This window comes from Roseomonas sp. GC11 (assembly GCF_024437745.1).
Taxonomy (GTDB): Bacteria; Pseudomonadota; Alphaproteobacteria; order Acetobacterales; family Acetobacteraceae; genus Pseudoroseomonas.
Window position 1 is genome coordinate 1 of record NZ_JANFNY010000009.1, and the last position, 55,670, is coordinate 55,670.

57 protein-coding genes and 2 pseudogenes (1 of these 59 running past the window's edge) are annotated in these 55,670 nt (G+C 67.9%); 10 read left to right on the forward strand and 49 right to left on the reverse strand.

Features of this window, described 5'->3' with window-relative positions:
* Positions 1–240: 240 nt before the first annotated feature.
* On the reverse strand, positions 241–1,143 hold the full coding sequence (locus NON00_RS04435; RefSeq protein WP_256017879.1) for a LysR family transcriptional regulator: 903 nt from the start codon (positions 1,141–1,143) through the stop codon (positions 241–243).
* Between the two features lie 90 nt (positions 1,144–1,233).
* On the opposite strand from NON00_RS04435, the gene NON00_RS04440 reads away from it, so the two are divergent.
* The 3 genes from NON00_RS04440 (at position 1,234) to NON00_RS04450 (ending at position 3,852) form a co-directional block, all read left to right on the forward strand.
* Positions 1,234–1,683: an organic hydroperoxide resistance protein gene (locus NON00_RS04440; protein WP_256017880.1), complete on the forward strand. Its 450-nt coding sequence runs from the start codon at positions 1,234–1,236 to the stop codon at positions 1,681–1,683.
* A gap of 11 nt (positions 1,684–1,694) precedes the next feature.
* Positions 1,695–3,113 carry a coniferyl aldehyde dehydrogenase gene (locus tag NON00_RS04445; protein WP_256017881.1) on the forward strand — a complete coding sequence of 473 codons (1,419 nt, stop codon included), beginning with the start codon at positions 1,695–1,697 and terminating at the stop codon, positions 3,111–3,113.
* Between the two features lie 61 nt (positions 3,114–3,174).
* A complete protein-coding gene (locus NON00_RS04450) occupies positions 3,175–3,852 on the forward strand; it encodes a type 1 glutamine amidotransferase domain-containing protein (protein ID WP_256017882.1) in 678 nt (225 codons plus the stop codon).
* Between the two features lie 368 nt (positions 3,853–4,220).
* Here NON00_RS04450 and NON00_RS04460 read toward each other — a convergent pair whose 3' ends face one another.
* From NON00_RS04460 to NON00_RS04545, 18 genes and pseudogenes are all read right to left on the reverse strand, one after another.
* Positions 4,221–4,685: a UPF0149 family protein gene (locus NON00_RS04460; protein ID WP_370688669.1), complete on the reverse strand. Its 465-nt coding sequence runs from the start codon at positions 4,683–4,685 to the stop codon at positions 4,221–4,223.
* 30 nt (positions 4,686–4,715) lie between these two features.
* Positions 4,716–5,915, reverse strand: a complete 1,200-nt coding sequence (gene tnpC / locus NON00_RS04465) for an IS66 family transposase (protein ID WP_370688667.1) — start codon at positions 5,913–5,915, stop codon at positions 4,716–4,718.
* Positions 5,916–5,917: 2 nt separating this feature from the next.
* Complete coding sequence (locus NON00_RS04470; RefSeq protein WP_256017884.1) at positions 5,918–7,138, reverse strand: IS256 family transposase; 1,221 nt, start codon at positions 7,136–7,138, stop codon at positions 5,918–5,920.
* A gap of 75 nt (positions 7,139–7,213) precedes the next feature.
* Positions 7,214–7,348 (reverse strand): annotated as a pseudogene (locus NON00_RS04475) (IS256 family transposase); the annotation flags it as partial.
* 173 nt (positions 7,349–7,521) lie between these two features.
* Positions 7,522–7,695, reverse strand: coding sequence for an ADP-ribosylglycohydrolase family protein (locus NON00_RS24880; RefSeq protein WP_370688668.1), 174 nt, complete (start codon positions 7,693–7,695; stop codon positions 7,522–7,524).
* Between the two features lie 51 nt (positions 7,696–7,746).
* Positions 7,747–7,890: a hypothetical protein gene (locus tag NON00_RS04485; protein WP_256017886.1), complete on the reverse strand. Its 144-nt coding sequence runs from the start codon at positions 7,888–7,890 to the stop codon at positions 7,747–7,749.
* A gap of 37 nt (positions 7,891–7,927) precedes the next feature.
* Positions 7,928–9,010 (reverse strand): pyrimidine utilization protein A, encoded by a 1,083-nt coding sequence (gene rutA / locus NON00_RS04490; RefSeq protein WP_256017887.1) that lies wholly within the window; start codon positions 9,008–9,010, stop codon positions 7,928–7,930.
* A gap of 29 nt (positions 9,011–9,039) precedes the next feature.
* On the reverse strand, positions 9,040–9,783 hold the full coding sequence (locus NON00_RS04495; RefSeq protein ID WP_256017888.1) for an arylmalonate decarboxylase: 744 nt from the start codon (positions 9,781–9,783) through the stop codon (positions 9,040–9,042).
* Positions 9,780–10,613, reverse strand: coding sequence for an ATP-binding cassette domain-containing protein (locus NON00_RS04500; protein WP_256017889.1), 834 nt, complete (start codon positions 10,611–10,613; stop codon positions 9,780–9,782). The genes NON00_RS04495 and NON00_RS04500 overlap by 4 nt, the downstream gene beginning before the upstream one ends.
* On the reverse strand, positions 10,610–11,569 hold the full coding sequence (locus NON00_RS04505; protein WP_256017890.1) for an ABC transporter ATP-binding protein: 960 nt from the start codon (positions 11,567–11,569) through the stop codon (positions 10,610–10,612). The genes NON00_RS04500 and NON00_RS04505 overlap by 4 nt, the downstream gene beginning before the upstream one ends.
* A 1-nt stretch (position 11,570) precedes the next feature.
* Positions 11,571–12,455 (reverse strand): ABC transporter permease, encoded by an 885-nt coding sequence (locus NON00_RS04510; RefSeq protein ID WP_256017891.1) that lies wholly within the window; start codon positions 12,453–12,455, stop codon positions 11,571–11,573.
* Positions 12,452–13,387: an ABC transporter permease gene (locus NON00_RS04515; RefSeq protein ID WP_256017892.1), complete on the reverse strand. Its 936-nt coding sequence runs from the start codon at positions 13,385–13,387 to the stop codon at positions 12,452–12,454. The genes NON00_RS04510 and NON00_RS04515 overlap by 4 nt, the downstream gene beginning before the upstream one ends.
* Entirely contained in the window at positions 13,387–14,928 is a 1,542-nt protein-coding gene (locus tag NON00_RS04520) for an ABC transporter substrate-binding protein (protein WP_256017893.1), read from the reverse strand. The genes NON00_RS04515 and NON00_RS04520 overlap by 1 nt, the downstream gene beginning before the upstream one ends.
* Positions 14,925–16,715, reverse strand: a complete 1,791-nt coding sequence (locus NON00_RS04525; protein ID WP_256017894.1) for an ABC transporter ATP-binding protein — start codon at positions 16,713–16,715, stop codon at positions 14,925–14,927. Before NON00_RS04525 ends, NON00_RS04520 begins: the two co-directional genes overlap by 4 nt.
* Positions 16,705–17,607 carry an ABC transporter permease gene (locus NON00_RS04530; RefSeq protein ID WP_256017895.1) on the reverse strand — a complete coding sequence of 301 codons (903 nt, stop codon included), beginning with the start codon at positions 17,605–17,607 and terminating at the stop codon, positions 16,705–16,707. Before NON00_RS04530 ends, NON00_RS04525 begins: the two co-directional genes overlap by 11 nt.
* On the reverse strand, positions 17,604–18,626 hold the full coding sequence (locus tag NON00_RS04535; protein WP_256017896.1) for an ABC transporter permease: 1,023 nt from the start codon (positions 18,624–18,626) through the stop codon (positions 17,604–17,606). Before NON00_RS04535 ends, NON00_RS04530 begins: the two co-directional genes overlap by 4 nt.
* 7 nt (positions 18,627–18,633) lie before the next feature.
* Positions 18,634–20,316, reverse strand: a complete 1,683-nt coding sequence (locus tag NON00_RS04540) for an ABC transporter substrate-binding protein (RefSeq protein ID WP_256017897.1) — start codon at positions 20,314–20,316, stop codon at positions 18,634–18,636.
* 39 nt (positions 20,317–20,355) lie between these two features.
* Positions 20,356–21,756 carry an MmgE/PrpD family protein gene (locus tag NON00_RS04545; RefSeq protein ID WP_256017898.1) on the reverse strand — a complete coding sequence of 467 codons (1,401 nt, stop codon included), beginning with the start codon at positions 21,754–21,756 and terminating at the stop codon, positions 20,356–20,358.
* Between the two features lie 175 nt (positions 21,757–21,931).
* Between NON00_RS04545 and NON00_RS24885 the strand changes: the two are divergent.
* Positions 21,932–22,450 (forward strand): annotated as a pseudogene (locus NON00_RS24885) (GntR family transcriptional regulator); the annotation flags it as partial.
* Here the strand turns inward: NON00_RS24885 and NON00_RS04550 are convergent.
* From NON00_RS04550 to NON00_RS04695, 30 genes are all read right to left on the reverse strand, one after another.
* Positions 22,420–22,611 (reverse strand): hypothetical protein, encoded by a 192-nt coding sequence (locus NON00_RS04550; RefSeq protein ID WP_256017899.1) that lies wholly within the window; start codon positions 22,609–22,611, stop codon positions 22,420–22,422. The pseudogene NON00_RS24885 and the gene NON00_RS04550 overlap by 31 nt on opposite strands.
* 25 nt (positions 22,612–22,636) lie before the next feature.
* Positions 22,637–24,130 (reverse strand): hypothetical protein, encoded by a 1,494-nt coding sequence (locus NON00_RS04555; RefSeq protein WP_256017900.1) that lies wholly within the window; start codon positions 24,128–24,130, stop codon positions 22,637–22,639.
* Positions 24,127–25,596: a phage portal protein gene (locus tag NON00_RS04560; protein ID WP_256017901.1), complete on the reverse strand. Its 1,470-nt coding sequence runs from the start codon at positions 25,594–25,596 to the stop codon at positions 24,127–24,129. The genes NON00_RS04555 and NON00_RS04560 overlap by 4 nt, the downstream gene beginning before the upstream one ends.
* Positions 25,593–25,829, reverse strand: coding sequence for a phage head-tail joining protein (locus tag NON00_RS04565; protein ID WP_256017902.1), 237 nt, complete (start codon positions 25,827–25,829; stop codon positions 25,593–25,595). The genes NON00_RS04560 and NON00_RS04565 overlap by 4 nt, the downstream gene beginning before the upstream one ends.
* A 12-nt stretch (positions 25,830–25,841) precedes the next feature.
* Positions 25,842–27,731: a phage terminase large subunit family protein gene (locus NON00_RS04570; RefSeq protein ID WP_256017903.1), complete on the reverse strand. Its 1,890-nt coding sequence runs from the start codon at positions 27,729–27,731 to the stop codon at positions 25,842–25,844.
* A gap of 25 nt (positions 27,732–27,756) precedes the next feature.
* Positions 27,757–28,281: a hypothetical protein gene (locus tag NON00_RS04575; RefSeq protein ID WP_256017904.1), complete on the reverse strand. Its 525-nt coding sequence runs from the start codon at positions 28,279–28,281 to the stop codon at positions 27,757–27,759.
* 91 nt (positions 28,282–28,372) lie between these two features.
* Positions 28,373–29,104 (reverse strand): DUF3489 domain-containing protein, encoded by a 732-nt coding sequence (locus NON00_RS04580; protein ID WP_256017905.1) that lies wholly within the window; start codon positions 29,102–29,104, stop codon positions 28,373–28,375.
* A gap of 99 nt (positions 29,105–29,203) precedes the next feature.
* A complete protein-coding gene (locus NON00_RS04585; protein WP_256017906.1) occupies positions 29,204–29,431 on the reverse strand; it encodes a hypothetical protein in 228 nt (75 codons plus the stop codon).
* Positions 29,432–29,522: 91 nt separating this feature from the next.
* Positions 29,523–30,800: a site-specific DNA-methyltransferase gene (locus tag NON00_RS04590; RefSeq protein ID WP_256017907.1), complete on the reverse strand. Its 1,278-nt coding sequence runs from the start codon at positions 30,798–30,800 to the stop codon at positions 29,523–29,525.
* Positions 30,790–32,238: a site-specific DNA-methyltransferase gene (locus NON00_RS04595; RefSeq protein WP_256017908.1), complete on the reverse strand. Its 1,449-nt coding sequence runs from the start codon at positions 32,236–32,238 to the stop codon at positions 30,790–30,792. Before NON00_RS04595 ends, NON00_RS04590 begins: the two co-directional genes overlap by 11 nt.
* A 368-nt stretch (positions 32,239–32,606) precedes the next feature.
* Positions 32,607–33,161 (reverse strand): hypothetical protein, encoded by a 555-nt coding sequence (locus NON00_RS04600; RefSeq protein WP_256017909.1) that lies wholly within the window; start codon positions 33,159–33,161, stop codon positions 32,607–32,609.
* Positions 33,151–33,303 carry a hypothetical protein gene (locus tag NON00_RS04605; protein WP_256017910.1) on the reverse strand — a complete coding sequence of 51 codons (153 nt, stop codon included), beginning with the start codon at positions 33,301–33,303 and terminating at the stop codon, positions 33,151–33,153. The genes NON00_RS04600 and NON00_RS04605 overlap by 11 nt, the downstream gene beginning before the upstream one ends.
* A gap of 301 nt (positions 33,304–33,604) precedes the next feature.
* The gene (locus NON00_RS04610) at positions 33,605–35,926 is read right to left on the reverse strand and encodes a DUF3987 domain-containing protein (RefSeq protein ID WP_256017911.1); all 2,322 of its coding nucleotides are present in this window, start codon (positions 35,924–35,926) and stop codon (positions 33,605–33,607) included.
* Positions 35,923–36,144 (reverse strand): DUF6511 domain-containing protein, encoded by a 222-nt coding sequence (locus NON00_RS04615; RefSeq protein WP_256017912.1) that lies wholly within the window; start codon positions 36,142–36,144, stop codon positions 35,923–35,925. Before NON00_RS04615 ends, NON00_RS04610 begins: the two co-directional genes overlap by 4 nt.
* Positions 36,145–36,269: 125 nt before the next feature.
* On the reverse strand, positions 36,270–37,856 hold the full coding sequence (locus NON00_RS04620) for a DEAD/DEAH box helicase (protein ID WP_256017913.1): 1,587 nt from the start codon (positions 37,854–37,856) through the stop codon (positions 36,270–36,272).
* The gene (locus NON00_RS04625) at positions 37,853–38,263 is read right to left on the reverse strand and encodes a hypothetical protein (RefSeq protein ID WP_256017914.1); all 411 of its coding nucleotides are present in this window, start codon (positions 38,261–38,263) and stop codon (positions 37,853–37,855) included. The genes NON00_RS04620 and NON00_RS04625 overlap by 4 nt, the downstream gene beginning before the upstream one ends.
* Positions 38,264–38,267: 4 nt before the next feature.
* Positions 38,268–39,833 (reverse strand): DNA methyltransferase, encoded by a 1,566-nt coding sequence (locus NON00_RS04630; RefSeq protein WP_256017915.1) that lies wholly within the window; start codon positions 39,831–39,833, stop codon positions 38,268–38,270.
* Entirely contained in the window at positions 39,823–40,785 is a 963-nt protein-coding gene (locus NON00_RS04635; protein ID WP_256017916.1) for a PD-(D/E)XK nuclease family protein, read from the reverse strand. The genes NON00_RS04630 and NON00_RS04635 overlap by 11 nt, the downstream gene beginning before the upstream one ends.
* Before the next feature lie 2 nt (positions 40,786–40,787).
* Positions 40,788–41,321, reverse strand: a complete 534-nt coding sequence (locus NON00_RS04640; RefSeq protein WP_256017917.1) for a DUF669 domain-containing protein — start codon at positions 41,319–41,321, stop codon at positions 40,788–40,790.
* A gap of 3 nt (positions 41,322–41,324) precedes the next feature.
* A complete protein-coding gene (locus NON00_RS04645) occupies positions 41,325–42,095 on the reverse strand; it encodes an ATP-binding protein (RefSeq protein WP_256017918.1) in 771 nt (256 codons plus the stop codon).
* Entirely contained in the window at positions 42,095–42,283 is a 189-nt protein-coding gene (locus tag NON00_RS04650) for a hypothetical protein (RefSeq protein WP_256017919.1), read from the reverse strand. The genes NON00_RS04645 and NON00_RS04650 overlap by 1 nt, the downstream gene beginning before the upstream one ends.
* Complete coding sequence (locus tag NON00_RS04655; protein ID WP_256017920.1) at positions 42,283–42,759, reverse strand: hypothetical protein; 477 nt, start codon at positions 42,757–42,759, stop codon at positions 42,283–42,285. Before NON00_RS04655 ends, NON00_RS04650 begins: the two co-directional genes overlap by 1 nt.
* 101 nt (positions 42,760–42,860) lie before the next feature.
* Positions 42,861–43,286, reverse strand: a complete 426-nt coding sequence (locus NON00_RS04660; protein WP_256017921.1) for a hypothetical protein — start codon at positions 43,284–43,286, stop codon at positions 42,861–42,863.
* Between the two features lie 8 nt (positions 43,287–43,294).
* The gene (locus NON00_RS04665) at positions 43,295–43,744 is read right to left on the reverse strand and encodes a hypothetical protein (RefSeq protein WP_256017922.1); all 450 of its coding nucleotides are present in this window, start codon (positions 43,742–43,744) and stop codon (positions 43,295–43,297) included.
* 4 nt (positions 43,745–43,748) lie between these two features.
* Positions 43,749–44,474, reverse strand: a complete 726-nt coding sequence (locus tag NON00_RS04670; protein ID WP_256017923.1) for a hypothetical protein — start codon at positions 44,472–44,474, stop codon at positions 43,749–43,751.
* Positions 44,474–44,743 (reverse strand): AlpA family transcriptional regulator, encoded by a 270-nt coding sequence (locus NON00_RS04675; protein ID WP_256017924.1) that lies wholly within the window; start codon positions 44,741–44,743, stop codon positions 44,474–44,476. Before NON00_RS04675 ends, NON00_RS04670 begins: the two co-directional genes overlap by 1 nt.
* A gap of 9 nt (positions 44,744–44,752) precedes the next feature.
* A complete protein-coding gene (locus NON00_RS04680) occupies positions 44,753–45,106 on the reverse strand; it encodes a hypothetical protein (RefSeq protein WP_256017925.1) in 354 nt (117 codons plus the stop codon).
* A 33-nt stretch (positions 45,107–45,139) separates the two neighbouring features.
* The gene (locus NON00_RS04685) at positions 45,140–45,712 is read right to left on the reverse strand and encodes a sigma factor (RefSeq protein ID WP_256017926.1); all 573 of its coding nucleotides are present in this window, start codon (positions 45,710–45,712) and stop codon (positions 45,140–45,142) included.
* Between the two features lie 121 nt (positions 45,713–45,833).
* Entirely contained in the window at positions 45,834–46,763 is a 930-nt protein-coding gene (locus NON00_RS04690) for a hypothetical protein (protein WP_256017927.1), read from the reverse strand.
* The gene (locus NON00_RS04695) at positions 46,744–47,976 is read right to left on the reverse strand and encodes a hypothetical protein (RefSeq protein ID WP_256017928.1); all 1,233 of its coding nucleotides are present in this window, start codon (positions 47,974–47,976) and stop codon (positions 46,744–46,746) included. Before NON00_RS04695 ends, NON00_RS04690 begins: the two co-directional genes overlap by 20 nt.
* Positions 47,977–48,313: 337 nt before the next feature.
* On the opposite strand from NON00_RS04695, the gene NON00_RS04700 reads away from it, so the two are divergent.
* From NON00_RS04700 to casB, 6 genes are all read left to right on the forward strand, one after another.
* Positions 48,314–48,790, forward strand: a complete 477-nt coding sequence (locus tag NON00_RS04700) for a DUF2924 domain-containing protein (protein WP_256017929.1) — start codon at positions 48,314–48,316, stop codon at positions 48,788–48,790.
* Positions 48,787–50,109 (forward strand): recombinase family protein, encoded by a 1,323-nt coding sequence (locus NON00_RS04705; RefSeq protein ID WP_256017930.1) that lies wholly within the window; start codon positions 48,787–48,789, stop codon positions 50,107–50,109. The genes NON00_RS04700 and NON00_RS04705 overlap by 4 nt, the downstream gene beginning before the upstream one ends.
* Entirely contained in the window at positions 50,106–50,522 is a 417-nt protein-coding gene (locus NON00_RS04710) for a hypothetical protein (RefSeq protein WP_256017931.1), read from the forward strand. Before NON00_RS04705 ends, NON00_RS04710 begins: the two co-directional genes overlap by 4 nt.
* Positions 50,476–53,316, forward strand: a complete 2,841-nt coding sequence (cas3, locus tag NON00_RS04715; protein WP_256017932.1) for a CRISPR-associated helicase Cas3' — start codon at positions 50,476–50,478, stop codon at positions 53,314–53,316. Before NON00_RS04710 ends, cas3 begins: the two co-directional genes overlap by 47 nt.
* Before the next feature lie 380 nt (positions 53,317–53,696).
* On the forward strand, positions 53,697–55,301 hold the full coding sequence (gene casA, locus NON00_RS04720) for a type I-E CRISPR-associated protein Cse1/CasA (RefSeq protein WP_256017933.1): 1,605 nt from the start codon (positions 53,697–53,699) through the stop codon (positions 55,299–55,301).
* On the forward strand, positions 55,298–55,670 hold the 5' portion of the coding sequence (gene casB / locus NON00_RS04725; protein ID WP_256017934.1) for a type I-E CRISPR-associated protein Cse2/CasB. Its footprint extends 149 nt past the window's final position; only the first 373 of its 522 coding nucleotides appear in the window; it begins with the start codon at positions 55,298–55,300; the stop codon falls past the right edge of the window. The genes casA and casB overlap by 4 nt, the downstream gene beginning before the upstream one ends.

Consider the following 55,670-nt stretch of genomic DNA (forward strand, 5'->3'; position numbering starts at 1 on the left):
AGGCCGAGCCAGCCCAGAGGACATCGCCCGCGCACGCCTCATTGCTGAAGCTGCCAAGGAGGTTTCACAACCGGACAAATAGGCCCTCGCGGCTACGCCCCATGTCCGGTCGAACCGGAGGCCACTCCATGTGGGTAATTGGAAGAAACGGCTGACGCTTAAGCCTTGCGCGGCTCGAGAGCCCTCTGAGCCGGTGCAACGTCATGATCGGCGCAAGGGTATGGCGAAAGCGCTAAAGTATCATCCGCGTGGCGCCATTCCGTCTCGGAGGCGCCGAAGCAGCGTCTGCCGAGCATGGGCCACGCGCGGATGCCGTAGAGCGGTCGCGAGCCAGACAAGCATGTAAGTGTTCGTCATCGCACGGCGTGGCGCGGGGATCACCTGCAAACGCCCCGCGTCGATTTCACTCCGATACAGATATTGCGGCAGAACGGACCAGCCCATGCCTCCTGCCAGCAGATTGCGCAGCACACGCAGATCCGGGCTGGTGACGGCAGGCGAGATAGCTAGATTGCCAAGATTATTCCCTGCCAGCCATGTATCGATCAAAGGGCGATCCAGGCTATAGGCGAGCATAGGTTCGGAACTCAGACCATTACCCAGGTCAGCCGCGGCCATGATCCGTGCCACCACCGCAGGCGCTGCCAGGGCATGTACCGGTTCTTCCCGGATCACCTCCGTGCGCAGACGCCTATCGGTAATAGGGTAGGCTGAAATCCCAATATCGAAATGCCCCTCAATCAGCATCTGCTGCACCAGATCACGATTGGCCGGTTGCAGGCGCACACGAATCCCTGCCTCTACCAGCGCAGGCAGGTGCAGCGTCATCACCTCAGCGATGAAATCGGCATGACCGATGATGCGGATGGCGCCCGATAATTCCGAAGACCGCGCGCGTGCCTTGGCCAGCGCTTCCTCAGCAAGATCAAGATGCTCGCCCAGGTCGGCCGCCAACTCATCGGCGGCCTGGGTAGGGGCCACCCCGCGCGCCTCGCGCTCAAACAGGGGGCGCCCCAGCGCCATTTCCAGCCCGGCAATGTGCTGGGAAACGTTGGATTGCGTCAAATTCAGGCTGCGCGCGGCGCTGGACAGCGATCGCAGCCGATAGACTTCGACAAAGGATCTGAGGCGGACCAGAGACATGACTCCAACCCATCAGATTTTTGATGGCAGAAAGCAAGCGCTTTGTGAGTCAAACACGGCCGAACCTCCTAAAAGAAACGCAGAGAGTTGATGCCGCGCTTCAAGGAATGTTCTCCCATGTTGGCCAAAACCATCTACACCACCGCAGCCACCGCCACAGGCGGTCGTGATGGCCGCGCCCGCACCGCCGATGGGACGCTCAACATCTGGCTGGACATGCCCGCCGAACTGGGCGGCAAGGGCCATGGCAATAACCCTGAGCAGCTTTTCGCCGCGGGTTATTCAGCCTGCTTCCTCTCAGCGATGAAGACGGTTGCGGCCGCGCAGAAGATCGCGGTTCCTGCAACAACGACCGTGACCGCCACCGTGGGGATCGGCCCGCGCGCCGCCGGTGGCTTTGGCCTCTCGGTGGCGCTGAGCGTGGAAATTCCGGGCCTGGACCGCACCCAGGCCCAGGCGCTGATCGAGGCTGCACACGCGGTTTGCCCCTATTCCAACGCCCTGCGCAGCAATGTCGATGTGGTCCTGACACTGGCCTGAAAGGTCGTACAATGACAAACGCCAGCACCGAATTGTTGGGCATCCTCAATGCCATCAAGCGCGCCCACCTGGCCGCCGGCCCGGCCAGCGCGGCCTTGCGCCGCGACCGGCTGGAACGCGCCGCGCGCCTGATCATTGATCATCGCCACGCCCTGGAAAAGGCAATCAGCGCCGATTTCGGCAACCGCGCCGTGTATCATACGCTGGCTGCCGATATCGCTACCACCGCCGCGGGGCTGCGCCACAGCGCAGCACAGGTGGAACACTGGATGGCCCGAGAGATTGTTTCCGCCCCTGACGCAGAGGTGCAGGCCTGGATCGAGCCACAGCCGCTGGGCGTCGTCGGCATCGTGTCTCCATGGAATTTTCCCATCAACCTGGCCTTTGCGCCATTGGCGGGCGTCTTTGCCGCGGGGAACACGGCCCTCATCAAGCCGTCAGAGTTTACGCCGCGCACGGCGGACCTGCTCGGCGAGCTGGTGGGTGCGCATTTCGATGCCGATGAGTTGGGTGTCGTCATCGGTGGACCGGATGTGTCCAGCGCCTTCACAGCGCTGCCCTTCGACCATCTGGTCTTCACCGGCAGCACGGCGGTGGGCAAGTTCGTGATGCGGTCGGCGGCCGAGAACCTTGTTCCGGTCACGCTCGAACTGGGCGGAAAATGCCCGGTGGTGATCGAGGATGGCTTTGACATCGCCACTGCCGCAGAGCGCACGCTCACCGTCAAGACCTTCAATGCCGGGCAGATCTGCCTGTCACCCGACTATGTGATGCTGCCTGAGCATGCCGTGGCGAAGTTTGTGATGCAGGCGCGTGCCTTTGTGTCACGTATGTTTCCGACCATTCAGGACAACAGTGACTATACGTCGGTGATCGCACCGCGCCATTATGAGCGGCTGCTCGCACTGATCGCGGATGCCGAGGCCAAGGGCGCCACTGCCATCCCGCTGAACCCACCCGGCGAGCCGTTCCATCGCGCTGACACACGCAAGATCGCGCCCGTGCTGCTGGTCGGGGTGACAGAAGACATGCGCGTTATGCAGGAGGAGGTGTTTGGTCCGGTTCTCCCGATCCTCACCCTCCCTTCGGTGAAGGCCGCCATCGCCCGAATCAATGCCCATGATCGCCCGCTGGCCGCATATCTCTTCAGCGACAATCCGGCCACGCATGACGCCTTTGCCGCTAGCGTCACGTCAGGCGCACTGGTCATCAATGACATCATGTTGCATGCAAGCATCGATGCGCTACCCTTCGGCGGTGTGGGCGCCTCAGGCATGGGTGCCTATCATGGGGTACATGGTTTCCGCCGGTTCAGCCATATGCGGCCGGTCGTTGTTCAAGGCCCTTCCGGCGCCAGCGGTGCAAGGCTGCGGGCACCCTATGCCGATAAGCAGGCTGCTCTTGAAACATTGCTCGGCGGCGGCATCTGACACGATCCGTACGAGATATTACTGCAAAACCACGGATAACGGCACACAAAGGAAATAAAACATGAAAATCTTGATGGTTCTGACCAGCCATGACGAACTGGGAAACACCGGCAAGAAGACCGGCTTCTGGCTCGAGGAATTCGCCGCGCCCTATTACACCTTTCTGGATGCGGGCGCAGACATTACCGTCGCCTCGCCCAAAGGCGGCCAGCCCCCGCTCGATCCCAAGAGCGACCTGCCCGATTTCCAGACCGATTTGACCCGACGCTTCAAGGCTGATCCGGCCGCGCAGGCGGTGCTGGCCAGCACGGTGACGCTGGAGACCGTGTCGCAGGAAAATTTCGATACGGTTTTCTATCCCGGCGGCCATGGCCCGCTATGGGATCTGGCGGAAAGCGCAACCTCGATCAGTCTGATCGAAAGCTTCGAGCGAGCTGGCAAGCCTATCGGCTTTGTCTGCCATGCCCCTGGCGTGCTCAGGAAGGTGAAGGCCACCAATGGCGATCCGCTCGTCAAGGGGCGGAACGTGACCGGCTTCACCAATGGCGAGGAAGCTGCGGTGGAATTGACCGATGTGGTGCCTTTCCTGATTGAGGACGAGTTCATCGCGCAGGGCGCCCATTACAGCAAGGGCCCCGACTGGGCGCCCTACGTTGTGATCGACGGCCAACTCATTACTGGCCAGAATCCGGCCAGCAGCGAGGGTGTGGCCAAGGCTCTGATCGCCAAGCTGGCCTGAGAGCGCCCCTCGACCGATGTGCGCTCGAGTGGCGCGCATCAGAGGCAGGCCTGGAGTTGGAGTTGCCCCGCTTCCGTGGATGGGGAGCGGGTTAGGATTATTCGTTCTCGGCCATACATCTTGCTTCGAATTCAATGAACGAGAGGTCGCCCAGGGGCGAATGTTGAGGCAGGCGAATGCGCACTCGCTGACCCACCGCCGCTTGCCCAGCCTCTGGCTGCTTTCGACACCACGGCGTGCGATCCGTAACCGTCGTCTGGCCCCCACGGCGATCTTGGCTTGACGGTGCGGCGAAGGCCGGTTCAGCGCGGTGTTTGGTGGCGGCGCCAGTAGTCGCGGATGCCGCAGACGGCTTCAGGGATGTGGTGCTAGGCGCGGCCCACGTGGTCGCGGACTTCCTGCGGCCGTCCGGCAATCAGCTTCTCCACTTCCTTGGCTTCTGAGCAGGTGATGATCGGCAGCATGAGGCCGACATGGTCGTTGCGCTCGAACATGGGGCGCCAGGCGACAGGCCAGTGCTTGACCGCGAACATGAAGCCCACGGCCCAGGGTTGGGCGAGGACGGTGCCATCGTCGGTGCGCATGTAGATCGGGCGCCAGCGCTGGCCTTGGTCGATGTGGAGGTCGCGATGGACGGCGTTGCGGTGATCCAGCACGGCCTGGACGGCGGCGAGGCCCATCGGCGTGGTCGGCAGGCTTGGCCCGAAAGTCACGCGGAGCCAGGCCTCGGTGGCGATGCGCTCAGGACCAACCACAAGGGCGGCGCAGAAGCCGTTGATGGCGGAGACGGTCCAGTTCGCCGTGCGATGTCGGGCTGGCCGGCGAGCCAGGATTCGAGGTCGTCGAGGGCCAGCGCCGGGGGCTCATGCCGCGGCGGCGGTGCCGGGTTGGCGCCGGTTCCAGGGCAGCAGGGTGGTGAGCTGGGCCGAGCGGACCTCGCCGCTGACCATCCGCTCCAGCACGTCCGTCAACCAGGCCTGCGGGTTGATGCCGTTCAGGATGGCGGTGCGGATGAGCGTGGTGGCGATCGCCCAGTTGTCGCCGCCACCCTCGCTGCCCGCGAAGAGTGCGGCCTTTCTGGTCACGGCCACCGGGCGGATTTCGCGCTCCACGATGTTGGTATCGAGCTCGATCCGGCGGTTGGTCAGGAAGCGCTCCAGCCCGGCCCAGTGGCGCAGGCCGTAGCGGATGGCCTTGGCGAGCGCGCTGTCGCTACTGACAGGGTTCAGCTGCGCGCGAAGCCAGGTCTGCATGGCGGCGACGAGTGGCGCGGTGCTGGCCTGGCGGATGGCGACGCGTTGCTGCGGCGACTGGCCGCGGATTTCGTGCTCGATGGCGTCGATCTGCCCGATGCGCAGCAGGGCCTCGGCGGCGATCGGCGAGGCGGTGCCGGCATGGATCTCGAAGAAGCGCCGGCGCAGATGGGCCCAGCAGAAGGCGAGCACGACCGAGCCGTCGTTGCGCGATCTCTCCAGTGCCTTGAAGCCTGCATAGCCATCGACCTGCAGCACGCCCCGGAAGCCGGCCAGATGGGCGGCGGGCCGTATGCACTTGCGGTCCGGGGCGTAGAGATAGGCGACCGCCGGCGGCCCGGTGCCGCCGCAGGCGCGGTCGTCCACGGCGTAGGCCCAGAGCCGGCCATCCATGGTCCGTCCCAGGCCTCGCTCGAGGGTCGGCAGCGGCGTGTCGTCCACGAAGACCCTGGCGTTGCCAGTGATGTGGGCGAGGATCAGCCCGTGCAGCGGTCGTAGCCACCAACAGGACTTGGCGACCCAGTCGCACAGCGTCGAGCGGTCGAGGTTGATGCCCTGGCACGCGAGGATCGCCGCTTGGCGGTAGAGTGGCAGGCCGTCGCCGTACTTGGCCACCAGCACCTGGGCGAGCAGCGCCTCGGTCGGCAGGCCGCCGGGGATGGCGCGTGCTGGTATGGGGGCCTGGTGCACGCCCTTCTCACACCGGCGGCCAGGCCACAGGGCGGCGACCGTCGCACGGCAAGGGTCGAGGCGCATGCGTCGTATATTGGGACTGTCAGAAATTTCGTGTAGGGCGGAGCGGTTGAACATGCTCAGGCCATGGCGCGGGTGAAACGCTCGCCGAACAGCACGGCGAACTGGGCCTTGGCCATGGACCACTCCCGCGGCGGCATGGTCCACTCCTTCTCCGCCCGGTTCAAGACCAGAAAGAGGAGCTTCAGGGCAGCCTCGTCGGTGGGGAAATGCCCCCTGGCGCGGATCGCCCGGCGCAGCTTCGCGTTCAGTGCCTCGATGGCATTGGTGGTGTAGAGAAAGCGCCGGATCTCCACGCTGAAAGCATAGAAGGGCACCACCTCACTCCAGGCACGGCGCCAGCTCTGGCCAATGGCTGGATATTTCTGGCCCCAGGCTCCGGCCTCAAAGGCGGCCAGGGCCGCCTCGGCGGCCGTGGCGTCCACCGCCTGGTAGATCGCCTTCAATGCCGCGGCCACCGCCTTGCGATCCTTGCAGGCGACAAAGTCCAGGCTGTGGCGCAGGAGGTGGACGATGCAGGTCTGCACCTGTGCCTCGGGAAACACGGCCAGGATCGCCTCGGGAAAGCCCTTCAGCCCATCCACCACCGCCAGCAGCAGGTCCTCGACACCGCGGCCGCGTAACTCGTTCATCACCCTGAGCCAGAATTTCGCACCCTCATTCTGCTCCAGCCAGAGCCCCAGGATCTCCTTGCCACCATCGGCGCGAACCCCGAGTGCGATGTGCACCGCCTTGTTGCGGACCAGGCCCTCGTCCCGGATTTTCACCCGCAGCGCATCGAAGAACACCACAGGGTAGACGGGTTCCAGCGGCCGGTTCTGCCAGGCGGCGATCTCATCGAGCACCGCATCGGTGACAGCACTGATCAGGTCCGGCGAGACCTCGATGCCATAGAGCTCGCGCAAGTGGCCGACGATTTCCCGCGCGCTCATGCCGCGGGCATACATCGAGATCACCTTGTCATCGAAGCCAGGAAAACGCCGCTGGTACTTCGCGATCAACTGCGGATCAAAACTTGCCTGCCGGTCCCGCGGTATCTCCAAGGACAGCTTGCCGCTGTCGGTCACAACCGACTTCCGGCCATAGCCGTTGCGGCTGTTACCCTCGCCACCCTCTCCGGCCAGATGGTGGTCCATCTCGGCGTTCAGCGCCCGCTCGGCAAGGGCCTTCTTCAGTTCATCCAGCAGGCCGCCCTGCTCAAAGGCCGTCCTGGCATCGGCACCGGCCAGCAACTGGTCCAGGATAGCGTCCGGGATCCGCGGCTCTTTCCGTCGGGCCATAGGGGGTCTCCTTCTTCCCTACTATGCTCCGCCCTACACGAAATTTCTGACAGTCTCCGGAGCGGTTGAACACGCTCAGGCCATGGCGCGGGTGAAACGCTCGCCGAACAGCACGGCGAACTGGGCCTTGGCCATGGACCACTCCCGCAGCGGTATGGTCCACTCCTTCTCAACCTGGTTCAAGACCAGAAAGAGCGGCTTCAGCGCTGCCGTCTGCTGCAGCAGGCCCTGCCTCCCTCCCCTCACCCCACTCGCCGCTTCGTCACCTGCACCGAGAGCGTCAGCAGGGTGAAATCAAAGGTGGCAAAAGAGTGCCGTCAATGTGCAGCACGTCCATCTTACCAGCCAGGATACCTGCTCGAAGCGGCCCTGGCATCCAAAATTCAGCATACGACCGCATGAAGATCATCGGCAACGACGGTGATTTCGTCACGCAATTCCAGCCTCTCCAGCCATTGCACTGGAATTGCCTTCTCGCCGAGGAGCGCTCCGAGCAAGTTGCCGGTGATCGCCGCAGTGCTGTCACTATCACCTGAATGATTCACCGCAAGCTGCACGCCACCTTGACGGACGCTACCGACATAGACAACGCGCGTATGCGCGACCGGTCAGCCCCGCACGCAGGCGAGCGCGAGAAGCTCGACCGTCTGTCCGATGGCGGGGCCGATATTGCCACCGCCGAAATGGTCCGGGTCGGTGAAGCCGTGCACGAAGTCGATGATCAGCAGGGCGGGGGCCTGGCCGAGCCCCATGGACGTGGCGAAGCCCTGGTGGAGATGTCGGGGTCGCTCATAACACCGGCGCCGTCACATGCGCGCGGCTCTTCATCAACGGCTGGATCTTCGTGCCGAAGTCGTCCATGCCCTGGATAAAGTCGTCGAAGGTCAGCATCACGCCCTTGTTGCCGGGAATGGCTTCCATCTCGTCGAGCATGGCGGCGACGCTGGCATAGGAGCCGACGAGCGTGCCCATATTGAAGTTCACGGCCGAGACGGGGTTGGAAATCACCTTGGCGGTGCCGCTGAGGTCGGCCTTGTCATCGACCGCGGCCTGGGCTCCCATCCAGCTCAGCGCGTCGAGATCCTTGCCGGACTTGTAGAGTTCCCACTTCGCCTGTGCGGCCTCGTCGGTCTCGTCAGCGATGACCATGACGAGGATATAGGCGCCGACGTCGCGCCCGGTCTTCTGCCCGGCCTCGACCACGCGCGCGATGGCGGAGGCGCATTTGGTCGGCGTGTTCACGCCCTCGCCGAGGCAGAAGTTGTAATCGGCATAGGTGGCGCCGAAGGCGAGGCCCGCCTCGCTCTGCCCGGCGGCGACGATGGTCGGCGGCGCGCTGGGCTGGGGGCTCAGCTTGCAGTCGGTCATCTGGAAATACTCGCCCTTGAAGTCGGAACTGCCCTTCTCCCACAGATCCTTCATCACGGTGATGTATTCGGCGCTGTACTGGTAGCGCTTGGCGAAATGCTCCTTGCCCGGCCAGAGGCCCATCTGGCTGTATTCCGCCTCGGCCCAGCCAGAGACGATGTTCACGCCCGTCCGCCCCGGGGCGATGGAATCGATCGTCGAGATCATGCGCGCGACGATCGCGGGCGGCAGCGTGAGCACCGCCGTCGTCGCGATGAGGCGGATGCGCTTCGTGACCGCCGCGAGACCGGCCATCAGCGTGAAGCTTTCCAGGCAATGGTCCCAGAACTCGGACTTTCCGCCGAAGCCGCGCAGCTTGATCATCGAGAGCGCGAAATCGAGCCCGTATTCCTCGGCCTTCTGCGTGACGATGCGGTTCAGCTCGAAGCTCGGCTTGAACTGCGGCGAGGTCGTCGAAATCAACCAGCCGTTGCTGCCGATGGGTATGAAGATGCCGATATCCATTGCGGTTCTCCTCTGTATCCGATCGTGCTTCAGTGCCGGGCGAGCAGCGGGCCGAAACCCGCGACCACGTCGGTAATCCCGGCGCTGCGCAGCGCGTGCCAGTAGATCGCGGTGTTGATCGCGATCACCGGCTTGCCAAGCCAGATTTCGACCTGCGCGGCCGTCGCCGCGAAAGCGAGATTCGTGCCGACCTGCACGATGGCGTCGACGTCGTCGTCATCGACCGCACGCACGGTCTCGACGAGTGTCTGCGCCGGCACGCGCGCGATGGCAACGGGGCTTTCGCAGGAGAGGCCGCGGATGCGCGGCACGGCGATGCCGCTCTCCTCGAAGAAACGCGCGACGTTACGATCCCCGATCGGGAAATAGGGGGTGATGACGCCGATGCGCTTCACCCCGAGGGTGGCGAGTGCGGCGTGGCAGGCGTCCGCGCCCATGGTGACGGGCAGGCCTGCCTTGTCCTCGAGCCGCTTCTTGAGGTCCTGGCTCGCCGCCGCCCCATCCCAGAAGGTTTCGGCGGAAATGCCGAGCACGATATGGTCCGGCTCGCAGGAGAGCACGCTTTCCAGCGCCTCGTCCTGCGCCTCAACGATCAGCTCGATCAGCTTGCCGAAATCCTCGTCGCTCGCGAGCGGGATGTTGGGGATGCGGATGCGGCTGATGTGGTTCGTGACGCCTGCCGGGCGCATCGCGTCGAATTCCGGCTGCACCGAGGTATTGGTGGAGGGCACCAGCACGCCGAAGGTGCGGCGCCAGCCGAGGCTGTCGGTCATGGTTCTGCCTGTTCGAGGGAGGGGGAGGCGGCCCGGGGACCGCGCGGCACGGCGGCGAGCAGCCGCCGCGTATAGGGATGCTGCGGCGCGCGGAGCACCTCGCGCGGGTGCCCGCGTTCGACGATCTCGCCCGCGCTCATCACCGCGACATGCGCGCAGAGATGATGCACCAGCGCGAGATCGTGGCTGATGAAGAGCATCGTCAGGCCCAGGCTGTCGCGCAGTTCCATCAGCAGGCGCATGATCTGTGCCTGGAGCGAGACGTCGAGGGCGGAGACCGGCTCGTCGGCCACCAGGAGCCGCGGTTCCATCGCGAGCGCGCGGGCAATGGCCAGGCGCTGCTTCTGCCCGCCCGACAATTCGTGCGGATAGCGGCCGAGCAGCACCGGATCAAGCCCGACCTGGCGCATCAGCGCCGCCGCACGATCCTCCAGCGCCTCAGCCGGGGCGCCGGCGAGGGCGAGCGCCTCGCCCAGCAGCCGCCGCGCGGCCTTGCGCGGGTTGAGCGAGCCGCCGGCATCCTGGAAGACCATCTGCATCCGCCGCCGCTCGCGCTTCAGCGCCGCGCCGTGCAGCGCGGTCAGGTCGGTGCCGTCGAGCAGCACGCGCCCGCTCGTGGGTTCCTCCAGCCGCAGCATCAGCCGTGCGAGCGTCGACTTGCCGCAGCCGCTTTCGCCGACGAGCCCCGTGATCTGCCCGCGCGGCACCTCGAGGCTCACCTCCTTCACCGCGAAGAGCGGCCGGCTTTGACCGAAGAGCCGCGCGAGCGGCCGCTTCTCCATCTCGTAGCGCCGGCTCAGGCGGTCGAGCACGAGCAGCGGCGCGTTCATGGCACCAGCCTCCAGCAGGCGGCGCGGCGGGGGCCGAAGGCGAGTTCTGGTGGTGCTTCCTCGGCGCAGCGTGGCAGGGCGAGGCCGCAGCGCGGCGCGAAGGGGCAGGCCTCGCCGAGCCGACCCGGCGTGGGGGCGGCGCCCTCGATCGGGTGCAGCGCGCCGGGCTCGTCGGCCAGCCGCGGCACGCAATCGAGCAGCGCGCGGCCATAAGGGTGCAGCGGCGCCTCGAAGAGCGGGCCGATCGGCGCCTCCTCCATCATCCGCCCGCCATAAAGCACGATCGCGCGGTCGCAGATCTCGGCCATCAGGTCGAGGTTGTGCGTGATGAAGAGCAGCGCCAGGCCGAGCTTCTGCCGCAGTTCGTGCAGCAGCTCCACGATCTGCGCCTGCACGGTCACGTCGAGCGCTGTGGTGGGCTCATCGGCGATCAAGAGCTTCGGGCGGCAGGCGATGGCCATGGCGATCAGCACGCGCTGGCGCATCCCGCCCGAGAACTGGTGCGGATAATGCCCCAGCCGCGCGGCCGGCTCGCGGATGCCGACCATCTCGAGCGCCTCGACTGCCACCGCGCGCGCCGCCCGGCCCGTGAGCCCGCGATGGGCGGCGAGCACATCCATCAACTGCGTGCCGATGGGGAAGACGGGGTTGAGTCCCGCCATCGCATCCTGGAAGACGATGGACATCGCGCCGCCCCGAAAGTGACGCAGCGTGGCCTCGGGCGCGCCGACCAGTTCCTGGCCCTCGAGCCTGATACTGCCGCGCGTCACGCGCAGCGGCTTGCGCAACAGGCTCATGACGGCGAGCGCCGTCTGGCTCTTGCCCGAGCCGCTCTCGCCGACGAGGCCGAGCGCCTGGCCGGCATCGAGGCGGAGCGTGAGGCCGCGCACGACCTCCACCATCCGGCCGCCGGCGGGAAAACCCACGTGCAGATCATCGATTTCGAGCAGCGCCATCTCAGGTCACTACCTTGCCCGCAGCCGAGACCTTGCGCGGGTCGAGCGTGTCGCGCAGCGCGTCGCCGAGCAGGTTGAAGCCGATCACGGTGAGCGAAATCGCGAGGCCAGGGAAGACGTAGGTCCACCATTCGCCCGAGAAGATGACTCGCCGCGCATCCGCCAGCATCCCGCCCCAGCTCGGGAAGGGCGGCTCGACACCGAGGCCCACGAAGGAGAGCGATGCCTCGACGACGATGCCGACGGCGACCAGCAGCGTCGCCTGCACGACGACGGGCGAGAGGCAGTTGGGCAGCACGTCGCCCAGCATGATGGAAAGTCCGCTCGCGCCCTGCAGCCGACGCGCCTGCACGTAATCCGCACGCGCCTCGAGCAGCGCGCCGCCATAGGCCACGCGCGCGAGCGGGGGCATGTAGAGCACGCCGATCAGCAGCACGATCTTCGCCTCGTTGGGAAAGGTGAGCGGCCCGAGCCGCACGGGGCCGACGCCGACGATGCCGACGATCGCGATCGCCCAGATCAGCAGCGGAATGGCAGCCAACCCGTCCATGCTGCGCATCGCTAGTTGCTCCCACAAGCCGCGCGCCATCGCCGACGTGACGCCGAGCGCCACCCCGCCGATCCCGCCGATGGAGACCGCGAGAAGGCCGACCGCGAGCGAGGGCCTGGCACCCCAGAGCAGGCGGCTCAACACGTCGCGCCCCGTGCTGTCGGTGCCGAGCCAATGCGCGGCCGAGGGGGGCGCGAGCTTGCGCGCGAGATCGACCGCGAGCGGATCGTAGGGCGCGAGCCAGGGCGCGAAGACCGCCGCGAGAGCAGCCGCCAGCACGAGAACAACCCCCGCCGCCCCAGCCGGGCGGCGCAGCAGCGTGCCGAACGCGCTCATCGCGCCACCCGCGGATCGACGAGCCGGTGCAGCGCGTCGGCGATGAGGTTCGCGAGCAGGAAGATCGCCGTGATGATCAGCACGATGTCGAGGATCATGATATAGTCACGCCGGAAGATCGCGTTGAGCAGCGCGCGCGACATGCCGGGCAGGGTGAAGACCTGCTCCACGATCAGCGCCCAGCCGAACATGTAGCCGAAGGACATGGCCGCGACGGTGATGACCGGCGGCAACGCATTGCGCAGCGTATAGACCATCAGCCGCCCCCGCCCGAGTCCCATGGCGCGGGAGACGCGCACGTGCTCGGCGAGCATCACGTCGCCCATCGCCGAGCGCGTCATGCGGCTGATGATCGCGACGTAGTAGAGCCCGAGTGCTAGGGCGGGCAGCACCATCGCGCGCAGATGTGGCCAGGCGCCCATCTCCCACGAGACGTAGCCGCCGGCGGGAAACCAGCCGAGCCCGACCGCCCCCCAGGCGATCAGCATCAACCCCAGCCAGAAACCGGGGATGGAGACGCCGATGGTCGCGAGCGCGCGGGCGAGGTGATCGACCCAGCGATCCTCGTAGAGCGCCGAGACAATGCCGAGCGGAAGCGCGACGGCGAGCGCGACGAGGAAGGCCCAGAGCACGAGTTCAAGCGTCACCGGCATGGTCTGCGCGATGGTGCGCGTGATCGCCGTGTCGTCGACGAGCGAGCGCCCGAACTCCCCACGCAGCGCCGCACCCGCCCAGGCGAGATATTGCGCGGCCACCGGCCGGTCGAGCCCACGCTCGGCGTTGAACTCGGCGATATCCTCCTCCGAGGCATCGTTGCCAAGCACGACGCGCGCGGGCGAGACGGGGTTCGCGTGGATCAGCGCAAAGAGCACGAGGCTCACCGCGACTAGCACGCCGAGCGAGCCGAACAGCCGGGCGAGCAGGGCCGCCATCAGCTCAGCGTCACGTCGCGCAATTGCATCGAGAGGCCGGAATTGGGCGCGAAACCCTTCACCTCATCGCGCCAGGCATTGGCGATTCCGACGAAGCCTAGCCAGACGTTCGGGCAGTCCTCGGCGAGGATATCCTGGATACGCTTAAGCACGGGGTCGAGCCGCGCGGCGTCGGTATAGCGGTAGCTCTCCTGGATCGCGGCATCGAGCGCGGGGTTCGTATAGCCCGATGATTTCGACATGATCTGGTTCGCGGTGTAGCAGATCTGGATGATGAAGGTCGGGTCCGCCGGCGCCATCAGCGGCATCAGGGAGGCGACCTGCGTGCCCGCGATGGCGCGCGTGAGGATCTGCGGCTGCTCCATCAGCGTGATCTTCATCTCGATGCCAACGGCGGCGAGCTGGGACTGCATCACCACCGCGCTGTCCTTCGCATCGAAGAGATAGGGGATGGAGGGGACGAGAAGTTCGAAGGAAGCCTTTTTGGAATAAAGAGATTTCGCGAGATAATCCTTCGCGCGCGCCGGGTCGTAGCCGATCGCGGCGTCGGCTGTGGCATTGTAATAGCTCGTCGCGTTCGGTGCAGGCGTCGCGGTTGGATCGAGAAGGCCGTAGAGCACGTCGCGCGCGATTGATTTTCGGTCGATCGCACAGGAGACGGCCTTGCGGAAGTTCACGTCGTCGAAGGGCGCGCGCTTCGTGTTGGTCTGCATGAACCACATGCCGCCGAGGGCGACACGACTGCCCGTCTTGATGCCATACTGCGTCTTCAACTTTTCGAAGTCGCGCGGCGGGGGCGCGCTGATGATCTGTGTCTGCCCCGTCATCAGATAAGCCAGGCGCGTCGCATCTTCCGGCACAATCTGAGCAACCACGCGGTCCCAGCCCGGCTTCCCGCGGCGCCAGTAGTTGGGGTTGCGCTTGAGCACGATCTGCGTGTCGGGCTGCCATTCGACAAAGATGCCAGGCCCCGTGCCGAGGCCCACGGGCGCGCTCTTGAACGCGTCGTCACCCACTGCCTCGCGCGAGCCCTTGGGGAAGACGGCCATGAATTTCTGCATGTATTGCAGCCAGGGCCGATAGGGCTGTTTGAGCAGGAAGGTGATGCGCGTCGGGCTCTCGATCTCGATGCGCTCGATCGGCGAGAAGAGGCTGCGGCGGATGGACTTGTTCTTCGGGTCCAGCATGTACTCGTAGGAGTACTTCACGTCTTCCGCCGAAAATTTCTGGCCGTTGTGGAAGACGACGTCGTCGCGCAGGTCGAAGGTGAAGCGGAGCGCGTCGTCAGAGATCGTGGGCATGGCGCGCGCGAGGCAGGGCACAACATTGCCTTCGAGATCGGTCTCGAGCAGGTTCTCGAACAGCGTGTTCGTGATCGCCATCGCGTCATGATTGGAGATCTGGATCGGGTCGAGCGTCGTCGGGTTGTTGGGCAGCGCCACGGTCAGCACGCGCTCGGCGGCACCCGCGAGGCGCGGGGCGGCGATGAGGCCGAGGCCGGCGGCGCCGGCCTGGAACAGGATGCGTCGGTTCAGGCTCACGTCAGGACTCCTCCGGCGATCAGGGTCGGTTCAGTGTTCATGGCCCGCGCTGCTTCGGGCGCGCAGCGCAGGGCACGGCCGTCGGGCAGGGCGATCAGGCGTTGCGGCGTCGTGCGGCAGGCCTCCTGTGCCTGCGGGCAGCGCCCGGCGAGGTAGCAGCCGCGCGGCAGATCGACCGGGCTCGGGATCTCGCCTGCGAGTGCCGCCTCGGGCGCGCGGTCGATGCGCCGGCGCGCGGGGTCGGGCGCGAGATGGGCGGCGAGCAGGGCGCGCGCGTAGGGATGGCGAGGCGCCTCGAAAATCTGCACCCGGCTGCCCTGTTCGACGATCTGGCCGAGATACATCACCGCGACGCGGTGGCTGAGCTGCTCGACGGTGTTGAGATCGTGCGAGATGAAGAGATAGGCCGTGCCTAGCTTCTCCTGCAGCCGGCGCAGCAGCCGCACGATGCCCACGCGCGCGAGCGGCGTGAGCGCCGAGGTCGGCTCGTCGAGCACGATCAGCATGGGTTCGGCCGCGATGGCGCGCGCGATGGAAAGCCGCTGCTGCGCGCCGGCGGAGAGCGAGCGCGGGTGCTGTGCGGCGGTCGTCGCCGGCAGATCGACGAGGGCGAGCAGCTCGGCGATGCGCGCCGGGTCGCGCTTCTCGAGCGCCTCGCCGAGGATCTCGGCCGCCGTCCAGCGCGGGTCGAGCGCGTCGAACGGGTCCTGGAAGACGATCTGCACGCGCTTGCGCAGGCGCCGCAATTCGGCGGGCTTGAGGGTGACGAGGTCCTGCCCCTCGAATTCGATGCTGCCGCCGCTGGGCTCGACGAGGCGCAGCAGGCAGCGCCCGACGGTCGTCTTGCCCGAGCCGCTCTCGCCCACGAGGCCGAGCGTCTCGCCCCGATGCAGCGTGAGTTCCACGCGATCGACCGCCTGGAGCACCTTGCCCGAGCCGCGCAGCGTGAAGCGCTTGGAGAGATCCTTCGCGACCAGCAGCGGCGTTTCCTGGGCCGGCGGCGCGGGCGGGGCCTCGCGGCGGAGCGAGAGCAGGGTGCGGCTATACTCGTCCGGCGGCGCGGCGAAGAAATCCCGCACCGACATCGGCGCCAGCACCCGGCCCTGCTGCATCACCGCGACGCGGTCGCAGTAATTGGCAATGATGCCGAGATCCTGCGTCATCAGCAACACGGCCGATTGCGCGGCCCGCGCGGCGCGCGCCAGCTCGTCGAGGAACTGCGCCTGGATCGTCACGTCGAGCCCGCTCGTCGGCTCGTCGGCGACGAGCAGGCGCGGCCCCGCGCCGAGTGCCATGGCGATCAGCACGCGCTGGGCCATGCCGCCGCTGATCTCGTGCGGATAGGCCTCCGCCCGGCGCGCGGGGTCGTTCAGCCCGAGGCCGCGCAGCAGCTCCACCGCGCGCTGCCAGGCGCCCTTGCGCCCGAGCGGCAGATGCGCGCGCAGCACGCCGCCGATCTGCCCGCCGACCGTGTGCAGCGGCGAGAGTGCGCCGCGCGGGTTCTGCACAATAAGCCCGATGCGGCTGCCGCGGCGCTTGCGCAGCTCGTCTTCCGGCAGGGCGAGCAGGTCCTCGCCCTCGAGCGTCACGTGGCCGCCGAGGAGCTTCCCGGGCGGGCGCGTGAGGCCCAGCAGCGCGAGGCCGAGCGTCGATTTGCCTGCACCCGAATCCCCCGTCAGGCCCAGGATTTCGCCCGGCATGACGTCGAGATCGACCGCATCGACGGCGATGGCGCCGTGAAAGCCGACGCTGAGGCCGCGGACGGAGAGCAGCGGTTCAGCGGGCATGGCGGCGCTCCAGCCCATTGCCGAAACAGGCATAGCCGAACACGGTGAGCGAGATGGCGAGGCCGGGGAAGACCGAGGTCCACCACTCGCCCTGGATGATCTGGTCGGCGCCCGCCGCGATCATCAGCCCCCATTCGGGCGCGGGCGGCCGCACCCCGGCGCCGACGAAGGAGAGCCCAGCCGTCATCAGGATGGCGAAACCGACGGTGACGGAGGCCTGGATCAGCGCCGGCGCGAGCGCGTTCGGCAACACGTGTCGCAGCGCGAGGAAGGCCTCGCCCTTGCCGAGCGCGCGCGCGGCATCGACGAAACCGCGATGGCGCTGCGTCAGCACTTCCGCGCGCGTCAGGCGCACGTAGATCGGCGTGTAGAGCAGCGCGAGCGTTAGCACGATCGTCGTGAAGCTGCGCCCGGCGAGTGTCACGAGGATCATGCCCGTGATGAAGACGGGAAACGCCTGCACCAAGTCCGACAGCCGCATCTCCAGGGCGCCGAGCCAGGGCCGCGCCGTGCCCGCGAGCAGGCCGAGCAGGCTGCCGAGCACGAGGGAGGCGAGATTGGCCCCGAGCGCGATCGCCACATCCGTGCGCGGCGCGGCGATGACGCGGGAGAAGACGTCGAGCCCTGCGGTATCCGTGCCGAACCAGTGGATCGGCTCGTGCGGCGCGCCGGTGATCACCGCATAGAGCAGCCCCGGCACCTCGGCGAGGTCGGGTGGCGGCACGGCGATGTCGTCCGTCGGCCGGCCGACGTCATAGGGCGCAATCCAGGGCCCGATGACCATCAGCACGAGCGAGAGAACGACGATCGCGCTGCCCAGCAGGAAGAGCGGGTCCCTCGCCTGGCGCGCGGTGCGAGGCGCGGTTTCGACGGAGAGGGCGGCGCCGCTCACGAGGCGAGCCTCGGGTCGAGCAGCGCGTGCACGATGTCGAGCGCGAGATAGACGAAGAGCGAGACGGCCGCGATCACCAGCACCACCGCCTGGATCGCCGGATAGTCGAAGGCGAGGACCGAGCGCACGGCGTAGCTGCCGATGCCGGGCAGGGAAAACACCGTTTCGATCAGCACCGCGCCGCCGAGGATATAGCCGTAGAGCACGCCGAGCAGCGTCAGCGCGGGCGCGAGCGCGTTCTTCAGCGCCATGCGCGCGATCCGCCCCGGCGGCAAGCCCGAGGCGCGGGCGAAGAGCACGTAATCCGAGCCTAGCACGCGCACCATGTTCTGCCGCACCATCTTAACGATCGGGCCCGAGAGCACGAAGACCTTCGTGAGCACCGGCAGCATCAGGTGATGCAGCCCGTCGCTGAAGGCGGCCATGTTGCCGGCGAGCAGGCTGTCGATGGTGATTAAGCCCGTCACCGCGGGCGGCGCGGTCGAGAGCGGGTCGAGCCGCCCGAGCGGGGCGGGGGCCCAGCCCATGATCGCGAAGAAGAAGTAGATGAACAGCAGGCCCCACCAGAATTCGGGCTGCGAGCCGGCGAAGAGGCTGTAGCCGAAGGTCGCATTGTCGGCCGCCCCGCCCGGTTTCAGCGCGCAGAGCATCCCAAGCGGCACCGAAAGGATGAAGGCTAGAACGAAGGAAATCGTGATCAGCTCGAGCGTGACCGGCAGCGCGCGCCCGATCTCCTTCGCTACCGGCTCGCCCGTCACCCACGACGTGCCGAAATCGCCCTGCAACAGGCCCGAAGCGCCGGGCAGAGCGCCAAGATAGGCGCCGAACTGCGTGAGGACAGGCCGGTCGAGGCCGAGGGCGTGCTGCGATGCGAGATAGGCCTCGCGCGAGGCGTTCTGCCCCACGAGCCGCGCCACCGGGTCGGCCGGCAGCAGGCGGATGGCGAAGAACACCACCAGCGCGAGGCCCACGAGTTGCAGAAGCGCGGTGGCGAGGCGTCGGGCGACGAAGCCGGTCATGCGCGCCTCACTGCGCCAGTTTCAGTTCGAAGAGGCGCAGCGAATTGTCCGGGTGCCAGGTCAGGCCCGAGAGGCGCTCTGAGAAGGCCCATTGCGTCCGGGTTTCGAGCAGCGGCACCCAGGCGAGCTGGCTCTGCACGAGGTTCTGGATCTGCGCGACGAGAGGGAGGCGCTTGGCCGGGTCCGGCTCGGTCTGCGCCGCCGTGAAGAGGCGGTCGAGCTCGGGGTTGGAGTAGTTGGTGATGTTGTTCACGCCGCCCGCCTGGGGCGAGACGAAATAGAGCCGCGTGGCATAGACGACGTCGGGGCCCACGGGCTTTTCCGTGTCCGAGAGCGCCATCGGCAGGTCCTTCTTGACCATGCGGCGGTCGGCGAACTGCGTCTGCGGCATCGGGTCGATCTGGAGCTGGATGCCGATGTCGCCCAGCGCCGCTTTGATGGCCGTCGCGATGGGGCCGAGATAGGATTCGCGCTCGGCGGTGAAGGCGAGGTGGAAGGCGTCGGCATATTGCTCGAGCCCCTTGCCCTCGGGGAAACCGGCCTCGGCGAGGAGCACGCGGGCGCGGACGAGGTCGCGCGGATATTGCTGCTCGGGCTTGATGAAGCCGGCGATGGAGGTGGGGAAATGCGCCTCCCATTGCCGCCCCGCCCCGGCATAGCCGATGCGGGCGAGTTGCTCGTAGGGCATCGCATAGGCGATCGCCTGGCGCAGCTTGGGGTTGTCGAAGGGCGGCGTGCGCCAGTTCAGGCCGAGCACGAGCGTCTCGTTGCCGAAAATGCCAGCAACTTTCACGCCCCGCGCGGTAGCGAGGTTCTGGAATTCGCGCGCGGCGAGGCGCTGGGTGAGCTGCGCCTGGCCCGCGCGCATGGCGAGCACGCGGTTCGCGCTCTGCGGCACGCGCTTGATCACCACGCGGTCGATATCGGGCTTGCCGCGATAATAGTCGGGGTTGGCGCGCAGGACGAATTCGTCGTCCTTCACCCAGCGTTCCAGACAATAGGGCCCGAAGCCCGCCGCGTTCACCGTATTGGCGTAGGTGTGGCTCCAGGGGTCCTGCGCGGTCGCGTGCTTCTTCATCTCCACGCTGTCGAAGGGCGCCATGGAGTAGACGGTGAGCACGGTGAGGAAGAGGTTGTTCTCGCTCGATTGCCGGATGCGGATCGTGTAGTCGTCGACTTTCTCAACAGCATCGCCGAGTTCGCGGCTTCCGCCGGTGAAGACCGAGCGGTCGAAGCCCTTGATCGAGCCGAGGCTGGCGAGGAACCAGTTGATCGGCGCCGCACCGCTGACCGACTTGCCGCGCGCGAGCGTGTAGATCACGTCATCGGCGGTGAAGGTATTCCCCGCGCAGCTCTTCACGCCCTGGCGCAGCTTGAAGGTCCAGGTCAGGCTCGCGGCGTCATAGCTCCAGCTTTCAGCGAGGCGGCCCTCGAAGCGGCTGAAATCCAGCGTGCGGATGCCGTCCTGGCTCGCGCCCGAGAGCGGGTAGTCGATCAGCGTGTCCATCATGTTGATGAACCCGGTCTGCGACGTGTTCACCGAGACGGAGGGCCCGTCGTAATCGAGTCCGGCCGGCACGTCCTCGGCGAGATAGAGCAACTGCTTACCGACGGCGAGTGTCTGCGCCATCGTTTGCATGGAAACGGACATCATCGCGGCTGTCGCCAGCCCCGTCAGCACCTTGCGCATTCTTGCCTCCTCGATCCTGCCGCCTCGCGGGCGCGTTCTTCAGTGTGTTCCCGGCCGCAGCAGCGCGGTCATCGCGCGCAGGTCGTCCAGGGTTTCGAGCGTATCGACCATCGCGATCAGCGCATCGCGCGCCGCCTCGCCCAGCGGTTCGGCCGCGAAATCCCAGCAGCGGCGGAATTTCGTCAGGTGCTGCTCACGCGTCAGGCGGCGCGACGGGCTCGCGAGCATCTGCTCGCAGCGCCAATGCCGGACTTCGCCGGTCTTCAGCCGTAATTCGAGCGAGACCGGCACCAGCGCGTTCGGGTCGCTCCCGCCGTCGGAGACCATACGGATGCGCTTGGCGATCTCATGCGTCAGCGGGTCGGTCAGCGCCGCACCGCGATAATGCGCGAGGTCGATGAAGCCGTGCTGGATCACCTTCGCGCCGACGAAAGCCATGCAGAGCTGCGCGTAGTTCGAGGTGGGGTCGGCAACGTCGGGGCGCGAGCAGAGCCGCGCGGTTACCGGCGGGCCGGTGATGGTGACGCTCTCGACCATGTCCGGCGTCAGCCCCTGCATGAGCAGCATCAGCCCCTCCACGCCGCCATGCGTGGCGCGGCCAGCGGGGTAGGGCTTGTGGCTCAACTCGGCGATCATCCAGCGCCCGCCTTTGAGCGCGGCTCGCGTTTCAGCGAGGTCCCACGTGCCTTCCTGGAGCGGAAAATAGCCGTAGGGCCCCTCGAAAGTACCGATCGTGCCGGGCATGCCGCGCGCGGCGAGGTCGCAGCTCTGCAAGCCGGCGCGGCTGTTCAGCCCGACCTGCAGCGGCAGTGCCGCGCTGCCCTCGCCATGCGGCTGCAAGGTGCCGCTCGTCTGCGCGTATTGCAGGCCGAACGCCTGCACGAGCGTGGCCCGTGAGAGGCCCATGAGCCGGCCGACGGCCGCCGTCGCGCCGAAGCCGCCGGCGGTAGCGGGGCGGAAGAAGCGCATCGGCGCACGCGAGGCGATGCCGAGCCCGGCCGAGACGTTGACGCCGACGGCGCAGGCGGTCAGCAGAGCGCGCCCCGAAATGCCGCCCTGGCGTTCGGCGAAGGCCAGCGCTGCGGGCAACAACGTCGCCATCGGGTGCAACACGGCGCCTTCATGAACGCAGTCGTATTCCTGGCAATGGACCTGGAAGGCATTGGCCATCGCGGCGATGCCCGCGGGCACCTTCGCCGCGCGGCCCCAGAGCGTGGCCTCGGCGCCCGCGCCCCAGCCCTTGCCGGCGTCGATCACCTTGTCGGCCGCGAAGGCGCTGGAGCCCGCGATGCCGACGCCGAGCGTATCGAGGATGAAGACCTTGGCCTGCGTGATCGCCTCTTCCGTCAGGTCCTCGTCGCGCGTCTCGAGCGCATGCCCGGCGAAGGCCTCGGCGAGGTTGACCGTCATCTCCAACTCAGGCGCAAGCGGATGGTCCATCGGGGCACTCCGGCCGGATCGGGCCTGAAATAATGTCCGGACAAAACCAAAACGGCTTTGAGATATCCCGTCAAGTGCCTAAAATGAACTCATTCAGCGGAGATTCCCCCATCCTGATGGTCGCTTCCACGACTTACTGCGCGTCTGGCGCGCATTAATGCTGAAAAATTAGGCGATGAACACGCCCCGCTATCTGCAGATCCGCGACATCCTGCGCGAGCGTCTCCGCCTCGGCCGCTACCCCGTCGGCACGCATCTGCCGACCGAGGCAGCGCTCTGCATCGAGTTCGAGGTGAGCCGCTACACGCTGCGCGAGGCGCTGCGTCGGCTGGTGGAGGAGGGGCTGCTCAGCCGCCGGCAGAAATCGGGCACGATGGTCCTTGCCGCGAGCCCGCCCAGCGTCTTCGTGCACACGGTGCGCGACCTCAGCGACCTCTTCCAGATGCCGGTGGAGACGCATTTCGAGATCCTTTCCGTGCGCGACGACGAGGCGCCGCCCCCGCCGCGCCCCGATCTCGGCCGCGATGCCGCGGCCCCCTGGCTGCGGCTGGACAGCCTGCGCAGCGACGCCGCCTCACGCCGGCCGATCGCCTATATCGTCTCGCACTTGCCCGCGCGCCTGGGCTGGCTGGTGCCGGAACTGCACAGCCAGCGCGGGCCGCTCTACGCCCATCTCGAAAGCCGCAGCGGGGAGAAGATCGAGCGCGTGGTGCAGGAAGTCACGGCCGGCACCTTGCCGCCGCGCGCCGCGCGATCGACAGTGGCCGGCGCGGCGAGCGCGCGCTGGGCCACGATGGGCATGGCGGGGACGTCCGGCGCAGGGTCGCCCCTGCCCGGCTCGGTCGTCTCGGTCATGTGGATGTCCTGCTGCTCGCCGGCGCTACGACGCGGCGAAGCCCTGCGCGTTGACGTAGACCTGCGCGCCGGGGGTGATGCAGGCGATGTTCATGGCCGTGGCCGCGCTGCCGCGCAGGGGGGTGGGAAAGAGGATCTCCACCGGCGCCGCCATCGCCGCCGGCAGCAGCTGCCGCCAGATCACCGTCGCCCCGTCCTTGATCACCACCTCCGTGGCCACCGTCGCATGCGCGTTGCGGACGTCGATCGAGGTCACGGAGTTGCGGATGCCCGCGGCGGCGGCGGCCTTGAGAACGACATCGCTGCTCGTGGTGATGCCGCCCGCCGGCGCGGCATATTGCCAATCCGCCTCCGGGATGGCGTAGGGCTTGACCACCAGCGCGCCGATCAGCGTCGCCTGCAGATCAACCCCGCGGCCGCTGATCACCGCCGCGGGATTCGCCGAAAGCCCTGTCGCCACCAGCACCGGCACACCGCCGTTGGTGTTGCGCGCCTGGCCACCCACCGGCGTCAGCGTCGGCGCCACGGCGCCCAGCACATTCACCCCGAGCCCCTGCCCCGCCGCACCCTGGCCGCGGCCCGCCGTGATCTCCGCCAGCAGCGGCACCTGATCGCCCAGGCTGACGCATTGCAGCTTCACCACCGTGCTCGTCGCCGGCCCCGCATTGCGGCTCAGCGTCGCCCAGCCCGTGTTGACATAGGCCCCCGCGAAGCTCGTGCCAATCAAATCGATATTCGCCGTGTCGATCACCGTCACGGCAAAGACGCCATTCGCCCCCGGCACCCCGGCCACATTCTCGACCGTGACCACATCCCCTGTCGTGAGGCCATGGGAAGATCGCGTGAGGCGGATCGCCCCCGCGCCATTATCAGCCACGGCGCTGATGCCGGCCATGATCTGGCGGTTGCGCACCCGCAGGCGCCAGCGATAGAGCGCGTCGGGATCCGGGATCTGCTGGTGGCGCACATAGGAATGCGTGCGCGCCGCCGTGCTGTCGATCGCGCGGCCATGGAACCAGCAGGCCTCCTGGCCCGCCTCGATCTCCAGCACCGACCAGCCCGTGCTCGCCGTGCTCGGGATCGCCACGGCCGCCCCGGTGCTCAGCCGCGGCGCGCCGGCCGCCTGCACCTCGTAATTCGCCCCCGTCGCGCTGCTGCCATCCAGCCGCCAGGCGGCGCAGGACGCGCCATCGGGCTGGTTGGTCAGCGGATCGATGCTGACCAGTTCCAGCCAGACCGATTGCCCGGCGACGCGCTGGCTCAGATTGAGGGCCACCATCATCCGCAGCGGGATAGCAAAGCGCTGCCGGGTGGTGAGGAGGATGTCGTCATCCAGCGTCGTGCCGGTGGTGATGGTCAGCGCCCCATCGACCAGGCCGAGCGTCATGCCGCTGCCTGTCGCACTCACCTCCCAATGCGCGGGATCGAGCAGGGCTGCATTGAAGCTGTCGCGAAACTTGCGGCCGCCGGACGACACTTTCAGCGTGTCGGAGGCGGCGTCATAGGCGCCGACGCTCATGGGTCTTCTCCTGCTGCGGGCGCCGCCGCGCCGGTGGCTGCGATCTCGATGGCGGCGAGTTGCGCCGCATCCTGGGCGCTGCCCGACTTGGCCACGCGGCGCGGATCGGTGTCGAGCGCCAGCCCCGCATCATCCAGCAGGGCATTGGCTTCGCGGATCAGTTCCACCGCCTGGCGGAAGTCATAACCAAAGGCACCCACCGCCTCGGGCTGTGGCACGAATCCAGCGCGCACCTGGGCGATCAGCGCCGTCGTGTCCTTCAGCGGATCGATCATCTCATGCGCCGGCGGCACGTGGCTCACAGCGGCCGGCATCTCGGCCGGCCACATCCCGAGCAGCGCCCCCTGCTGGTGAAAGCGCTCGGCGACGGGGCGGACCAGCATCGGGATCAGCATCCCGTACTGCACCTGCTCGCAGAGCCGGCGGAACTCGATCTTGCCAGCGCGGAGGCTCGAGTAATTCGCCTGGGTGAGGTCGCCCGAGACCTGATCATAGGTGAGGCCGGCGCCCACCGCCGCGGCCTCCAGCGCCCGGCGGGCAAAGGCGGCGTGGCTGCCACCGCCCGAGGGGTTCACCACCTCCACCGAGCCCATCCCCCGCCGGTAGAGGATCATCCCTGGCTCGAAGCTCTCGACCGCGCGGCCCTGCGCATCGCGGAGCAGGCCGGAAGCGGCGCCGGTCAGAGCTTCCTCGCCCTCCTCGGAGACCACCGCGGCCAGGCAGGCCTCGATCTTGGCCTTCATCAGCAGGGCAGCCTCGTAATCGCCGAGATCGCGCAGCCGCGTCAGCACCGGCGCCAGCCAGGAGACATCGCGCAACTGGCCAGGCCGGCGCTTGCGATAGACGTGCAGCACGTCGCGGGCCGGCACCGGCTCGCTCTCCAGCCGGCCGCCGGAGGGCAGCAGCCAGGAGGCGCCGGGATGCACGCGATGCAGCCAATAAGCGAGCGGCTCGCCCGCCTCGCCGAGGGCGATGCCCTGGAGCGTCGGGTGGCCGGCGATCAGGCCATTGCGCGCCGTGTCGAGGTGATCGCTCTCCAGCACTTGCAGCCGCAGGCCGATCGGGTTGGCCGGCGACACTTCGGCCGGCAGCAGCCGAACGAAGCACTCGCCGCTTTCCACCACCGCCCGCATGACCAGGGCCTGCAGGCCGGCCAGATCCAGCCGGCCCTCGGCATCGCAGGCGGTGCTCTCCGACCAGCGGCGCCAGGCCTCGGCCTGCACCCGGCCTGGCCAGCGGGTGGTGATGCCGGCGCCCACCGCATTGCCCGTCCACAGATCGACGATGCGGGCGGCATAGGGGTCATTGCGCACGGCATCCCTGGCGCGGCGCGCGACGGTGGCCGCGGCGGCGCCCACCTCCGCATTGGCGCTGCCACCGGAGGGCGCCCAGGCCGAGGCACGGCTGTCCTGCGCCGCGGCATAACCCCGCAGCGCGTTCCAGGCATCCCGGAACCGGCCCATCATTGGCTTCCCTCCCGCGAGAAGCTGGCCAGGGTCACAGACGGGCGGCGCGCGGCGGTGTTCTCGGCGGCCTGCAGCACGGCGAGCGCGCGGCCAAGCTCGTCGAGGCTGCGGTATTCCACGGTGCGGCCATCGAAGGTGACGCGCGTCGTGCCGCCCGTATAGGCGGCGGCGAGCGCGGCGGCCCGGCTGCCGGCGGGCTGCGCCAGCGCCCAGGCGAGGATGTCAGGGGTCATCGCAGCCTTTCCTCACCGCAGCCAGCCGCCGCGCGATGTCAGCCAGCCCCGTGGCCGCAGCGGTTCCGCTGCCACGGGCGGCGAAGCGATCTTCCCACCGGCGGGAATGTCGCTCGCTTGCAGCGGCGCATTTGCCATCTGCTCGCGCAGCTGCGTCCAGAACCGCTCCCCGTAGCGGTCGGCGCCGAGCAGCCAGAGCGCGGCACGGGCCAGCACCGCGCAGTCCAGCGCCTCATTCCGCTCGCGCAGCTTCGCCCATTCCTGCCGCGCAAAGCCGCGCCGATCCTTCGCCGTCCGCAGATGCTCCGCCACCAGCTGCTTCACCCATTCGGCCTCGATCCCCTGCGGCAGATGCACCCAGCCCGGCGGAAATGCCTCGGCATCGCCACGGCCGAGCCACAGCCGGCGATAGAGATCCGCCTTCCAGGGCGAAACCGACACCGTCCACAGCTTCAGGCCATGGCGCAGCTTGCGCCCATCCACCAGCGCATCCACCGGCGTCGGACCCTGCACCGGCTGCGCCCGGTTCCAGCCATCCACACCCTTCGTCGGCGCAATCCGCGGATCCCGCAAATGCCGCAGATGCCCATAGACCGCCGCCGTGTCCCGCCCGCCCGTGTCGACGCAGATCTTGGCAAGCCGCATCGTGCCGCTGCATTCGCGCGGCCAGTCTCGCGCCAGCAACGTGGCCAGCGCCGTCCAGGGCGCGCGCTCACGCGGGCTGCCGGGGATCACCACATGATCCACCAGCCACGACGAGAAACCCTCGGCCCAGCCCCAGATATCGCATTCGAGGCGGTCCTCCTGCACGTCCACGCCGGCCGTCAGCACCAGCGCGCCCGATGGGACGATGCCCATCCGAAAATCCTCGCGCCGCTCGAGCAGCCGCTCCCAGTCCGGCGCCTCGCCCTGCTCCTGCCAAGTCTCTCCCAGCACCGTGTTCTTGAAGGTCTTCAGATCCTCTGCCTTGCCCTGCGCCGCCTCCCAATCGCGCGCAATCTGCTCCCAGGACAGCCAGCCCACCGGCGAGTAGAGCGCCGAAATGTGGAAGCCCACCGTGTGCGGATCTTCAGCCTGCGCCGTCGCACGCCATTCGCCACCGGCCAGCATCGCCGTCTTGTGATGCTCTTCGATGCCGGCGTCACAGGATTCGCAGTGGTAGCGGACCGAGCGCGGGTCGCCCTTCTCCCAGCGCAGCCGCTCGAAGTGCAGCCACTGCATCTCCTGGCAGTGCGGACAGGGGACGAAGTAGCGCCGCTGATCGGAGGCCTGGTACTCCCGCTCGATCCGGCTGCGGCCGGCAATCGTCGGCGTCGAGACGAGGAACGCCTTGCGCCGCCAGCCGAAGGTGCGCGCCCGCGCCTCGGCCAGTGCGATCGGGTCACCCTCCCCTTCGACATCGCCCGGATAGGCATCAATCTCGTCGAGAAAGAGAAACCGCGCCGTCATCGAGCGCAGCCCGACCGCGCTGTTCGCCCCCGTCAGCACCAGGATGCCGCCGGGGAATTCCTTCGACAGCAGCGTGTTCCCGCTATCCCGCGCTCGGGCCGGTGCCACCCGATCCTTGAGCGCCGGCGTCTCCTCCAGCAGCGGATCGATGCGCTGGCGCGAGAAGCGCTTGGCCAGTTCGACGGTGGGCTGCACGGCCAGCACTGGCGCCGGCACGTGATGCAGGATGTAGCCCAGCCAGCAGTTGCCGCTCTCGGTGGCGCCGACCTGGGCGCCCTTCATGAAAACCACGCGCCGCGCGGGATGCACCGCCGAGAGCGCATTCATCACCTCCCGCAGATAGGGTGTGCGCGCGGTGCGCCAGGGGCCGGGCTCGGCCGAGGCACGGCTGCCGAGGATACGGTGCTGCTCGGCCCATTGCGAGACGGTGAGCTGCGGCGGCGGGCGCAGCATGCTGCCAGCCCGCCGGCGCACATGCTCACGCGTCCGCGGGCCGATCTCCGCCGGCACTGCCGAGGCCTGGGGGATCGAAGCGATCGGCGGCCTCCGTCAGCAGATCGGTGATGTGGCTCTGCAGGATGGTCTGCAGCAGATGCGGCTCCACGCCGAGTTCGGCGGCGATCAGACCGGAGACACGCGCGGGCCAGTTCAGCAGTGTATCGCGCATGGCGCCGGCCATCTCGTCAATCGTCGCATTGGCCTCGGCCACGTCGATCAGGCGCCGCTTGCTTTCATCCAGAGCGAGACGCTGCGCCTCCACCTTCAGCGCCAGCTGCGCCACTTTCAGCCGCGCATAGGGCGTGGCCTCGGCCGCTCCCCCGGCCGCCAGGGGCGAGCGGTGCGGATCCGCTGTTTCCACCAGCCGGCGGCGGGTCTTGGCGATATCCCATTGTCCGTCGGGCTCGCGCTCGATGCGGCCGCTGCTCTCGGCTTTGCGCAGCGCCGTCTCGCTGACACCAATGCGACGCGCCGCCTCGCGGGTGGAGAGCGTCAGTTCCGGCATGGCGGCGACCTCCCGCCGTGCTCATCCAAGGATGTGACGGACAAAGCCCGCCACGATGTCGCGGCGGGCCTCGCGATGCCGGGGGGATCGCTCAATCGGCGATGCGGTAGACCGAGTAGGATCCCTTGGCGCCGTCCTTGTTCGGGCCGACCTGGCGGATGCGCTCAGCCGCGATCACGGTGAGGCCCTGGCGCCGCTTGAGGCCGGCGAAAAAGCCTCTCACGGTGTGTTGCTGCCAGCCCGTGGCCTCGCAGATCTGCGCGATGCTGGCCCCCTCTGGCCGGCGCAGCAACGCCAGCACCGCCTCCTGCTTGGTGCCCTCGCGGGGCTTGCGCGGCGCGGGAGAGGCCGGCCCCGCCAGGGCCAGCCGCAGGGCTGCCATCGGCGCGTCGAGCGAAGCCTCCGCCTCCCAGGCTGCCAGCACCGCCGCGGCCGCGGCGCGCAGGCGGCCGCCTGGGGCGGGTGTGGGCGCCGCTGGGGCGGCTTCGGTGGCTGGGGGCTCCTCACCCTGCGGCGTGGCCTCCTCGGCCTCTGGCGGCGCCGTGTCCGCGCCCGTGGCGGGCTCCTCTGCCGCGCTCTCCTCCCCCAAGGCCCGCAGCCCCGCCTCGGTGATCTGCAACGCCATCGTCGCGCCGGCGATCGTCCAGGCCGTGGCCGCCTCCCCCTCCGGGCTCGGCTGCGTCCGCACCAGCCCCTGCTTCAGCAGCGCCTGCGCCACTTTCTGCCGCGCTCCCGCCGGCAACCGCGCCGGCACCTGCGCCAGATGCGTCGGGTGCTGCGCGGCGGCAGCCAGAATGGCGCGCTGGGTATCGGAGAGTGTCATCCTCGGGCTCCTCGCTCACGCACCCGATCCGCCGGGTGCTACCACCCCAAGCCCCGCCGGGCAGAACCCGATCGGGGCGCGGTGCGGGCGGGACCCGGCTCAGGCAGCGTACTCGCCGCGGCGGAAATGCTGATCCGCGAGGCGCTTCAGCGTCGCCGTCGCCTCCGCCAGCCAGGCGGCTTCGCCCCAGAGGATGGCGTCGGGGCTGGCGCCAAAATGATCCGCGCTGGCCTGCTGGAGTTCGTCGATCAGGGCATCAAACTCCGCCTTCTTCGCCAGGAAGGCGGCCAGGCTCTTCTCCTGATTGCGGCTGCTGCGCTGGGTCATCATCGTCTCCGTCCTCCGGCGCAGGAGCCTCTCCCCTGCGCGTGACGGACCATTCGCGCTGTGGCGCGCACGAGCCAAGCAGATTGAGCGCCTATGACGATGCTTTCTCGACAGCGCAGCGTTGGGCTGCAATGTCAGCGAATGTGCGATCCTCGCCGTCCAGTACGGCCACCTCGCCCGTCATCGCCTCCCAGCGCTGGAGCGTGACGTCACAGTAGGAAGGATCGATCTCCATCGCCAAGCAGACCCGCCCGCTCGTCTCGGCGGCGATGATGGCGGTGCCGCTGCCGCAGAAGGGCTCGTAGATCGCCTCCCCCGCCTCGCTGTTATTCAGCATCGGCCGGCGCATGCACTCCACCGGCTTCTGCGTGCCATGCACCGTCGCCAGATCCTCTGCCCCGGCGCCAATCGACCACAGCGTCGTCTGATCCCGCGCACCCTGCCAGTGCCCGGTTGCACCCTTGCGCACGCCATAAAGGCACGGCTCATGGCGCCAATGATAATCCCCCCGCCCCAGCACGAGCCGTGGCTTGGCCCAGATGATCTGGCTGCGGATCACGAAGCCGGCAGCCTCCAGGCTCTCGATCACCGTGCGCGCATGCACCCCCGCATGCCAGACATAGGCGACATCGCCTGGAAACAGCGCCCAGGCCGCACGCCAATCGGCGCGATCATCATTGGCCACCTTGCCGGTGCGCATCGTCACCGAGAGGCCGGCCTCGTTCCGCCATTGCGGATCGTAATTCACCCCGTAGGGCGGGTCTGTGACCATCAGATGCGGCTGCGCGCCCGCCAGCAGACGCGCCACGTCGCGCGCCTGAGTGCTGTCGCCGCAGAGCAGGCGATGCCGCCCGAGGCGCCACAGATCGCCAGGCCGCGTCACAGGCTGCGCCGGCGGCTCCGGCGCCGGCGCGTCTGGATCACCGGAGATCTGTTCGCCGCCCGAGAAAGAATCCAGGCTGGCCAGCAGGCGATCGATCTCCACGCCCGAGAAGCCCAGCCCATCAAGATCCACCACTGCCTCGTCGCGGATACGGGCGATCTCCGCGGCCAGCAGCGCCTCATCCCAGCCGGAGTTCAGGGCGATCTGGTTGTCCGCCAGCCGTAGCGCGCGCGCCTGCGCCTCGCTCAGATGCGCCAGACGGATCGCCGGCACCGCCGCCATGCCGAGGCGCTGGGCGGCCAGCACGCGGCCATGGCCGGCCACCAGGACGCCGGCGGCATCCACCAGCACCGGATTGACGAAGCCGAACTCGGCGATCGAGGCGGCGATCTGCGCCACCTGCGCGTCCGAATGGGTGCGGGCGTTCTCGGCGTAGGGAACCAACACTGCCACCGCCATGGAGGCTACCCGGAGTTCAGCCTGCATCGACCAGCACCTCCCTCCGCTCTGCGGTGATGCTGTCATAGTCGCGCCCATCCTCCGCCAGCGTCACCGCCAGATCAGGATGCAGCAGGCGCCAACGGGCAATGGCCAGGTCGACATAGGCCGGTGCCAACTCGATCGCCCGCACCGGCCGGCCCGTCCGCTGGCCAGCCAGGAGCGTGGTGCCGGAGCCGGCAAAGGGCTCGAACACCGCCTCTCCCGCCTCCGTGTAGGCCCGCATCAGGAATTCAGGCAGCGCCACAGGGAAGACCGCCGGATGCTCCGTCTCGATGCCGCGACCCTTGTGCCGGGTAATCCGCAGCACGCTGTCCGGGATACGCATCTCCTGCACCGGCAGGCCGATATGGGTGTAGGCTTTCACCGCGCCATCGGCAGCCCGCAGGCCGCTACCCTTGTTCGGCGTGCCGGCCCATTTGCAGGGCACGATCTTGTTCGGCGGGCGGGGCTGGCGGTTGAAGTGGAACAGCAGCTCGAAGGCCGGCGCCAGGCGGCCATTCCAATCCCCCGGCAGGCCGGGCCCCTGATCCCAGGCATAGAGGCCAAAGCGCCGCCAGCCCTGCCCGCGCATCCAATCCAGCCAGCCCTGCCAGTAGGGCTGCCATTCCCCCTCCCGGTGGATCAGGCCGAGATTCACCAGCACCTGCCCGTCATCCCGCAGGATCCGCGGCAGATGCTGGAACACGCCGCGCATCAGCGCCTCCCAATCGCCGACGCCGCCGGTGGTGTAGTCGCGCTGGTTGCCATAGGGCGGGCTGGTGAAGAGCAGCGCCGCGCGATCCTCGCCCAGCACGCGCGCCACGGCCGCGGCGTCAGTGCTGTCGCCGCAGAGCAGCCGATGCTCGCCCAGAAGCCAGAGATCGCCGGGCCGAGTGACAGGCTGGCGCGGCGGATCGGGCGTGGCATCCGCGGGATCCTCCTCCGCCGCGCCCTCCCCGCCCTCCTGGACGGCGGGCGCCGACAGAGCCTCGGGCGCGTCGCCGTCGGACACGGCCTCTCCAGCCGCCGCGAGGATGTCGTCGAGTTCCGCCGCCGAGAAGCCCAGCGCCGCCAGATCCAACTCCGCCGCCCCCTGCACCACCGCCAGCGCCTCGCGCAGCAGCGCCTGATCCCAACTGGCATTCTCCGCAATGCGGTTGTCGGCCAGCCGCAGCGCCTCCTTCTGCGCCGGCGACAAATGCCGCAGCACGATGGTCGGCACCGTCTCCAGCCCCAGCGCCAGCGCCGCCTCGAGCCGGCCATGGCCGGCAATCAGCACGCCGGCCTCGTCCACCAGCAGCGGGTTGGTGAAGCCAAAGGCGCGCATGCTGGCCTGGATCTGCGCGATCTGCGCCGGCGCATGCCGCCGCGCATTGCCGGGATGCGCGCGCAGCTCCGCCGCCGGGCGCAGCAGGATCGTCGCCGCCAGCCAGGGAAGCGTCATGGGATCATCCGGATCAGGAGAGGATCGGCATCGCGCGGGCGCAATTGCGCACCGCGAACCTTGTTTTTGGCCTGGCGCTAGGGGGTTTGCGCGCTTCCGCTCCCCGCATACAGTATTCGCAGGAAGGACTCTGGATTTTTATTTGTTCTGTTCTTCAGATCATCCGAAGAATGACTTGCAGGCCCTTCGCGATTTACTTCTCTCCTCGCTTCGGAGGGAGGGGCTGCCGCCCTCTCCCCCTGCGCGATCGCAGTCTTTCAAGGTGGGTCGATGATAGAACGCCCGAATCTCGGCTGCAACACGACATTCTTTCGCTCTTCTACCCTGCGCTGCGCTTCCTCGATTTTTCTTCGTCCCTGTGCCTGACTTCAAGCAGCCCGTTGCCGCGGTGTCAGCCGGAAATGCGCTGCCAGCACGCTGAGCGTCGCCACCAGCATCCCCTGCGCTTGCGGCGAAGGCACGGGGCGTCCGCCCCAGCCCTCCCGCATCGCCCATTCCCGCACCGACATCTCCAGCCCGATGACATACCAGGCACAGGAGCCGGCCGCGCTGTCATGCCCACCGAGCACATCCAGCGCCGCCGCCACGCGGCGCCGGGCCTCGATGTTGCGCTCCGACAGCGCATCGGCCGTCTTGCCCGGCATCCGGATCAGCGGCGAGTGGCTCATGCCATCCAGCGCCGCACGCCGGAACAGCCCGCGGAAAATCTCCCCCGCCTCATGCATTGGCGGCGTGATCGTGCCATTGGCCAGCATCAGCCCCAGCGTGTCCACCGCCCGCCGATGCGCGATCGGCGTGCCCGTCTCCGGATCCGCCTCCCGCATCGGCTCCGAGAAGCCGCCATGCTGCAACCGCCACTGCGAGGGCTTCGACAGATCCTCACGCGGCTTTGCCACGCGCTTCGTCATCCGCTTACCGGCCATGCTGGCCTCCTCCATGACGCGGCCCCCAGCGCCGCGTGGCTTCGTTGGTGACGGCCTGGCGCAGCCAGGGATCGGTGATGTCCTCGATGGCCAGCGAGGCCACGCCCTGCTCGTGCCAGACGCGGCGACGCAGGGCCTCCATCTCGGGGCTGCTGGTCGGGCTGCGGGGGCCTCGGTCGAGGCAGGATCGCGGTGGCCGCGGGGCGCCTGGCAGGGTCATGCGCCACCTCGCGAAACCGTGAGCGCGGGTGGGTAGGAGGGGGCGCCCCCTCTAGAGGAGAGATAATTCAATAATATATAATAATTCAATATACCTCTTCTAACGGCGCCCCCCTGTGTGTGTCTGCGCGCGCGCGTGAAGGATTGAGGTATTGAATGCCCGGCCGAGACCGGCGGTTTGCCTGGGTTTCCAGCGGCGGATAGTTCACGGCCCACCAAATGCATCATCTCCCACCCCCCTTCAGCGTTGGCGCTTTGCTCAAGGCCACCGCGCGATAGAAGGTGGCCGGCTTGGTGGCGCTGGCCTGCTGCTCGACCACGACCAGCCCCGCCTCGACGAGTGAGGCCAGGATCTCCTCCCGCTCGCGGCGTGACAGGAATTGCGAGCGCCGCGTGACTTCGCTGCGTGACTGGCGCCCGCCGTCGCGAATGATCTCCAGCACACGCTTGTGCTTCGCCTCCATGTCATTGTCCGAGACCCACCGCTCCGCCTCCCGCAGCAGCGTGCCGATGCAGTGCGCTACGAGCTGCGCCGCCCAGGTGACGTCACGCGCCTGCGTCACCGGCTGCGCCGGATCGCGGCTGACGGCGGCGATCATCGCCAGCTTCGCGGTGTTCTCGGCGTAGCGCCCGAACAGCGCCGTGGCATAGGAGCCGCGATGCAGGCGGAGCAGGCCGGTGGCGTCGCGCTGCACCGCTGCCATGGCGGCTTTCGCGTCGGCCGTCAGTGGCACGGCGTAGGGCTGGGTTGCGATCATGCTCGACATCGCATCCGCCAGGTTGCCGCCGGAACTGTACCCTGGCACGCCGCCGGCGATGGCCTGCAGCCCGGCCACGAGACTGGCCGGCGGCGTCGCCGGCGCGGGCGCCTCGTTGCGCTCCGGATAGTCATCGTCCGTCTGGAAGACCAGGAAGCGCGCGATCGAGCCGTCGCCGAGCGCGCGGCCCTCCAGCGCCTGCCAGAACGGGCCAGGCACGGTGACGCCCCAGAGGCAGGCGCAGGGCTGTTCGAGGGTAACCCGCGGCCTGTTCTTCGGGTCGGCGTATTCGGTGCCGATGAAGGCCTCGCCCGCGGAGGTGTAGAGCTTGGTGAGCTCGGTCCAGATGGCAGCCTTGTGCATCGGCGCCCGCGGCGACAGCACCAGCTTCAGGAATTGGCCGAACTCGTCGACCTGGAACAGCCGGACGGGATGGTGCTGTAGCGAGGCCAGCAGCCCGGCCGAGGAGGCGAAGTCCTCGCCGCCCAGGTATCGCTCCAGGCCCGCGGCGTAGAGGGCCCGCTTCACGCAGCGGCGGGCATGGTCCTTGCCGCCGCCGCTATCGGCGATGCCGATGGCGTAGATGTTGCTGCGCAGCTCCGTCGGCGTGCGATACCGGCGGCCGGCGATGGCGCCCACCAGGCAGATGGCCGCGCCGAGGGCGAGGAAGGGCTGCGGGCTGACGGCGCTGGCCGTGGCGTAGTCGACGAACTGGCCGAGCACGCCGTCCACCTGCAGCAGCTCAGGCGATACGCGATAAGGCTTCGGCTCCGGCACGGGTGGCAGCGGCGTGGCCTCTGCGGCCGCCAGCAGCGCCGCTGCCGGATGGGGCTGCGCGGCCTGCTCGGCCGCGGTGCCGTTCAGCGTCAGCGCGGGATCCGGCACCCAGCCGCGCTGCTCCGCCAGCCAATAGATCGTCCCTGCGCCGACGCTGTGCGGCCGCAGCGTGGCCCAGCGCCGCTCAGGCGTGTCGGTGCGGCCGGACTGGCCGGATTTGCGTGCCTGGCGCGACCAGTCGAGCCAGAGGGCGCGGCCCTCCTCGCCGAGCGCGGCCTTGATCGCCGCGCCGATGGTGATCCACTCATGGCCGGGCAGGTCGTCATTCGGCAGGAAGGCGAGCGCCGCGGCGATGGCGTCCCGCGTGCCCTTCGGGTCGCTCGGGCCATGCCAGGCGCTGCTGGGCGCCTCCGCCAGGAGCGAGGGGCTGCGGCTGTCGTCGGGGATCTGCTGCCAGGCGGCGTCGAGGAAGGCCAGGCAGGCCGCCTCCTCCACCACCGGCAGGCGATCCAGCGGCACGTCCAGCAGGTTGCTCTCCGGCCAGGCATAGGGCTGGCCCGTATCGGGGTGGATGGCATAGGCGACGAATTGCTGGCCGCGCGCCAGCAATTCGAGCGGATGGCGCTTGCGGCCGGCAAAGGGCGTAGCGGCCCGGTAGACCAGCAGGCGCTTGGGGGCGCGACCGATGCGCCAGCAAGGCGTATCGCCCAGCATGCGCGCCGCCAATTCGCCGATCTGGATGGACAGCGCTGCGTCGAGGATGTCGATGTCGATGCCGACGACCGAGCCACAGGCGATGCCGATGCCGCAGCCGGGCCAGCGCTGCCAGATGCTCATCTCGAAGGGCTGCGTCATGCGGTCGCAATGCCGCGCCCAATCGGGGTACGGCGCCCACTGCCCGGCATGGTGGCGGCCCGGCACTTTGCGGCCCGGCATGATCGGGATGACGGGATAGCCATTGTCGACCAGACGCCCGCCATGGCGGGCCATGAAGTTGGGCGGGTGGTTCATCCGGCCCTCCCCTGCACCTTGGCGACGGCGCTGTTGATGGCGCTCTGCTGCGCGAGGAGCGCCTCGACATAGGCGCCGCAGATCACCTCGATGAAGCTGTGCCAGTCTGGCTCTGACCAGCGGGCCATGTCGGTGCAGCCGATGGCATCGATATATTGGCCGGCCATGTCACCGGCGGTGCGCATCGCGGCGACTTCATGCTCATTGGGATCAACCATGCGGTGCTCCCTTCGAAGGATGAGGCAGGTGATGAAGCGGGACGGCACGGCCCCAGGCCACGGCTGCGCCTGCGCCGCATGCCAGAGGGGGCCATGCCAAGCGAGGTATGGGCTGGGGCGGCCTGTCACATGAACCTCGCCGCGGTGATCTCGGTGTACTGGCCCGCAGGCCGCACCTGGATCGCGATGGGCTGGCGCAGCGCGTCAGCGTGCTGCAGCGCCTCGTCCACGCTGGAGGGCGCTGGCAGGTTCGGCGCACGGCGACGCCACCAGGAGCAGGCCTTCTCGCGCGGAAAGCCGGTGTGCTCGAAGCAGACCCACTCGCTGTGCCGCGCCAGGCCGCACTCATAGGTGACGCGCAGCGAGGCGGGCTTGCCGGGCTTGTCGTGGCGCGCATAGGTGACGCCGGTGACATCGCACCACGCGGCCTGGATTTGGGTTGACAGCAGGGCATCGCAGGCCGCCCGCGGCGCCACCTTCACCACCGGCGGCGGGAACGCGTGATCGCACGCGATGCAGCGCCGCACGCTGGCGTGGTTGATGGTCTGGCACTCGGGACAAACCTTGATCGGCGCCTCGCCTGGCTCCTCCGTCTTCTCCTTCTTGCGGCCGTCGACCATGTCGATCGGGCCGTGCCGCGCCGTGTTGCCGGCGAAGTCGAGCACCAGGCAATCCTCCTTGCCTTCAGCCAGGCGTGTGCCGCGGCCCACCATCTGGACGTAGAGGCCGACGCTTTTGGTGGGCCGCAGCAGCGCGATCAGGTCCGTGCCAGGTGCATCAAAGCCGGTGGTGAGCACATTGGCATTGGTGACGCAGCGCAGACGCCCTGCCTTGAACGCCGCCAGGATGCCGTCCCGCTCCGGCCCTGGCGTGTCGCCCGTCACGGTCTCGGCGGAGATGCCGTGCTCGCGGATGGCGTCGCGGACATGGCGGGCATGGGCGACGCCGGAGCAGAACACCAGCCAGGAACCCCGGCCCTCGCCGTGCTGGACGATCTCGGCCACCGCAGCGCGCGTGACCTCGTCGCGGTCGACCGCCGCCTCGAGGTCTTTGGCGATGAACTCGCCGCCGCGGGTGCCGACGCCGCCCACATCGAGCTGCGTCTCGGTCTGCTTCGGCACCACCGGGCAGAGGTAGCCCTGCTGGATCATGTCCAGCACGGGCACCTCATAGGCGATGTCGGTGAAAAGACGATCCTTGCCCTCGTGCAGCATGCCGCTATCCAGGCGATAGGGCGTGGCCGTAAAGCCGACGACTTTCAGCAGACCTGCATTGATCTCGTTCAGTTGCGCCAGGAAGGAGCGGTACATGCCGCTGTCACCGCGGCCGAGCAGGTGCGCCTCGTCAATCAGGACGAGGTCGCAGCGCTGCACCTGATAGGCGTGGCGGTGAATGGACTGGATGCCAGCAAAGAGGATCTGCGCGTGGATATCGCGGCGGGACAGGCCGGCGGAGTAGATGCCGGCCGGGGCTTCGGGCCAGGCGCGCAGCAGCGCCATGAAGTTCTGCTGGATCAGTTCCCGCTGATGCGTGACGATAAGGATGCGCGTCTCCGGCCAGGAAGCGATGGCGCGCTTCGCGAGGTCAGCAATCACAATCGACTTGCCGGCACCTGCCGGAAGCACCAACAGCGGATTGCCGCTGCTGGCCGAGAAGTAATCGTAGAGCGCCTCGATGGCGGCGCGCTGATAGGGGCGGAGCGACAGGGTCATGCCACCGCTCCCTGCACCTGCGCCCAATTCGCGAACTTGTTCAGCAGCCGGATGACGTCGTCGAGCGTCGCCGGCTGCCAATCGGATAGATACCCCTTGTGGATCCAGCGCAGCGCCTCACACTGCATGGTCTCGGCATCGCCGCTCAGGACCAGCACGGTGATGCGATCGGACAGCCGCGTGAGGCGCTCGAAATAGATGCGCTGGCCGCGCGGGATATCGCCCTGGTGGCTCTTCATCTCGAGGAAGACGAAGTGGCCATTCACCTCCACGGTGGCGTCGATATCGCTCATGGCGATCCGCCCCGGAAAGCAGGCCGCGAAGCGCTCGATCTTCGGGCGGCGCAGCTGGTTGAAGCAGCCGCGGCGGGTGCAGTCCCAGCGCATGGGGTTGCTGCCATCGCTCATGGCCTCAGCCCTCCACCCGCGCCCTGGCGGCGGCGAAGAAGCCGGCGTCGCGCTCGATGCCGAGGAAGCGCCGCCCCGTGTCGCGCGCCACCTTGCCCGTCGTGCCGGTGCCCATGAAGCCGTCCAGCACCAGATCGCCCGGCAGGGTGATCAGATCCATCAGGTGGCGGATCACCGCCTCCGGCTTCTGCGTCGGATGCAGCGTCTCGCCCTTCGGCGTCTTCAGGCGCTCATGGCCGCCACAGATCGGCGACTGGAACCAGTTGAAGCCCTCCGGCTCGCCCGGATAGTTGAAGGTGCGGCGGGCGCCGGGCTTCACGAACTGGATGGCGTGGTCCATGGCCGGCATGAAATCGGCCTTGGTGACGGAGGTGCCCGGGTTGGAGCGGCACCAGAAGAAGCTGCCCTTGATCTCGAAGCCGGCGGCGTCGAACAGCGCCTGGGCGATGTTCAGGGAGGGCTCGCCGACGAAGAGGAAGCCGGAGGCACCAGGCTTCATGACGCGGAAGAAGGCGTCGGCCCAGCGGCGGATATCGGCCAGAAACTCGCCCTCGGGCGGATTGTCCCAGGCGCCGAAATTCTTGTTCCAGTCGGCCTGGTTGGCGAGGCGATAGACGCGGTCGGTGCTGATGCGGTAGGGCGGGTCGGTGATGACGGCGTCGACGGAGGCCTCGCCGAGCTTGGCCATTTCCGCGTGGAAATCGCCCTGGATCAGGATGAGGCTGTGCTTCTCGGCGAAGCGGGCGCGAGCGGCCTCCACCAGGCGGTTGAGCTTCGGCGGATCGATGCCGTCATCGGCGAAGGCGATCCATTCTGCGTCATAGGCGCCGCGCATCACCTCCGCAGTGGCCTCGTCCACGATCTCCCGATCGATCTCGCCGAGGTGGTAACGCACATAATCGGCGATGGCGTTGCGGGTACGGTAGCCTTCGGCCTGTACCTTGAACTTGTTCTTGTTGATCCGCCCGCTGGCGAGGTCCTGCACCAGGTCCAGTTGCTGCTCGGCGGTGAGGTAGAGGATGTTCCGCAGCAGCCCCTCGGTGAATGGCGCAGTTGCGCCAAAGCTTGGCGCAACCTCCTCATCCTGCGCCAGGGCGCTGACGCGGAAAGTTGCGCCAACCACCTCCCATGCGCGTCGGTCAATCTTCGCGAGTGTCGCGAAGTCTCGAACCTTCTCCCGGCTCCAGCCGAGTTCCTCGGCGATCGTCTTCTGGGTGACGTCGGCAGCCTGCTTCCGCCACACCATCTCGGCGTAATCGACGAAGGACATCGGCAGCGCGTCTTCGCTGGCCCGGTTGAGCTCGATCGCCTCACGGTCCAGGCTGGCCGGCTGCGCGATGTGCATCAGGCATTCCGTGATGCCCTCGGCCTTGAAGGCCTCGTAGCGGTGCCGGCCGCCGAACAGAACGCCCTCCGGCGTCACCGACAGCGGATAGGGCTTCACGCCGATGGCGCGCACCTTCTGGCGCAGCCGCTCGACATAGGCCGGGTTCAGCGGCCGCACTTCGTGGAAGGCGGTGATGAAAGCCAGCGGCTTCAGCAGCACGCTGGACGGAGTATCAAGCAGCATCGGCTCTCTCCTGCGTGTCGGGGATAGGGGTGGCGCCGTCGCGCCAGGGACTGCCGTCCGGCAGCCGGTAGCTCACCCAGTCCTCGCCGGCGTCGATCTGCTCGGCGGCGATGAGGTTCGGGATGTAGAGGTGCAAACCGCAACCGGCCTGCTGATCGCGGCGCAAGAGGACGCATGGGTGCCGGGCGCAGTGCCAGGCGCCATCGGCGACAGGCGTGGCGTGCAGGCAGGAGCGGCAATGCCGCTCCGGCACTGCGCCGCCGTGGCAGACAGCGTGATGGTCGCAGAACCGGCACTGCCACCAGGCCGGATCCTCGCTGATCCGTGCTGGCGGGCGGGCCGCGGCGATGATGCGCTCGGCCTTCGCCAGGATGCGCAGCCCGGCCTCGGCATCGTGGCGGATGCGCTCCTGGTAGAGTTCGTCCGTGTCCTTGCAGACCGCCAGATAGAAGGCCCGATCGAGGTCGGCGAGTTGCATGTAGGCCTGCATCTGCGCCCAGTGCAGCGGCTTGGATGACGCCACGCCCTCGGCCTTCAGCTTGGCGAAGGACTTCGCGCTGTGCGTCTTGAACTCGCAGACATGCCAAGCCTTCGGTGCCTCGGGAAAGCCGATGGCCACCGCGTCCATGCTGCCGCCAAAATGGCCTGAGGCATCGCGCAGATTCCACTGGCGCCCCGTCGCGGGATCCAGATCCAGAACCGTCACGCCAATGCGGCGCAGGTCGGCGACGAAGCGAGCCTCGGCCAGATGGCCGGTATCAAACAGCCGCAGCAGCCGGCCGGTGTGGCGCGCTCGTGTGGCCCAGCGGAAGGAATACCAGAGAGCCCGCTCACATTCGGTGCCGATCAGCGAGGCACCGAGATGCTCCCGATAGCCGTGATCTGCCGCCGCCTCATAGGCGGCATAGATCGCGTCCACGGTCAGGCTCGCAGAGGGGGGCAGCGCGACCATGCTCACCCCGCCCGCCGCCAGGGCGGTGTCGTCGAGGATCCCGGGGCGGGGCGCTGCGGAGCCGCGTGCGCCGGCGCGGAGGGCGGAGCCGCGGCCGTGCGCGCCGGGGGCGTGCCGCCGAGCGCAGCATAGCCCTTGACCCGGTTCTGCTTGCGCTGTTCCTGCGGTGGCAGATGCTTGTCGCGACTATCGGGTTCCACCGCCAGTGTTACCTGGAGCGGACGAAAATGCAGCTGTTCGCTGTCATTCACCTGCAACTGGCCAACAGCATGGCAGATGGCCGAGAGGGTGCGCTGGGCGATCTCCACCGTCTGCTGGCTGGGGTTCACCAGATTCAGCTGATCCCAGATCTTGCGGCCCTGATGCGGCCCCTCGATCACGTCCATCTCCAGCCAGAGATACTGGCCATTCCCGGCGCGGGTGGCACGCATTTCGCTGTTGACGATCTGCGCCGCATAACGGCCAGGGGGCAGCAATTCGAGTGGCGCGGCCGGGGCGACGCCCGTGGCGTCGAAGGTGTCGTGCAGCTGGGCCATGGGTCAGCTCCGCGGGTTCTGGGGCGTCTGGGCGTAGAAGGGGATGCCGGCGGCGAGCGCGGGCCAGGACAGCGGCAGCGTCTCCGCCAGCCCGAAGCGGTTCTTCGCCAGGAAGGCCGGGCGCTCGGCGGTGTGGAGCAGGCGGTCACCGCCGCTCACGCCGCGCACCACCTTCTTGTTGAAACCGACATCCGACTTCAGCGTGCTGACCCGGTAATTCGCGAAGAGCACGGCATCGACATGCTCCTGCACCAGCGCGGAGGCGCCGCGGTGCAGCTTCGGTTGGTAGCGGTCGTAGGGTTCGGTCTCGGGGCTGTCGAAGCGCCGGATCTCGGCATGCGCGATGAGGATCACGCCCATGCCGCGCTCGTCGCGCAGGGCGTTCACCCCGTCGAGGAAGCTGCGCCAGGTGTCGAGCGCCGCGAGATAGCCCTTGCCGTAGCCGAAGGACTCAATGTCCGGCTGGTTGTGGACCTGCGCCGTGTGCTGCCAGACCAGCGGCTCCAGCCAGTCGAGACTGTCCACCACCAGGGTCTCGAAGTCGTGCGCTTCGGTGTAGAGGCTGCCAAGCGCCTCCATCACCGCGTCGAAGCTGCGCAGCACCCCGAAGGTGGAGGCGTTGATCGTGCCGAGCCCATCCTCTGTCTGCACAACAACCGGCCGCGGCGCGGAGGTCGCGAAGAGCGTCTTGCCAACGCCGGCCACGCCATAGGTGAGCAGCCGCGGCGGGCGCGTCTCAACGCCGCGCCGGAGCGATGCGAGGGAGATCGCCATCAGTGCCCCTCCCCCTTCACGGCGCGCGGCTTGGCTTTCACCACGTCGACGGTGATGTCGCCGCCGGCGCGCGCGACCGCCTCGGCGAAGGCGTCGAGGGTGGGTTCGAAGGCGGCGACATCCTTGGCGCGGGCCATCGCGTCACCTGCGAGGGGGATCGCAACCTGGATGCGGAGTTCATGCGCCATCACGCAGCGTCCTTCGGTGCGAGGGTGTAGGAGGGGCGGCCGGTGGCAAGGGTGCGCGCCGGCTCGAACACGGCCCGGATGCGCGGCGGCCAGGCCGTGAAGCGGCTCTCTGCGACACGGATCTCGGTGGTGACATAGTCGGCGGGGTCCTCGCCCCAGCCACGCAGGGTGGCGACCGCCTCAGCCAGCTTCGGCTGATCCCACACCGCCTTTTTCGGCAGATCGGCGATAACCGCGAAGGCCTCGTCGGCGATGCGGACGCGGCCGGTATCCTTGCCCTCGGCGCGGCGGGCGGCGGCGGCCGCTTGGCCGTAGCGGGCGTGCAGGGCGTCATGCAGCAGATCGGCGAGGTGCTTGGCGTCGGCCCTCAGCGCCGCGACCTCGTCCAGCAGCAACGCCAGATGATCGACAGGCAGACAGGCGACCTGCGCCGCGTCCATCGTGCGCAGCTGCGCCAGAGTGGTTCGGTTGGTCATGCTGGTCCTCTCGGTGGTGATGGCGCCCGGCTCCGTGGGCGACGCCGGCGGCCGGGCAGGCGCGGGCATCGGCATGGGGTGACCGGCCAAACTGCGCGCGATCACGGCGTCACCTCGGCCACGGCATCGACAGGTGGAAGCGGGCCTTCATCGGCCTGGCGCGCGCGGCGGGCGCGCTCGCGATCAGCGCCGGGCTCCGGGCAACGCAGGCTGCGCCGCGCGATCTCGATCCAGACATGCAGCGGCAGCACCACCATCGGCGTCGCGCGGTCGCGCCAGAGAAACAGCGCGTCATTGCCACCGAGCCAGCGCTCCAGCGTCTTGAAGCCGTCCCCCTCGCCGCGCGCCTTGACCTCCGCCTTCAGCGGCTCGGCACCGCGGACATAGAGATCGACATCGGCGCCATTGCCGCGATACCGGACGGCGCCCGAGAGCGGCACGCGCTCAGCACGGATCCCGCACTTCGTGTGAATGTCGACGATAGCCCGCTCGCGGCGCAGGCCCTTGTCGCGGGCGGATTTGCCCATGGCCGACCTCACGCCACCTGCCGGTGGGTCTGCATGATCCGGCCGAGGCGGCGCAGCAGCCCCCCGCGGCGGATGCAGTCACCACCATGGTTGATAAGATACTCACCGGCCTCGTCGATCTCCTGCGGCAGGAGGTGGCTCGGCAGCAGCGGCACGAAGGCGTTGCGGCTGGGGACGAACACTTCGCCACGTCCGATCTGCTCCACCGTCGCGCGGGCATCCGCCGGGAACATCTCCATCTGCTCGGCGCGCAGCCCCTCAGCGTGCTCGGCGATTTCGGCACTGCGCTTGAGGTCGTCGCGGATCAGCTTGTTCAGCGCGGTGGAGAGGACCACGCCGAAGAGTTGGTCGTCCTGGCGGATTTCGTCCGCTGCATTCCGGACAACCTCGCCGACGATCGCCGGCACGCTGCCACGGTGGAGGACGCTGAGGCGGGCTTCGCGGATCAGGGTCCGCATGCGGTCACGCGGCGTGGTCATGTTCGTTCTCCAGGGCGTTGATCCAGAGCGGCAGCCGCCGCAGCGCTTCGCAGGCCTCGCCGCGCAGATCGGCGAGCAGGGCGCGCGGGCTGCGGCCGGCGAGCGATGCGAAGTCGATGGGCAGGGTCGCCACGGTGAGGATGGCGGCGGTGAAATCGGCCCAGTCGGCGCCGATGGGCGCGACCTTCGACTGTTCCGGCGGCGGGGAAGCACGCTTCGGCCGAGAGGGCAGCGGGCCCAAAGTGGCCTGGACGGCATCACGCACAGCGCCGCGCAGCCCGGCCATGGTCGGCGGCGCCCCGTCAGCGCGGGACTGCGCGAAATAGGCCTCCATCGCGGCGCGCCCCGCGGCCTGGGCCTGTTCCTCACGCCCACCGGCGAGCGCCTCGTAGCGCTGCGCGGTGCTGGTCGAGATGCCAGCATCGGCCAGCGCCTCGGCTTTCGACTTCCCACCGGTGGGAAGTCGAACCGTGGCACTATCGGCCTGGCGGACGGTCTGGGCCTGATCGAGATCGCGGCTCAGTTCCCCGATGCGAACGCAGGCGCGCAGGTGGATTTCGCGCACCCAGACCTCGAGGTCGCGGTCGTCGCGCTGGCGGGCATAGGCGGCGAGCGCCGCGGCCTTGTCGCGGATCTCCGAGGCCTCATCGATGCGGGCGCATTCCGCCAGCGCCGTGCGGGCCTGCTCGTAGCGGACCAGCGCGCTCATCAGGCGGTCGCCTTGGCCGGCACGACCGTGTCGGGGCGCTGCACAGCGCCGGCCGGATCGCGTGCCTGCGCTGCCTCGAAGGCCTCGACGTCCTCCAGTCGGTAGAGGATGCGGCCGCCCAGCTTCAGGAAGGCGGGCCCCTGGTTCAGGTAGCGCCAGCGCTCGAGGGTGCGGATCGACAGGCCCCAGCGGTTTGCGAGGTCATGCTGATCCAGGTGGCGAACCAGCCCACCGTTCCGCTGCGCTTCAATGTCATGCTGCCTGCTCATGCCGGGCACCTACCGGCGAGCGTCGAAATCTGTCGGGGTCAGGACTTCGGCCAGCCTGCCGCGCGCCACCCGGCTCCGGGGCCGCGCTATCGCCAGATAGCTGAAATCCTCCTCGTCATGACGCTGCTGCACGAGATGCAGCAGCCCCGCCTCGGCCAGTTTGAGCGCCCGCTGCGCCACGCGCAGAAGCTCCCGCCGCTCGGGCTCCGGCCGCAGAAAGCTGAGCGGAGAAATCTCCACCGCGAGAAAGCCGCGATGATAGACGAGGCGATCGCCAGGGAGCGCCAAACCACACCAGCCGCAGAACGCGGCTTCGGTCAAAGGCAGCTCCGGCGCCCGAAGGTCGATGAGGGTGCTGTTCATATCCAGTATTACCCAGCCTCCTGCGGATCCGTCTCACGCCGCCGCCGGGATGCCGGCGGCGAGGAGGCGAAGGCGCAGTTCAGCCAACTGGCGGTACAGAGTGGCGCGGGACACGCGGCTGCCCTTGGCGATCGCATGGGGCGTGCGTTCGACCAACTGCGCGCAGAGCGCGATCTGGTCGGCGGAGAGGGCGCCAAGAGCCCGGTCGAGATCGAGCCGCCGCTCCACCGCCGCAAAGGCGCCCGTGGGCTGCCCGAGCCAGGCGCCGTAACCCTCCGCCTCCGCGAGGGTGTCCCCGATCGTGAGGCTGCCGCGGCCAGGCTGGGGAGCATCCAGGGCAACGGCAGTCATGGCAGCACGCCCACGACGGAAGCGCGTGGCGAGGCGGAGGGCGTGGTGCTCGAAGCAGGAGGCCGCGAAGGCGCCAAGGCTGCCGCGGTGCGGCTCAAACCCCTTCAGGCGGGCGAGCAGATCCACCAGAAGGTCCTGCCGGAGGTCCTCCTGCTCGTGCCGAGGCATGCGGCCGGTGTGGATGATGCGCTGCGCGACGCGGTCAGCGTCCCGCTGCAGGGCGGCGAGGTCGGTGGGGAGGAGCGTGGCGGGCATCGGCGGGTCCGGTCCATCGGGTGGCGATGGCAGGAGCCTGACGAAACACGATGCGGCCGGCCTTTCGGCAGGCTTTCGGTTCCTATCGGAAGGCTATCGGTCCCGGCGGTGGAGCGGCAGGTCAGCCGAGAAAGATTTTCCCCGGCTCGATCGCCAGCCTGTATCCGCCCCGGCGGTCATTCTGGATGAGCTTCTGGGCGGCCGGGCGTTCAAGACCGGCCGCGGCGGCGAGTGCTGTCCGCAAGCGGCTGACAGAGACCGTGACCTGCTCCACCTGCGGCAGCGCGTCGCAGGCTTGGCCGGCCGCGAGGGCTGCGAGCAGATCATCCCCAGGCACGAAGCCGCCATCAGAGGCCGCTTCCCGGGCCAGTTCGGCCAGCACGCGGAAATCCCGCGGCTCCAATTTGAGCCCCCGCCGGTGATAGCGGGCCGTGGCGCTGTGTTCGGACATCTCGAGGGCATCCGGCGGCAACTCTGTGGGGAGACCGATTGCAGCCAGCTTCAGGACCAGGGGCAAGGCCGCCTGCTCATCCAACAGGTCAGACGCAGCCGCGATGGCCACGCCCTCGAGGGCGATCCGTCGCCCAATATCCAAGGCAAACTGGCGTGGCGTCGGGGTCAGAATCACCGGCCATGCCGTGCTGCTCCGCCCCTTCAGCGACGATACGAGTTCGATGACGTTGGCATCTGTCAGAAGCCGGACCAGGTAGAAAACCCGGCGATGCGGATCGTCCGGGAATTGCCCCAGATGCACCACCTTGTCGCTCAGCCTCTCCACCGGTGGCCCCGCAAGGCCCGCCGACCGCCGGATCTGCCACCCAACCGCCCGGAAGTCGATATCAAGCCAGCGGATACCCTCCTGCGCGCCACCAGCGACCATGGCGTTGCCGTGCTCATCGATGGTGATGGAGACCAGATCGAGATCATCCGGTGCACGGCGATACCGCAACACACCGAGCCGGCGATAATCGGCGACGGCATCACGGAAGGGCGCGATATCGTCCGCCGTCAGCGCACGGATGGGATGCTGGTCAAGCCGCTGCAGCAGCAAGCTGCAAAGACGGCATGGCTTCGCTGAGTCCATTGTGCCGCAGGTGCTGGAAGATCCGGGCCTCGAACATGTGGTCCCTGAAGCTGACCACGTTATGGGGACGGATGGTCACCATCACGTCCTGCCGCCGGCCGTCCACATCAAAGCGCAACAGCAGCTTCAAATGGCTGATCCTGAGGGTGGCCAGGTCAATACCGGGCACCATCTCGGACAATCGCGCGAGGGCATTCTCATTGTCCCACACGGTCAGACGCCAGGGAGAGCCGCCGGGGCTGGCCCGATCCGGATCGGCTTCGTCCACCTCAATCTCCTTGACGAAGACCTCGCGCAGTTCTTCATCCCAGTCATTCAGGAACTGCCAGGCCACCCCCTTCTGCTGCAGCGGACGCAGAGTGTAGAGACGGTCACTCCCTGGGCGCGTGAAGAAATCCGGCTCGCCGAGCAGATACTGCGCGAACAGGCTGACAAGCGCACGGCGCTCTATCGGGCTGCGGGCATTCACCTTGATATGGCCGGCGATCGGCTCGTAGCAGATCGTATCGAGTGTCATCTCGCGGATGTTGCGAACCTTCTGCTCGCCAGCCTCTTCGACGGTGGTCGTGATCGCGTTCATGCCGTGCTCGACAATCACGTTGACGGCCTCGGCTTCGGGATACCAGTAGACTTCACAGATGCGCCCCTGATAGCGGCGGGCAAAGAAGGCAGAGCATGCCGCACGAAAGGCTTCCTGCGCTTGCCATTCGTCATGCCGAGAGCACACACCACGGCGAGCCCCGACGAGCCGCAGCGGTGAGGCGGCGAACAGCGCGTGGCGGTGGACAGCCTTCTGGAAGATCTGCGGATGGCGAAGGTAGGCGTGCAGGGCCAGGTGTCGTGGCGTCATCTGGCGGCCGTCATCTGGGGCATCCAACTGCCCCTCGGGCACCAGTTGAACACCATTGAGCGCAGCGATCTCCTCCAGTGCCCGCTGGCCATTCGGATTGGACAGAATGAGAATGCAGTGCAGCGCATCGAGGAGTGGATCCGGGAAACGCTCACCCTGGTTTTTGAAGAGATCGAACAAAGCCTCACGACGCGCAGCCTCATCGGCCGGCAAATCGTCCCAGGCAAACGCCATGGCCGTGGCGTAGGGCTCCAGGAGTTCTTGGAGCAGATCGAGGTCCACGGTCCGCATGAAGGCGCGGTTCACAAAATTCCGGACGTTCTTGGCCATTGCGCACCTCCGGCAAAGTGCTCCCGCGATTTTCTATCCCGGATTACGATCCGGGTTCGAATCGAATCCGCGTGAGGGGGGGGCATGAGACGGATCGGCCCTCGTCTGGGTAAATGGAGGAGGTGACCCGCCATCTCCCGTCCCCCCTCCCCAACCCCCACCTCCCGCCCCACCTCCGCGAGGTCTGCGCCCTCCTCGCCCGCGGCCTACTGCGGCTGCGCAGCCACACCGCCGAAGAATACGCCCACGACGCCGCGCAGGCCCGCGACTGGGGAGAGGTTTGCCTACCCTCGCCGCCCCCGCAGCGCCCTCATGCCCGGACACAACGGAGACCGGCATGACAACGCACTCCCCTCCCCCGCCCGCATCCGACAGCGTCCTGCCGCGCCTGGCCGCGCTCAAAACCGCCGATATCGCCACCCTCAAAGAGCAATGGCGCAGCCTCTTTGGCCGCGAAGCCCCGCCCCATAACAGGAAGTTCCTCGAAAGCCGCCTCGCCTATCGCATCCAGGAACTCGCCTATGGCGGCCTCAAGCCGGAGATGGTGGCCCGCCTCGAAGCCCTCGGCGAGCAGCTCGATGGCGGCAATGTCGTGCTGCGCCGCCTGCGCGCCGGATCGGATCGCCCGGTGATTGGCACACGCCTGATCCGCGAATACCAGGGCGTCCAGCATGGCGTCACCGTCCTCGCCGATGGCTTCGAATATGAGGGCCGGCCCTATCGTTCCCTCTCCGCCATCGCCCGCCACATCACCGGCACGCGCTGGAATGGCTGGGCCTTCTTTGGCCTCAAAGCCCAGCGGGGGTCTGCATGACACGCAAATCCTCTCGTGAGGCCGATCTGCCGGCCACGACCCTCAAACGCCGCTGCGCTGTCTACACCCGCAAATCCACCGAGGAGGGACTGGAAAAAGAATTCAACAGCCTCGACGCCCAGCGCGATGCCTGCGAGGCCTATATCGCCAGCCAGCGCGGCGAGGGCTGGCTCCTGGTGGCCGATCGCTATGATGATGGCGGCATCTCCGGCAGCACGCTCGAGCGCCCGGCCCTGCAACGCCTGCTGCGCGAGATCGAGGCCGGATACGTCGATGTCGTCGTGGTCTACAAGATCGACCGCCTCAGCCGCTCGCTGATGCATTTCGCAAAGCTGGTCGAGGTGTTCGACGCCCACAGCGTCACCTTCGTCTCGGTGACGCAGAGCTTCAACACCACCACCAGCATGGGGCGGCTCACCCTCAACATCCTGCTCTCCTTTGCGCAGTTTGAGCGCGAGGTGATCCGCGAGCGCGTGCAGGACAAGGTTGCCGCCTCCAAGGCACGCGGCCTGTGGATGGGCGGGCCGGTGCCGCTCGGTTATGTCGTGCGCGACCGCAAGCTGGTGATCGAGCCGTCCGAGGCGGCTGTGGTGCAAAGGATCTTTTCTCTCTTCGCTGAAACCCGCTCCGGCTTTGCCACGCTGCGCCAACTCGCCGCTGAGGGGGTGCGCAGCAAGAGCGGCCGGCCCTTCGACAAGGGTTCTCTCTATCGGCTGCTGCACAACCGCATCAGCATCGGCGAGGTCACCCACAAGGGCCAGGCCTATCCCGGCGCGCATCCGGCCATCCTGCCGCGGGCGCTTTGGGATGAGGTGCAGGCCATCATCAACACCCCGGCGGCCAGTCGTGCCAACCAGAACCGGCGGCAGAGCCCGGCCCTGCTGCGCGGCTTGATCTTTGGCCCGGATGGCCGCGCCATGTCGCCCTCGCAGACGCGGCGGCGTGGCAAGCTCTATCGCTATTACGTCGCGCAAGCCGTGATGAAGGGCGCGCGCAGCGACTGCCCGGTGCGGCGCCTGCCGGCCGGCGAGATCGAGGGCGCGGTGGTGGCGCAACTGCGCGCACTGCTGCGCCAGCCGGAGGTGGTGGTGGGCACCTGGCGCGCCGCCCGGGCCGAAGCGCCGGAGTTCACCGAGGGCGAGACCCTGGCGGCACTGGAACGGCTGGACCCACTCTGGGAGGAGCTTTTTCCGGCCGAGCAGGCGCGCATTGTCCGGCTGCTGGTGGAGCGGGTGGATGTCAGCCCCGCCGGCGCCGACATCCGGCTGCGGCTGGAGGGGCTGGCCAGCCTGGTGCAGGATCTGCGGAGGGCGGCATGAGCAGCCTCACCGTGCACGTCCCGCTGGCCATCCGCCGCCGCGGCGGGCGGAAGCGGGTGGTGGCGCCGGAGGGGGCGCCTGGCGTCACCGTGCTGTCCTGTCGCGCCGATCCGGCGCTGGTGAAAGCGCTGGCGCGGGGCTTCCGCTACAGCAAGCTGCTGGACCAGGGGCGCTACGCCTCGATCAGCGAGATGGCCGCGGCCGAGAAGATCGACCGGGGGTATCTGGGGCGGCTGCTCCAGCTGACGCTGCTGGCGCCAGACATCGTCGAGGCGATCCTGGATGGGCGGCAGCCGGAGGGGGTGACGCTGGTGGGGCTGATGGAGGGGGTGCCGGTGGGGTGGGTGGAACAGAGGGGCAGGTTTCGTGGGGCAGCGCAGCTTTCCTGCCGAGGTGGAAGCATGCGACTATAGACGCCCGCTCCAGCAGCGTCCGGTTGTCATTATCCATCAGGGCAACATCTCAAAAAATTATTTTGAATATTATAATATTAATAAGAGAGAATTTTTTCTTAAAATCCAGGGATTAATAATGCTCAACGAAAAAATCTTCGCCTTATGGGGCAAAGCCACTCCTGGGTCCAAGACAGAAATCTTCTTCCATCCCTTGCTGGCGCACATGCTGGATGTCGCGGCTGTGGCCTGGGGCCTGCCACATTTGGCTTTGACCGGCATCCCACGGAGTACTCTGGCCTTCTTCGTGGCCCTCCATGATATCGGCAAGGTCTCGCGCAGTTTTCAGGCGCTGGCGCCGGCCGCATGGCCCACGGCCTTACTCGGCTCCCTGCCAGAGCACCGCGTGGCTGCACCACCACGCCATGATGTGCTCGGATTGTATTGGCTGGAGTGTGAACTGACTGATCTCCTGGAAGAGCTTTTGCCCAGAAGCGGCGGGTGGCGCAGCCGTGCCGCGCGAGGCCAATTGTGGAGGGCTCTGGCTGGCCATCATGGGCGTCCGGTTGAGCCCCTGTCCACGGCGCCCGGCCCAGCCATTCTCTGCGAAGACTGCCGGCAGGCCGGGCGCGATCTCGTACTTGGGCTAAAAGAGTTGTTTAAGCCTGAGCCCTGGATCCTGCCCCTCGGCAGCGACCTGAAGGCCATCAGTTGGCACATCGCTGGCCTGGTGACCCATGCGGATTGGATCGGTTCGCGCCAAACCTGGTTCCCTTACACCGCGCCTGATGATGTCGCGGACATGCAGACCTATTGGCAGCGCGCCCGCGCGCAGGCTGACAAGGCGTTGGCGGCCGCAGGTGTCCTTCCTGTTACCATTGCGCCCTCTGGCGGATGGACGCGGCTGTTCCCAGACATTCAGCAGCCTTCTCCTGTGCAGGCCTGGGCCGACGCCGTGGATCTGCCCGAAGGGCCTTGCCTCGCCGTGATCGAAGACCTCACAGGCAGCGGCAAGACCGAGGCCGCGCTGCTTCTGGCCCATCGACTAATGGCGGCGGGGCGCGCGGAAGGCCTGTTTGTGGCCCTCCCCACCATGGCAACCGCCAATGCCATGTATGGTCGCATGCAGGATGCGGCGCCGCGTTTCTTCGAGGCTGGGACTGTCGCGTCGCTGGCGCTGGCCCATGGCAAGGCTGATCTCCAACACGCTTTCCGGGAAACCATCCTGCCCGATCCCACCTTCTCTACCCCAGCGGCCGATCTGGAACCCGGAGAAGAAACAGCGGAGGTGCAATGCAGCGCCTGGCTGGCGGAGGATCGTCGCAGAGCCTTGCTGGCCCAGATCGGTGTTGGCACGATCGACCAGGCGCTGCTCGGCGTGCTGCCGGTGCGTCATGCGGCGCTGCGCCTGCGGGGGCTGGCCAGCAAGGTCCTTGTCATCGACGAAGCCCACGCCTTCGATCCGTACATGGACGAAGAAGTCCTGGCACTGCTGCGCTTCCACGCGGCACTGGGCGGCTCAGCCATCATCCTCTCTGCCACCCTGCCGCAGAAGAAGCGCACGGCTCTCATTGGCGCCTTCCTGGAAGGGCTTGGGGTCACGCAGCCGCCGGAACTGACTGCGACCGCCTATCCCCTGGCCACCCTCGCCGGCGCGGCCGGTTTGGTAGAAAAACCGCGTGACGCCCGGCCCGGTCTGGCGCGCGACTTGCCGGTGCGCCGCCTGCCGAATGCCGGCGCGGCGCTGGCCGCGCTACGGCAGGCGCATGCGGCCGGGGCCGCGGCGGTCTGGATCCGCAACACCGTCGATGACGTGCTCGCGGCAGCCGAAGCACTGCGCGAGGAAGGCATTGAGCCTCTGGTGTTCCATGCCCGCTTCGCCATGCAGGACCGACTGCTGATCGAGGCGGAGGTGTTGCGCCGCTTTGGCAAATCCAGTTCTGGCAAGGATCGCCAGGGAATCCTGCTGGCAACGCAGGTGGTGGAGCAAAGCCTGGATCTCGATTTCGATGTGCTGATCTCCGATCTCGCGCCGATGGATCTGCTGATCCAGCGCGCGGGGCGGCTATGGCGGCACCGGGACCGCAACGGGCGCCCCGTGCCCTCGCCGGAATTGCTGGTTGTCTCGCCGGATCCGGTCGAGGCGCCGGCGGCCGACTGGCTGCGGGCCGCCCTGCCGGGAACCGCCGCAGTGTATCATGACCCGGCCTTGCTGTGGCGGGGCGCGCGGGCCTTGTTCCAGCGGGGCCAAATCTGCGCGCCGGAAGCATTGCGATCCCTCATCGAGGCGGCGGCCGAAGGCGAAACGCCGCCACATCTGGCGGCGGCTGCGGACAAGGCCTTCGGAGAGGATCGCGCCGCAGGCGGCCAAGCCCGGCAGCAGGTGCTGCGTTGGGCGGAGGGCTATACCACGACCTCCGGGGACTGGCGGCCGGATACCGTCACCCCAACCCGCAAGCAGGATGATCCACGCGTAACCCTGCGGCTGGCGGTGCTTCGCCAGGGCAGCCTCACCCCTTATGCGGAAGCGGAGGAGATACGCCAAGCCTGGTCCCTGTCGGAGATCAGCGTCTCGCGCCGCAGGGTCGTGGCATGCCCTGTTCCGGCAGGATTGGAGGTGCAGGCCCGGGCCGCGCGGGCGGGTTGGGGCAAGTGGCTGAGCGAGGCGCCGGATGTGCTGCTGGCTATTCTGGAGCCGGAGCCTGAGAGGATGGGATACCGGCTGGCCGTGCAGGCCCATGGTGGCGAGGAGGCGGTGTTGCGCTATGATGCCCGCCAGGGGCTGATCCTGCCCCGACCCGCTTCGGCGGGATGAACCGGCATTAGGCCTTCGGCCTAAACAAGGTATTGTCGTGTTCCCCGCACGCGCGGGGATTTCGCCCACCATCCTGCATAGGAGCAGGAAGCATCGCAACTCTTTAGGCCAAATCCGAAGGCATTCGGCCTTCGGCCAAATTTTTCTTGAATGCACGCTCTTGGTTGGTTACGAAATGGCTACGGGCGCCCGACCGGCTAGGAATCGATAGGGCGCCCGCAACAGATTGCCAGAAAGGAAACGAAGCATGTGAGTCATGCTCCGCATAAGATGAATGACCGAGGTCGACGCCTCGGCATTCCCTGGGGCGCTGTTCCAGCAGTGCCCTCCTCTTTTTAAGCCTCCCTCCGCATGTCTGTCCACATGCTTAGGAGCTACCCATGTCGCTCAATCTTGTGCGCGACCCGTGGATCCCTGCGCGCTGTCGTTCCGGATCAAAACTGATCCGCCCCGCACAAATCACGGAATGCCACGCAACAGACCCTATCCTCGCCTTTGACTGGCCCCGTGCCGATTTCCGCATCGCCTCACATGAATTGCTGATCGGCCTTCTGGCCGTGGCCTGCCCGCCGGCTTCAGAAGATGCCTGGGCCGATGCGATGGAGACGCCGCCCACACCGGAGGAACTCGATGCGGCCTTCGCACCGCTCGCCCATGCCTTCGATCTGGATGGCCCCGGCCCGCGTTTTCTCCAGGACCTGGAGGATCTCGCCGCGGATCATGAACCGATCGAACGTCTGCTGATCGAGGCACCCGGCGACAGCACGGTGAAAAAGAACACCGATCTGCTGGTTCACCGTGGTTTGGCCGCGCGCCTGTCACGGGCCACGGCGGCCATCACGCTCTATACCTTCCAGAACTGGGCGCCAGCGGGCGGCGCGGGCAACCGTACTGGCCTGCGGGGCGGTGGCCCCATGGTCACGCTCGTCCTGCCGAATGACGCGCCCACCCTTTGGCAAGTGCTCTGGGCCAATACCCCCTGCGGTGCGAAGCCCGCGGCGGCCGACCTGCCGCGGATCTTCCCCTGGCTGGCGCCCACCCTCACCTCCGAGGGCAACCGCACCGTCACGCCCGGCCCGGACGCGCATCCGCTACAATGCTGGTGGGGCATGCCACGCCGCATCCGCCTTGATTTCGAGGCCAGCCCCGGCACCTGCGACCTGACCGGCCAGCCGGACGACATCATCGTGTCGGGCTGGCGACAACGCCCGCGTGGTGCGAATTATGCCTTCTGGGGCAAGGAACATCCTTTGACGCCGCAATACCGCGTCAAGCCCGGCAGTGAGATTCTGCCCGTGCATCCGCAGCCGGGAGGGATCGGCTATCGCCACTGGCTCGGGCTGGTGGCCAATACACGGGATGATCTGCGCTATCCCGCGCCCACGGTCGCCATCTGGCGACGGGATCGCGCAGAGGGCCGCGCCATTTGGGCATCCCATACGCGCCTGCTCGTCGCCGGCTACGACATGGACAATATGAAGGCGCGCGGTTTCGTCGAGGCAGAGATGCCGCTGCACCACGCGCCGAACCGCAACGCGCAGGAAGATCTGGCCTATCAACTGATCGACAGCGCCGACACGGTGGCCCAGGCGCTGCGCCAGGCGGTACGGGGTGCGCTGTTTAGCCAGGGCGCGACGGTGAAGCTCGATGCCGAACTCTTCGCCACCCTGCGGGAACGCTTCTGGGCGGCGACAGAGCCGGGTTTCTACCGTCTGCTCGGCGATCAGGCGGCCGGTCAGGCGGTGGATCTACAAACCTGGCTGGCCCTGCTGCGAGACACGGCCATGCGCCTGTTCCAGGAGGCTGCGCCGCTCGATCCCCTGAGTGGTGCGACCCAGGCGCAGCGGATCACCCAAGCGCAGCGCATCCTCGCCTTCACCCTGCGCGGCTATGGCAAGGCCGGAGGGGAATTGTTCGGTCGTCTTGATCTGCCACTGCCGGAAGGCGCTGGCAAAGCCAAAGGCAAACGAGGGAAAGCCGCATGAGCCTCTCACCCGATGCCGCCGCCGCATGGTGGCAGGATCTCCAGGGCGGCGACCGCGGCCCGCGCGGCAAGGATCGTGCCGCCCTCGCCCGCCTGCGCCGCTGCGCCCGCGTAGCCGAAGCGATGCAGGAGCAGGCCGTCTTCGATCTCTTCCGCCGCTGCGGCGGGCGGTCGCCGGAGGATCTGCCAAAAGTCGCGCTCGTCGCCGCCGTGCTCAGCCATGCACGGGAGAACAGCGCACCGGAATGGGTGGCACGCACCATCGGGCCGGAGAGCCCGGACAAGCCAGAGAGTGCCCGCATGAAGCCGCTGCGCTTCCGCCGCCTGATGGAGGCCGAAGCACCGGATGAATTGCTGACGGGCTTCCGCC

Coding starts and splice junctions, on each gene's coding strand:
- NON00_RS04640 (WP_256017917.1), bottom strand. CDS start 41,321: ATGGCCCAGCTGCACGACACCTTCGACGCCACGGGCGTCGCCCCGGCC.
- NON00_RS04535 (WP_256017896.1), bottom strand. CDS start 18,626: ATGACCGGCTTCGTCGCCCGACGCCTCGCCACCGCGCTTCTGCAACTC.
- NON00_RS04570 (WP_256017903.1), bottom strand. CDS start 27,731: ATGCTGCGCCCGCCGCCGCAGCTCACCGTCTCGCAATGGGCCGAGCAG.
- NON00_RS04500 (WP_256017889.1), bottom strand. CDS start 10,613: ATGAACGCGCCGCTGCTCGTGCTCGACCGCCTGAGCCGGCGCTACGAG.
- NON00_RS04515 (WP_256017892.1), bottom strand. CDS start 13,387: ATGGCGGCCCTGCTCGCCCGGCTGTTCGGCTCGCTCGGCGTGCTAGTC.
- NON00_RS04510 (WP_256017891.1), bottom strand. CDS start 12,455: ATGAGCGCGTTCGGCACGCTGCTGCGCCGCCCGGCTGGGGCGGCGGGG.
- NON00_RS04550 (WP_256017899.1), bottom strand. CDS start 22,611: ATGACCGAGACGACCGAGCCGGGCAGGGGCGACCCTGCGCCGGACGTC.
- NON00_RS04580 (WP_256017905.1), bottom strand. CDS start 29,104: ATGACACTCTCCGATACCCAGCGCGCCATTCTGGCTGCCGCCGCGCAG.
- NON00_RS04440 (WP_256017880.1), top strand. CDS start 1,234: ATGCCGCGCTTCAAGGAATGTTCTCCCATGTTGGCCAAAACCATCTAC.
- NON00_RS04485 (WP_256017886.1), bottom strand. CDS start 7,890: ATGGGGCTCGGCCAGGCCCCCGCCCTGCTGATCATCGACTTCGTGCAC.
- NON00_RS04675 (WP_256017924.1), bottom strand. CDS start 44,743: ATGAGCAGGCAGCATGACATTGAAGCGCAGCGGAACGGTGGGCTGGTT.
- NON00_RS04650 (WP_256017919.1), bottom strand. CDS start 42,283: ATGGCGCATGAACTCCGCATCCAGGTTGCGATCCCCCTCGCAGGTGAC.
- NON00_RS04665 (WP_256017922.1), bottom strand. CDS start 43,744: ATGCGGACCCTGATCCGCGAAGCCCGCCTCAGCGTCCTCCACCGTGGC.
- NON00_RS04710 (WP_256017931.1), top strand. CDS start 50,106: ATGAGCAGCCTCACCGTGCACGTCCCGCTGGCCATCCGCCGCCGCGGC.
- NON00_RS04670 (WP_256017923.1), bottom strand. CDS start 44,474: ATGAGCGCGCTGGTCCGCTACGAGCAGGCCCGCACGGCGCTGGCGGAA.
- NON00_RS04705 (WP_256017930.1), top strand. CDS start 48,787: ATGACACGCAAATCCTCTCGTGAGGCCGATCTGCCGGCCACGACCCTC.
- NON00_RS04685 (WP_256017926.1), bottom strand. CDS start 45,712: ATGCCCGCCACGCTCCTCCCCACCGACCTCGCCGCCCTGCAGCGGGAC.
- NON00_RS04575 (WP_256017904.1), bottom strand. CDS start 28,281: ATGCCGGAACTGACGCTCTCCACCCGCGAGGCGGCGCGTCGCATTGGT.
- NON00_RS04635 (WP_256017916.1), bottom strand. CDS start 40,785: ATGGTCGCGCTGCCCCCCTCTGCGAGCCTGACCGTGGACGCGATCTAT.
- NON00_RS04645 (WP_256017918.1), bottom strand. CDS start 42,095: ATGGCGATCTCCCTCGCATCGCTCCGGCGCGGCGTTGAGACGCGCCCG.
- NON00_RS04435 (WP_256017879.1), bottom strand. CDS start 1,143: ATGTCTCTGGTCCGCCTCAGATCCTTTGTCGAAGTCTATCGGCTGCGA.
- NON00_RS04445 (WP_256017881.1), top strand. CDS start 1,695: ATGACAAACGCCAGCACCGAATTGTTGGGCATCCTCAATGCCATCAAG.
- NON00_RS04555 (WP_256017900.1), bottom strand. CDS start 24,130: ATGAGCGTCGGCGCCTATGACGCCGCCTCCGACACGCTGAAAGTGTCG.
- NON00_RS04680 (WP_256017925.1), bottom strand. CDS start 45,106: ATGAACAGCACCCTCATCGACCTTCGGGCGCCGGAGCTGCCTTTGACC.
- rutA (WP_256017887.1), bottom strand. CDS start 9,010: ATGGATATCGGCATCTTCATACCCATCGGCAGCAACGGCTGGTTGATT.
- NON00_RS04505 (WP_256017890.1), bottom strand. CDS start 11,569: ATGGCGCTGCTCGAAATCGATGATCTGCACGTGGGTTTTCCCGCCGGC.
- NON00_RS04610 (WP_256017911.1), bottom strand. CDS start 35,926: ATGAACCACCCGCCCAACTTCATGGCCCGCCATGGCGGGCGTCTGGTC.
- NON00_RS04540 (WP_256017897.1), bottom strand. CDS start 20,316: ATGCGCAAGGTGCTGACGGGGCTGGCGACAGCCGCGATGATGTCCGTT.
- NON00_RS04590 (WP_256017907.1), bottom strand. CDS start 30,800: ATGCAGGCTGAACTCCGGGTAGCCTCCATGGCGGTGGCAGTGTTGGTT.
- NON00_RS04660 (WP_256017921.1), bottom strand. CDS start 43,286: ATGGGCAAATCCGCCCGCGACAAGGGCCTGCGCCGCGAGCGGGCTATC.
- NON00_RS04495 (WP_256017888.1), bottom strand. CDS start 9,783: ATGACCGACAGCCTCGGCTGGCGCCGCACCTTCGGCGTGCTGGTGCCC.
- NON00_RS04595 (WP_256017908.1), bottom strand. CDS start 32,238: ATGACGCTTCCCTGGCTGGCGGCGACGATCCTGCTGCGCCCGGCGGCG.
- NON00_RS04615 (WP_256017912.1), bottom strand. CDS start 36,144: ATGGTTGATCCCAATGAGCATGAAGTCGCCGCGATGCGCACCGCCGGT.
- NON00_RS04565 (WP_256017902.1), bottom strand. CDS start 25,829: ATGACCCCTGACATCCTCGCCTGGGCGCTGGCGCAGCCCGCCGGCAGC.
- NON00_RS04525 (WP_256017894.1), bottom strand. CDS start 16,715: ATGCCCGCTGAACCGCTGCTCTCCGTCCGCGGCCTCAGCGTCGGCTTT.
- casA (WP_256017933.1), top strand. CDS start 53,697: ATGTCGCTCAATCTTGTGCGCGACCCGTGGATCCCTGCGCGCTGTCGT.
- NON00_RS04695 (WP_256017928.1), bottom strand. CDS start 47,976: ATGGCCAAGAACGTCCGGAATTTTGTGAACCGCGCCTTCATGCGGACC.
- NON00_RS04560 (WP_256017901.1), bottom strand. CDS start 25,596: ATGATGGGCCGGTTCCGGGATGCCTGGAACGCGCTGCGGGGTTATGCC.
- NON00_RS04700 (WP_256017929.1), top strand. CDS start 48,314: ATGACAACGCACTCCCCTCCCCCGCCCGCATCCGACAGCGTCCTGCCG.
- NON00_RS04600 (WP_256017909.1), bottom strand. CDS start 33,161: ATGGCCGGTAAGCGGATGACGAAGCGCGTGGCAAAGCCGCGTGAGGAT.
- NON00_RS04655 (WP_256017920.1), bottom strand. CDS start 42,759: ATGACCAACCGAACCACTCTGGCGCAGCTGCGCACGATGGACGCGGCG.
- tnpC (WP_370688667.1), bottom strand. CDS start 5,915: ATGTTCAACCGCTCCGCCCTACACGAAATTTCTGACAGTCCCAATATA.
- NON00_RS04585 (WP_256017906.1), bottom strand. CDS start 29,431: ATGACCCAGCGCAGCAGCCGCAATCAGGAGAAGAGCCTGGCCGCCTTC.
- NON00_RS04605 (WP_256017910.1), bottom strand. CDS start 33,303: ATGGAGGCCCTGCGTCGCCGCGTCTGGCACGAGCAGGGCGTGGCCTCG.
- NON00_RS04545 (WP_256017898.1), bottom strand. CDS start 21,756: ATGGACCATCCGCTTGCGCCTGAGTTGGAGATGACGGTCAACCTCGCC.
- NON00_RS04470 (WP_256017884.1), bottom strand. CDS start 7,138: ATGGCCCGACGGAAAGAGCCGCGGATCCCGGACGCTATCCTGGACCAG.
- NON00_RS04450 (WP_256017882.1), top strand. CDS start 3,175: ATGAAAATCTTGATGGTTCTGACCAGCCATGACGAACTGGGAAACACC.
- NON00_RS04620 (WP_256017913.1), bottom strand. CDS start 37,856: ATGACCCTGTCGCTCCGCCCCTATCAGCGCGCCGCCATCGAGGCGCTC.
- NON00_RS04625 (WP_256017914.1), bottom strand. CDS start 38,263: ATGAGCGATGGCAGCAACCCCATGCGCTGGGACTGCACCCGCCGCGGC.
- NON00_RS04630 (WP_256017915.1), bottom strand. CDS start 39,833: ATGCTGCTTGATACTCCGTCCAGCGTGCTGCTGAAGCCGCTGGCTTTC.